Source organism: Nocardia sp. NPDC004415, assembly GCF_053602435.1.
In genome coordinates this window covers 1-56,816 of the sequence record NZ_JBSGDP010000027.1, presented here as the reverse complement: position 1 = coordinate 56,816, position 56,816 = coordinate 1, and the positions used below count along the sequence as shown (strand labels likewise).

51 protein-coding genes (1 of these 51 running past the window's edge) are annotated in these 56,816 nt (G+C 71.1%); 18 read left to right on the top strand and 33 right to left on the bottom strand.

Translation table 11 applies throughout. The features are described 5' to 3' along the window. Positions 1 to 3,251, top strand: partial view of an SbcC/MukB-like Walker B domain-containing protein gene (locus ACWEMY_RS15265; RefSeq protein ID WP_452390515.1) — the 3' portion only. The gene continues 1,135 nt to the left of window position 1, outside the view; only the last 3,251 of its 4,386 coding nucleotides appear in the window; the start codon falls outside the window, past its left edge; its stop codon occupies positions 3,249 to 3,251. Between the two features lie 139 nt (positions 3,252 to 3,390). Here the strand turns inward: ACWEMY_RS15265 and ACWEMY_RS15260 are convergent, their stop codons facing one another. Beyond that, positions 3,391 to 4,362, bottom strand: a complete 972-nt coding sequence (locus ACWEMY_RS15260) for a helix-turn-helix transcriptional regulator (protein WP_452390514.1) — start codon at positions 4,360 to 4,362, stop codon at positions 3,391 to 3,393. Between the two features lie 93 nt (positions 4,363 to 4,455). On the opposite strand from ACWEMY_RS15260, the gene ACWEMY_RS15255 reads away from it, so the two are divergent. Next, positions 4,456 to 5,598, top strand: coding sequence for an epoxide hydrolase family protein (locus ACWEMY_RS15255; RefSeq protein WP_452390513.1), 1,143 nt, complete (start codon positions 4,456 to 4,458; stop codon positions 5,596 to 5,598). Here ACWEMY_RS15255 and ACWEMY_RS15250 read toward each other — a convergent pair. The 6 genes from ACWEMY_RS15250 to ACWEMY_RS15225 form a co-directional block, all read right to left on the bottom strand. Then, a complete protein-coding gene (locus ACWEMY_RS15250; RefSeq protein WP_452390512.1) occupies positions 5,589 to 6,107 on the bottom strand; it encodes a M15 family metallopeptidase in 519 nt (172 codons plus the stop codon). The genes ACWEMY_RS15255 and ACWEMY_RS15250 overlap by 10 nt on opposite strands. Continuing rightward, entirely contained in the window at positions 6,104 to 7,450 is a 1,347-nt protein-coding gene (locus tag ACWEMY_RS15245) for an MFS transporter (protein ID WP_452390511.1), read from the bottom strand. The genes ACWEMY_RS15250 and ACWEMY_RS15245 overlap by 4 nt, the downstream gene beginning before the upstream one ends. Further along, entirely contained in the window at positions 7,447 to 8,532 is a 1,086-nt protein-coding gene (locus ACWEMY_RS15240; RefSeq protein WP_452390510.1) for a PLP-dependent cysteine synthase family protein, read from the bottom strand. Before ACWEMY_RS15240 ends, ACWEMY_RS15245 begins: the two co-directional genes overlap by 4 nt. A 103-nt stretch (positions 8,533 to 8,635) precedes the next feature. After that, positions 8,636 to 9,031 carry a putative copper homeostasis (lipo)protein LpqS gene (lpqS, locus tag ACWEMY_RS15235; RefSeq protein WP_452390509.1) on the bottom strand — a complete coding sequence of 132 codons (396 nt, stop codon included), beginning with the start codon at positions 9,029 to 9,031 and terminating at the stop codon, positions 8,636 to 8,638. A 115-nt stretch (positions 9,032 to 9,146) separates the two neighbouring features. Beyond that, positions 9,147 to 10,523, bottom strand: coding sequence for an AarF/UbiB family protein (locus ACWEMY_RS15230; RefSeq protein WP_452390508.1), 1,377 nt, complete (start codon positions 10,521 to 10,523; stop codon positions 9,147 to 9,149). A gap of 62 nt (positions 10,524 to 10,585) precedes the next feature. Further along, entirely contained in the window at positions 10,586 to 12,262 is a 1,677-nt protein-coding gene (locus tag ACWEMY_RS15225) for a fumarate hydratase (RefSeq protein WP_452390507.1), read from the bottom strand. Between the two features lie 259 nt (positions 12,263 to 12,521). Between ACWEMY_RS15225 and ACWEMY_RS15220 the strand changes: the two genes are divergently transcribed. Then, positions 12,522 to 13,031, top strand: a complete 510-nt coding sequence (locus ACWEMY_RS15220) for a MarR family winged helix-turn-helix transcriptional regulator (RefSeq protein ID WP_452390506.1) — start codon at positions 12,522 to 12,524, stop codon at positions 13,029 to 13,031. A 5-nt stretch (positions 13,032 to 13,036) separates the two neighbouring features. Here the strand turns inward: ACWEMY_RS15220 and ACWEMY_RS15215 are convergent, their stop codons facing one another. Genes ACWEMY_RS15215 through mftE form a run of 3 tightly spaced genes read right to left on the bottom strand, consistent with a single transcriptional unit; the run spans position 13,037 to position 15,558 of the window. Further along, positions 13,037 to 13,564 carry a hypothetical protein gene (locus ACWEMY_RS15215; RefSeq protein WP_452390505.1) on the bottom strand — a complete coding sequence of 176 codons (528 nt, stop codon included), beginning with the start codon at positions 13,562 to 13,564 and terminating at the stop codon, positions 13,037 to 13,039. A gap of 48 nt (positions 13,565 to 13,612) precedes the next feature. After that, on the bottom strand, positions 13,613 to 14,857 hold the full coding sequence (mftD, locus tag ACWEMY_RS15210) for a pre-mycofactocin synthase MftD (RefSeq protein WP_452390504.1): 1,245 nt from the start codon (positions 14,855 to 14,857) through the stop codon (positions 13,613 to 13,615). Then, positions 14,854 to 15,558 (bottom strand): mycofactocin biosynthesis peptidyl-dipeptidase MftE, encoded by a 705-nt coding sequence (gene mftE, locus ACWEMY_RS15205; RefSeq protein WP_452390503.1) that lies wholly within the window; start codon positions 15,556 to 15,558, stop codon positions 14,854 to 14,856. Before mftE ends, mftD begins: the two co-directional genes overlap by 4 nt. Positions 15,559 to 15,624: 66 nt before the next feature. Between mftE and mftR the strand changes: the two genes are divergently transcribed. The 6 genes from mftR to ACWEMY_RS15175 all read left to right on the top strand — a co-directional run bounded on the left by mftR (position 15,625) and on the right by ACWEMY_RS15175 (position 21,001). Further along, positions 15,625 to 16,278 carry a mycofactocin system transcriptional regulator gene (gene mftR / locus ACWEMY_RS15200; protein WP_452390502.1) on the top strand — a complete coding sequence of 218 codons (654 nt, stop codon included), beginning with the start codon at positions 15,625 to 15,627 and terminating at the stop codon, positions 16,276 to 16,278. A 63-nt stretch (positions 16,279 to 16,341) separates the two neighbouring features. Next, positions 16,342 to 17,247 (top strand): STAS domain-containing protein, encoded by a 906-nt coding sequence (locus ACWEMY_RS15195; protein WP_375928301.1) that lies wholly within the window; start codon positions 16,342 to 16,344, stop codon positions 17,245 to 17,247. 10 nt (positions 17,248 to 17,257) lie between these two features. Beyond that, the gene (locus tag ACWEMY_RS15190; protein ID WP_278264496.1) at positions 17,258 to 17,641 is read left to right on the top strand and encodes an STAS domain-containing protein; all 384 of its coding nucleotides are present in this window, start codon (positions 17,258 to 17,260) and stop codon (positions 17,639 to 17,641) included. Further along, complete coding sequence (locus tag ACWEMY_RS15185) at positions 17,631 to 18,044, top strand: ATP-binding protein (RefSeq protein WP_375935225.1); 414 nt, start codon at positions 17,631 to 17,633, stop codon at positions 18,042 to 18,044. Before ACWEMY_RS15190 ends, ACWEMY_RS15185 begins: the two co-directional genes overlap by 11 nt. Continuing rightward, a complete protein-coding gene (locus ACWEMY_RS15180; RefSeq protein WP_375928303.1) occupies positions 18,037 to 18,660 on the top strand; it encodes a stage II sporulation protein M in 624 nt (207 codons plus the stop codon). Before ACWEMY_RS15185 ends, ACWEMY_RS15180 begins: the two co-directional genes overlap by 8 nt. 10 nt (positions 18,661 to 18,670) lie before the next feature. Then, the gene (locus tag ACWEMY_RS15175; protein ID WP_452390501.1) at positions 18,671 to 21,001 is read left to right on the top strand and encodes a SpoIIE family protein phosphatase; all 2,331 of its coding nucleotides are present in this window, start codon (positions 18,671 to 18,673) and stop codon (positions 20,999 to 21,001) included. A gap of 2 nt (positions 21,002 to 21,003) precedes the next feature. On the opposite strand, the gene ACWEMY_RS15170 is transcribed toward ACWEMY_RS15175, so the two are convergent. Continuing rightward, positions 21,004 to 22,926, bottom strand: a complete 1,923-nt coding sequence (locus ACWEMY_RS15170; RefSeq protein ID WP_375928306.1) for an acyl-CoA dehydrogenase family protein — start codon at positions 22,924 to 22,926, stop codon at positions 21,004 to 21,006. 132 nt (positions 22,927 to 23,058) lie between these two features. Here ACWEMY_RS15170 and ACWEMY_RS15165 point away from each other — a divergent pair, with 132 nt between their 5' ends. Next, positions 23,059 to 23,685 carry a TetR/AcrR family transcriptional regulator gene (locus tag ACWEMY_RS15165; RefSeq protein ID WP_452390500.1) on the top strand — a complete coding sequence of 209 codons (627 nt, stop codon included), beginning with the start codon at positions 23,059 to 23,061 and terminating at the stop codon, positions 23,683 to 23,685. A 4-nt stretch (positions 23,686 to 23,689) separates the two neighbouring features. Here the strand turns inward: ACWEMY_RS15165 and ACWEMY_RS15160 are convergent, their stop codons facing one another. The 14 genes from ACWEMY_RS15160 to ACWEMY_RS15095 all read right to left on the bottom strand — a co-directional run bounded on the left by ACWEMY_RS15160 (position 23,690) and on the right by ACWEMY_RS15095 (position 38,378). Beyond that, positions 23,690 to 24,295, bottom strand: a complete 606-nt coding sequence (locus ACWEMY_RS15160) for a hypothetical protein (protein ID WP_452390499.1) — start codon at positions 24,293 to 24,295, stop codon at positions 23,690 to 23,692. Positions 24,296 to 24,304: 9 nt separating this feature from the next. After that, entirely contained in the window at positions 24,305 to 24,589 is a 285-nt protein-coding gene (locus tag ACWEMY_RS15155) for a hypothetical protein (RefSeq protein ID WP_375928311.1), read from the bottom strand. Between the two features lie 231 nt (positions 24,590 to 24,820). Further along, complete coding sequence (locus ACWEMY_RS15150; protein WP_452390498.1) at positions 24,821 to 26,302, bottom strand: flavin-containing monooxygenase; 1,482 nt, start codon at positions 26,300 to 26,302, stop codon at positions 24,821 to 24,823. Further along, positions 26,299 to 27,804, bottom strand: a complete 1,506-nt coding sequence (locus tag ACWEMY_RS15145) for a flavin-containing monooxygenase (RefSeq protein ID WP_452390497.1) — start codon at positions 27,802 to 27,804, stop codon at positions 26,299 to 26,301. The genes ACWEMY_RS15150 and ACWEMY_RS15145 overlap by 4 nt, the downstream gene beginning before the upstream one ends. Before the next feature lie 3 nt (positions 27,805 to 27,807). Beyond that, positions 27,808 to 28,980 (bottom strand): hydroxymethylglutaryl-CoA synthase, encoded by a 1,173-nt coding sequence (locus tag ACWEMY_RS15140; protein ID WP_452390496.1) that lies wholly within the window; start codon positions 28,978 to 28,980, stop codon positions 27,808 to 27,810. Continuing rightward, complete coding sequence (locus tag ACWEMY_RS15135) at positions 28,977 to 30,035, bottom strand: hydroxymethylglutaryl-CoA reductase (protein WP_375928319.1); 1,059 nt, start codon at positions 30,033 to 30,035, stop codon at positions 28,977 to 28,979. The genes ACWEMY_RS15140 and ACWEMY_RS15135 overlap by 4 nt, the downstream gene beginning before the upstream one ends. Next, positions 30,028 to 31,125, bottom strand: coding sequence for a type 2 isopentenyl-diphosphate Delta-isomerase (fni, locus tag ACWEMY_RS15130; RefSeq protein ID WP_375928321.1), 1,098 nt, complete (start codon positions 31,123 to 31,125; stop codon positions 30,028 to 30,030). Before fni ends, ACWEMY_RS15135 begins: the two co-directional genes overlap by 8 nt. After that, entirely contained in the window at positions 31,122 to 32,213 is a 1,092-nt protein-coding gene (locus ACWEMY_RS15125; protein WP_452390495.1) for a phosphomevalonate kinase, read from the bottom strand. The genes fni and ACWEMY_RS15125 overlap by 4 nt, the downstream gene beginning before the upstream one ends. Continuing rightward, a complete protein-coding gene (gene mvaD / locus ACWEMY_RS15120; protein WP_375928324.1) occupies positions 32,210 to 33,223 on the bottom strand; it encodes a diphosphomevalonate decarboxylase in 1,014 nt (337 codons plus the stop codon). The genes ACWEMY_RS15125 and mvaD overlap by 4 nt, the downstream gene beginning before the upstream one ends. After that, positions 33,220 to 34,236, bottom strand: coding sequence for a mevalonate kinase (gene mvk / locus ACWEMY_RS15115; RefSeq protein WP_452390494.1), 1,017 nt, complete (start codon positions 34,234 to 34,236; stop codon positions 33,220 to 33,222). The genes mvaD and mvk overlap by 4 nt, the downstream gene beginning before the upstream one ends. A 35-nt stretch (positions 34,237 to 34,271) precedes the next feature. Further along, complete coding sequence (locus tag ACWEMY_RS15110) at positions 34,272 to 35,075, bottom strand: methyltransferase family protein (protein WP_452390493.1); 804 nt, start codon at positions 35,073 to 35,075, stop codon at positions 34,272 to 34,274. Further along, a complete protein-coding gene (locus tag ACWEMY_RS15105) occupies positions 35,066 to 36,061 on the bottom strand; it encodes a fatty acid desaturase (RefSeq protein ID WP_375928330.1) in 996 nt (331 codons plus the stop codon). Before ACWEMY_RS15105 ends, ACWEMY_RS15110 begins: the two co-directional genes overlap by 10 nt. Further along, positions 36,058 to 37,344, bottom strand: coding sequence for a hypothetical protein (locus ACWEMY_RS15100; protein ID WP_452390492.1), 1,287 nt, complete (start codon positions 37,342 to 37,344; stop codon positions 36,058 to 36,060). Before ACWEMY_RS15100 ends, ACWEMY_RS15105 begins: the two co-directional genes overlap by 4 nt. After that, the gene (locus ACWEMY_RS15095; RefSeq protein WP_375928334.1) at positions 37,341 to 38,378 is read right to left on the bottom strand and encodes a polyprenyl synthetase family protein; all 1,038 of its coding nucleotides are present in this window, start codon (positions 38,376 to 38,378) and stop codon (positions 37,341 to 37,343) included. Before ACWEMY_RS15095 ends, ACWEMY_RS15100 begins: the two co-directional genes overlap by 4 nt. Before the next feature lie 750 nt (positions 38,379 to 39,128). Between ACWEMY_RS15095 and hutU the strand changes: the two genes are divergently transcribed. Next, a complete protein-coding gene (gene hutU / locus ACWEMY_RS15090) occupies positions 39,129 to 40,805 on the top strand; it encodes a urocanate hydratase (RefSeq protein WP_452390491.1) in 1,677 nt (558 codons plus the stop codon). A gap of 5 nt (positions 40,806 to 40,810) precedes the next feature. Here hutU and ACWEMY_RS15085 read toward each other — a convergent pair whose 3' ends face one another. Beyond that, positions 40,811 to 42,358, bottom strand: a complete 1,548-nt coding sequence (locus tag ACWEMY_RS15085; protein ID WP_452390490.1) for an acyl-CoA carboxylase subunit beta — start codon at positions 42,356 to 42,358, stop codon at positions 40,811 to 40,813. A gap of 252 nt (positions 42,359 to 42,610) precedes the next feature. Between ACWEMY_RS15085 and helR the strand changes: the two genes are divergently transcribed. Next, positions 42,611 to 44,800: an RNA polymerase recycling motor ATPase HelR gene (gene helR / locus ACWEMY_RS15080; protein ID WP_452390489.1), complete on the top strand. Its 2,190-nt coding sequence runs from the start codon at positions 42,611 to 42,613 to the stop codon at positions 44,798 to 44,800. A 158-nt stretch (positions 44,801 to 44,958) separates the two neighbouring features. Here helR and hutH read toward each other — a convergent pair whose 3' ends face one another. After that, entirely contained in the window at positions 44,959 to 46,515 is a 1,557-nt protein-coding gene (gene hutH / locus ACWEMY_RS15075) for a histidine ammonia-lyase (protein ID WP_452390488.1), read from the bottom strand. A 169-nt stretch (positions 46,516 to 46,684) separates the two neighbouring features. On the opposite strand from hutH, the gene hutI reads away from it, so the two are divergent. Then, positions 46,685 to 47,860, top strand: a complete 1,176-nt coding sequence (gene hutI / locus ACWEMY_RS15070; protein WP_452390487.1) for an imidazolonepropionase — start codon at positions 46,685 to 46,687, stop codon at positions 47,858 to 47,860. 6 nt (positions 47,861 to 47,866) lie between these two features. Further along, positions 47,867 to 48,793, top strand: coding sequence for a formimidoylglutamase (gene hutG, locus ACWEMY_RS15065; protein ID WP_452390486.1), 927 nt, complete (start codon positions 47,867 to 47,869; stop codon positions 48,791 to 48,793). Here the strand turns inward: hutG and ACWEMY_RS15060 are convergent. Genes ACWEMY_RS15060 through ACWEMY_RS15050 form a run of 3 tightly spaced genes read right to left on the bottom strand, consistent with a single transcriptional unit; the run spans position 48,784 to position 50,844 of the window. Continuing rightward, positions 48,784 to 50,067, bottom strand: a complete 1,284-nt coding sequence (locus ACWEMY_RS15060) for an SLC13 family permease (RefSeq protein ID WP_452390485.1) — start codon at positions 50,065 to 50,067, stop codon at positions 48,784 to 48,786. The genes hutG and ACWEMY_RS15060 overlap by 10 nt on opposite strands. A 13-nt stretch (positions 50,068 to 50,080) precedes the next feature. Next, positions 50,081 to 50,539 carry a CBS domain-containing protein gene (locus ACWEMY_RS15055; RefSeq protein ID WP_375928349.1) on the bottom strand — a complete coding sequence of 153 codons (459 nt, stop codon included), beginning with the start codon at positions 50,537 to 50,539 and terminating at the stop codon, positions 50,081 to 50,083. A gap of 29 nt (positions 50,540 to 50,568) precedes the next feature. Further along, positions 50,569 to 50,844 (bottom strand): hypothetical protein, encoded by a 276-nt coding sequence (locus ACWEMY_RS15050; protein ID WP_375928351.1) that lies wholly within the window; start codon positions 50,842 to 50,844, stop codon positions 50,569 to 50,571. Between the two features lie 176 nt (positions 50,845 to 51,020). Between ACWEMY_RS15050 and ACWEMY_RS15045 the strand changes: the two genes are divergently transcribed. Further along, positions 51,021 to 52,040, top strand: coding sequence for a sensor histidine kinase (locus ACWEMY_RS15045; protein WP_375928353.1), 1,020 nt, complete (start codon positions 51,021 to 51,023; stop codon positions 52,038 to 52,040). Further along, entirely contained in the window at positions 52,037 to 52,690 is a 654-nt protein-coding gene (locus ACWEMY_RS15040) for a response regulator (RefSeq protein WP_375928355.1), read from the top strand. Before ACWEMY_RS15045 ends, ACWEMY_RS15040 begins: the two co-directional genes overlap by 4 nt. A 51-nt stretch (positions 52,691 to 52,741) precedes the next feature. Here ACWEMY_RS15040 and ACWEMY_RS15035 read toward each other — a convergent pair whose 3' ends face one another. The 3 genes from ACWEMY_RS15035 to ACWEMY_RS15025 are packed head-to-tail and all read right to left on the bottom strand — an operon-like array spanning position 52,742 to position 54,968. After that, on the bottom strand, positions 52,742 to 53,935 hold the full coding sequence (locus ACWEMY_RS15035) for a cation:proton antiporter (RefSeq protein ID WP_375928357.1): 1,194 nt from the start codon (positions 53,933 to 53,935) through the stop codon (positions 52,742 to 52,744). Between the two features lie 10 nt (positions 53,936 to 53,945). Continuing rightward, the gene (locus tag ACWEMY_RS15030) at positions 53,946 to 54,428 is read right to left on the bottom strand and encodes a cation:proton antiporter regulatory subunit (RefSeq protein ID WP_278264464.1); all 483 of its coding nucleotides are present in this window, start codon (positions 54,426 to 54,428) and stop codon (positions 53,946 to 53,948) included. 60 nt (positions 54,429 to 54,488) lie between these two features. Beyond that, positions 54,489 to 54,968: a cation:proton antiporter regulatory subunit gene (locus ACWEMY_RS15025; RefSeq protein ID WP_452390484.1), complete on the bottom strand. Its 480-nt coding sequence runs from the start codon at positions 54,966 to 54,968 to the stop codon at positions 54,489 to 54,491. Positions 54,969 to 55,110: 142 nt separating this feature from the next. Here ACWEMY_RS15025 and ACWEMY_RS15020 point away from each other — a divergent pair, with 142 nt between their 5' ends. Beyond that, positions 55,111 to 56,349, top strand: coding sequence for a SulP family inorganic anion transporter (locus ACWEMY_RS15020; RefSeq protein ID WP_452390483.1), 1,239 nt, complete (start codon positions 55,111 to 55,113; stop codon positions 56,347 to 56,349). Between the two features lie 103 nt (positions 56,350 to 56,452). Beyond that, positions 56,453 to 56,788, top strand: coding sequence for an STAS domain-containing protein (locus ACWEMY_RS15015; RefSeq protein WP_375928363.1), 336 nt, complete (start codon positions 56,453 to 56,455; stop codon positions 56,786 to 56,788). The last annotated feature ends 28 nt before the right edge of the window (positions 56,789 to 56,816 follow it).

Here is a 56,816-nt window from a genome sequence, read left to right as displayed (position 1 = left end):
TCCGCACCGCCGCGGCCGCCCTGGCCCGCGGGGAGGACGCCGTGCGCGCCGCCGCCGAGGAGGCGGGTATCGAGTGGACTCCCCCGGCCGACGACCGGGGCGACCACTTCACCGCCGCGGTCCGCGGCCACGCCGAGGAACGCGACGCCGATGTCCGCGCGGTCCGCAAGGCCGCGGGCAAGTGGGAAACCGCCGCCGCCGAACGCACCCGCGCCGAACGCCTCGCCGAACGCGCGGTGGAATTGCGCGAGGCCGCGGCCGCCGAAGTGGCACACGCCGAAGCCGCGGTCGCCCTGGCCCGCACCGAATCCGCCACCTCGCTGCGATCGTGGTGGAAGGCCAACGCGCAGGTGTTCACCCCTGACGCGGCCACCGAGCGAGACCTGTACGCCGGCTTCCAGGACCCCGCGCTGTCGGGTGCGATCGCGGACCCCACCGCGCTGTTCGCCGCGCTCACCGCTGCCGTCGCCGCCGCGGGAAGTGACGAAAGCCCTTCCGCACCGGAGATTCTGGCCGAGTACTGCGAGCCGCTCCAGGAACAGGTCCGCACGCGGCGCCAGGAGGCCCGCGCCCGCGCGAGCGCCGCGGCGGCCCGTCGCGACGCCCTGCGTGCCGAGCGCACCCAGATCGCCGCCCAGCACGATGACGCGCCCCCACCGAACCCCGCCAGAACCGGTGTCCGCGAAGACCTTCCGGGCGCGCCCCTGTGGCGGCTCGTCCGTTTCGCCGACACGGTCTCCGCCACGGACGCCGCCGCGATCGAAGCGGCCCTGCAATCCAGCGGCCTGCTCGACGCCTGGATCTGCGGCCCCGACCTGCCCGGCCACGTCGAATCCGACCACTTCCTGCTCCCGCTGCCCGTCGAGCAACGGCCGACCGGCCGCACCCTCGCCGATGTCCTGGTGGTCGAAGAGGATTCGCCCGGACTCACTGTTCCGGCAGAGACCGTCGCGGCCGTGCTCGCCTCCATCGCGGTGCGCGATTCCGGCGCGCGCGAACCTGCGTCGGCCGTGGGCGCGCCCGAGGCGACCACATCGCCGCGACCGGAACCCGGCATCGCGGCGGCCGCGATCGACAGCACCGCACTCACGGCGCTGACCACGGCCGATGTGCCGGAGATCGTCATCGGCACCGCTGGGGAGTTCCGGTCCGGTGTGCTCGTCGGCCGCCATCGCAAGGCCGAGGCGGAGTTCCTCGGCGCCACCGCGCGGGCGCGCAGGCGGGAGCTGCGGCTGGCCGAGATCGAGGTGGCCATCGAGGCCGCGGCCGCCGAGTTCGAGGCGGCGAAGTCCGAAGAAGCGGACGCCACAGCGGAATCGACGGCGCTGTCCACGGCCGTCAAGGCACTCCCCCGCCCGGTCGCGGTGACCGCCGCCCTGCGCGCCGTCGCCGAGACCGCCGGTCTGATGCGTTCGCGGGTGGAGGCGGCCGCGCAGGCCGAGCGGGAGCTCGATCAGGCCGTCGCCGAGGTCACCGCCCTGGACAAGAAGGTGCGTGCCGCCGCGCAGGCCCATCGCACCCCGCGTGAGGCCCGCGAACTGGACGCATTGGCCGCCGCCATCCGGCATTTCGAGAACACCGGGACCGGGCTGCTGCGGCTGCGCGCCGAACACGAGCGGGAGCGCGAACGCGAACGCGAGGGCGCCGACCGCCACGACGAGGCCCGCGCGCTGGCGGAGGCGTTCGCCGAGGAGGCCGAGGCCGCCCGGCTCGGATTCACCGAGCAGCAGCGCAAACTCGAGACCCTGCGTGATGCGTTGGGCGCGAGCGCCGCCGATATCGACCGCGACCTCGAGGCCGCTCGCGCCGCCATCGAGGCGGCCAAGGCCGAGCAGCGGGCCGCGCGCAAGGCCGCCAATGCCGCGATCGAGGCGGTCGGCGACGCCGAAGCCGCCTACCGCACCGCCAACGAGGCTCTCACCACCGCGCTCAGCGAGGTGCTGGCCGAGGTCCGCTCGCTGGCCCCCTACGCCCGGCCCGACCTGCTCGGGCTGCTCGGCGCGGGAACCGAACACCGCTGGCCCGCCGGTGACGCCGCCTGGCTGACCCCGGAGCAGTTGCAGTACCGCATCGTCGCCGCGGGCCCGCAGACCGATCCGGTCGTCCTGCCCGAGGAGGTGGCCGCGCTCTTCACCGATCTCGATGCCGCCACCACCGCGGTGCGCGCGACCGAGGCGGGCCGCAAGTCCACCCGCTCCGCGGTCACCGCCGCGCTGCAGGAGTTCGACGCGGCGCTGACCGCCTCGGGCCGCGACTACCGCCTGCACTGGGACGCCGCCGACGGGCTCACCGTGGTCGCCGTGCACGACGAGAACGGCCAGGCCGCCCTCGCCGATTTCGCCGCCCGCATCGACGCCGCCCGCCGCGACCAGGAACTGCTGCTCACCGACGCCGAACGCCGCATCCTGGAGGACGCGCTGCTGACCGGCCTGGCCCAGCAGATCCACGAACGCACCACCGACGCACGCGAACTCATCTCCCGGATGGGGGCGGAGATGAAGCAGCGGCGGATGTCCTCGGGAAACACCATCGGCGTGCACTGGGTACTCGCCGACGGGCTGTCGGAGGCGGCGCGGGCCATGTGCAAGCTGCTCGACCGCGACACCGCCGCGCTGAGCCAGGACGACCTCGGCGCGGTGCGCGCGCATTTCGCCGCCGAGATCCGCGCGGCCCGTAGCGCCCATCCGGAGCGTTCCTACCCCGAGATCCTCGCCGCCACCCTCGATTACCGCACCTGGCGGGTCTTCTCGTTCACGCTCATCTCCGGGGACGGCACCGAGGACAAGCTCACCGTCGCCCGGCACAGCGCCCTGTCCGGCGGCGAGCAGTCGGTGTCGCTGCACCTGCCGCTGTTCGCCGCCGCGCACGTCATGCTCGATTCCGCCGACCCACAGGCCCCCCGGCTGCTCGCGCTGGACGAGGCCTTCGCCGGTGTCGACGACAACGGCCGCAGCGAATTGCTCGGCCTGAGCGTGCAATTCGATCTCGACCTGTTCATGACCGGTTACGACCTGTGGATCACCTACGGGCACGTTCCCGGCTGCGCGCACTACGATCTCGCGCACTCGACCGCCGAGAACACCGTCAGCGCGACCCTGCTCGTCTGGGACAGCGGCGAACTGCTCGCCGAACACGACGGCGGCGACCTGACCACGGCCTTGGGCTCGCCCAACCGCCGCCGTGTCCCCAACACCATCGAGGGCGGGCTCACCCTGGAGGGCATGCCGGGCGAACCCGCGCGGGTCGGCTGACACCTGTCGGCCGGAGCCTGCCGAACGCGACCGCCGCACCGGTCCCGACCGGGCCTCGGGTCGGTACCCCGGCGGAGGGAGTCCGGTAGTCATCTGTCCGGGCCTCGCGTCGGCGACCCGGGCGGGGCGAGCCCGGTGATCACCGATGCGGCGGCGTGAGGGCGTCGGTGAGGCGAGCCGCGATGTCCCGGAGGTGGGCGGCGAGCTCGGGAGTGTCGTGGAGACGGAAGGCGACGCCGAGGGTGGCCAGGCGGGCCGCGAGCCAGGCGGGGTCGTCGTCGCGGGTGCCGGTGAGGCGGCAGGTGGTGGCACTGTCGGCGACGAGCGTGCCCGGTTCCTCACCGAGGCGGCCCGCGACGCGCGCGAGCGGCGCGTCGATGGACACCTCGGCCCGATACTGCGTGGTGCCCCAATCGGTGCGGCGACCGGCGATGTAGTCCGCCGGATCGGCGGCGGGTAGTTCCCTGGCGGCGATACGGGCGCCGGTGGCCCGCGGGTCCTCGACGCGGTCGGCGCGGTAGCTGCGCCACGCGTCGCGGTCCAGGTCGTAGGCCACGAGATACCAGCGCCGGCCCGAGGCGACGACGCCGCGCGGCTCCACGTGCCTGCGGGAGACGGTGCCCGCCGCGTCCCGGTAGCCGAAACGCAGGCGTTCGCGGTTGGTCACCGCCGCGGCGAGAACGGTGAGGACCTCCGGGTCGACGGTGGGTCCGTCGCCCACCCGCACCGCGACCGCCGAGCCGACGGTGCGCACCCGCCGGCGCAGCGGGGCGGGCAGCACCTGTTCGAGTTTGGTCAGCGCGCGCACCGACGCGTCCTCGATGCCGGCAACGGCCTGGCCGGTCGCCACCCGCAGTCCGACGGCCACCGCGACGGCCTCCTCCTCGTCGAGCACCAGCGGCGGTAGTGCCGAGCCCGCGGTGAGGCGGTATCCCCCGGTCGCGCCCATCGCCGCGACCACCGGATACCCGAGTTCGCGCAGCCGGTCGACATCGCGGCGCACCGTGCGATCGGTGACGCCCAAGCGCACGGCCAGTTCACTGCCCGGCCACTCGCGCGGCATCTGCAGCAGGGACAGCAGTCGGAGCAGACGAGCGGCGGTGTCGGTCATGGTGTGAATTCTTCCGCACAACTAGGACCGGAACTGTCCTATATGACTTCTAGAGTCGGAATCACACCGACGAGATCGAGGAGCACCCACCCCATGAGCACCATTCGCCCGTTCCGCATCGACATCCCGCAGGCCGACATCGACGATCTGACCGACCGGCTCACCCGGACCCGCTGGGCCGCGCAACTGCCGGGCGACGGATGGGAGCGCGGCGTGCCCACGGCATACCTGCGCGAGCTGGCGCGGTACTGGGCCGGCGAATTCGATTGGCGCGCGCAGGAAGCCGCACTCAACGCGTTCCCGCAGTTCCTGACCGAGATCGACGGACTCGACGTGCACTTCCTGCACGTCCGCTCGCCCGAACCCGACGCGGTGCCGCTGCTGCTCACCCACGGCTGGCCGAACTCGTTCGTCGAGTTCACCCGTGTCATCGGCCCACTCACCGATCCCCGCGCCCACGGCCTGGACCCCGCACTCGCCTTCCACGTGGTGATCCCCTCGGTGCCCGGCTTCACCTTCTCCGCCGCACCGACGGAGACCGGAATGACGACGGCGACGGTGGCCCGCATGTGGGCCACCCTCATGGACCGCCTCGGCTACGACCGCTACGGCGCCCAGGGCGGCGATCTCGGCGCCTACATCGCGCCGGAGCTGGCCCTGGCCGCGCCCGAGCACGTGATCGGCGTGCACCTCGACGGCGGGATCGGCATGCCGACCGAGGCCGACGTGCCGTCGATGTCGCCCGAGGACCAGGCGCAGTGGGCCGAGATGCAGCAGTGGATGACCGGTGGTGTCGACCATCACGCGCTGCTGAAGGCGGCACCGCAGACCTTCGCGCTGGGCTGGAACGATTCACCGGTGGCACTGCTGGCCTGGATGATGCAGAAGTTCCAGGAGTTCACGCCGATGGCGGAGCTGGCCGAGGACGTGATCGACCGCGACCACATCCTCACCAACGCGGCGCTGTACTGGTTCACCCAGACCACCGGCAGCTCGTCGTGGCCGATGTACGAGGGCCTGCGCGAGGGCGGCTTCGGCTGGCCGATCGGCCAGAACCTCGTCCCGACCGGCGTCTACGGCGGCGGCTCCCCCTTGATGCGCAAGCTCGCCGAGCGCGACAACAAGATCACGCACTGGCCCGAGGGCAACCCCGGCAACCACTTCGTGGCCATGGAGGAACCCACCGCCCACGTCGCCGACATCAGAACCTTCTTCGCCGGCCTGCCTCAGCGCTGACTCGCGTCGGGCACCGTGGGCGGGCACGCGGTGCCCGGCACGGTGACCAGCTCGAAGTGCCACCACTCGTTGTCGAAGGTCCGGCACAGGCCCCAGCGGTTGCCGTTGGTCTCGAGCCAGTAGGCGCCGGTCTGGGGGCCGACGTCGATGGCGTGGCCGGAGACGTGGGTGGATTCGGCCGGCGGGAGGACCCAGCGGCGGGCCTCGGCGGGGTCGCCGTAGGTGGCCAGGCCGTCCTGCCACAGTTGTTCCTGCTGTTCGGGGGTGCGGTAGCCGGAGGTGATGGACAGCGGGACGCCCTCGGCGTGGGCCTGCTGCTCGGCGAGGGTGTAGGCGGCCGCCAGGGCGGGGTCGAGGCCCTCGGTGCCCGCGGCGGACTGGGACTGTGCGCGCTGGTCGGTCCCGGTCGGGTGGGCGTGGGCGAGGCCCCCGGCCGCGGCGGTGAGCACCACCGCGGCCGTGAGCGTCATCAGTATCCGGTCGGCCGCGCGGCCGGGCACAGTCCTCATGCGCGGATTCTATCGACCTCCGCCCGGCTCGCGGAGTGCGGCCGATCGTCCCCGGACCCGGTGCGCACCGGCCAGCGTCCGGGGGCGGCGGTGTAGGCGGGCAGGGCCGAAGACCGGCGGTGACGTCCCTGGTCGGGGCGCAGCGCGCGGCCGACCGCGACCGCGGTGAGCACGCCGATCAGCAGGATGCCCAACCAGACCAGCCGGTCGGCGCCCGCCGCCCTCGCGGCGCCGAGGACCGCGCCGGTGGCCAGGTTCCCAGCCAGGATGGCGACGCCGACCACGGTGTTGTAGAAGCCGTAGTGGGTGGCGACCAGCTTGCCGTCGGCCATGGCGACGACGGTGTCCATCTCGAACGGGAACACCGCCGCCGTGCCCAGCGCGAGCACCGCCGCCGACACCAGCAGAGCCCCCGCCGCGACCACCGGACCGACGCCGTCAGGTCCCGGTACCAGCGCCAGCGGCACGAAGGCCGCCGCCAGCACCCCGAGCCCGACGACCAATCCGCGCTCGGTGCCCCACCGCCGCCGGAACCAGGCGGTGATCCGCCATTGCCCGGCGATGGCGACCACGCCCGAGATCACGAACACCGCGGCCGTGAGCGCCTGCGCCCCGCTCGCCCCGGCGAGGAACTCCGCGTGCAGGGGCAGCGCCAGATACACCTGAAACGAGAGCACATACGATCCGCCCATCGCGACGGCGAAGGCGAGGAAGCGCCGATTGCCCGCGATGGCATGCCAGTCGGCGAGCACCGAGGTGCCGGTGGCCACCCCGCGACGCTGTGGCAACGCGCACAGCTGCGCCACAGTGAGCACCGCGAACACCGCCGCCGCCACCGCCGCGACCCACCGGAAGTCCAGTCCCAGCAGGGCGATACCGACGAGCGGTCCGGCCAGGATGCCCGCCTGATAGAACACGTTGAACACCGCGAAAGCCTCCACCCGCCGCTCCCCCGCCTCGGCGGCGAGATAGGCGCGCACGGCCGGATTGAACAGTGCACCGGCGAAACCCGTGGCGGCGGAGGCGATCAGCAGCATGGGCAGCGACGAGGCGACCACCAGCGCGGCGAATCCGGCGGTGCGCAGCAGACAGCCCGCCACGATGAGCGGTTTGTAACCGAGCCGGTCGGCCAGGGTGCCGCCGAGCAGGAACATGCCCTGCTGGGAGAAGTTCCGCACGCCCAGCACCAGCCCGACCGCCCAGGCCGCCAGGCCCAGCGGGCCCGCCAGGTATCCGGCCAGGTACGGCATCAGCATGTAGAAGCCCAGGTTGATGCCGAACTGGTTGATCATCAGCAGTCGGGCGGGCACGTCGAACCCGGCGAAGGCCCGCAGCGCAGTCATGCGAGCACCGGCGCGGCCGGGTCGACGACGACCGGGCAGCGGGTCCAGGACCGCACGGTCCGTTCCCCGGGATGCGCGAGGACCGCGGGTTCGCGCGGCGGCGGCCCGGTGAGCAGGTCGTGTTCGCGGCAGTAGGCGTCGTTGTAGACGGTGTCGAAGTAGCGGTGCGGGCCGTCGGGGAACACCGCGGCGATCCGGGTGTCCGGGTCGGCGGTGCGCGCGGCCCAGCCCGCGACCAGGGCGACCGCGCCCACGCTCCAGCCGCCGGTGGCGTAGTGCGTGGCGGCCAAAGTGCGGCAGGCCCAGACGGCTTCGGCCGGGGCCACCCAGTGCACCTCGTCGAACGCGCCGTAGTCGACATTGACCGGGCGGATGCTGGAGCCGAGCCCGCGCATCAGCCGCGGGCCCGCGGGCTGGCCGAAGATGGTCGAGGCCACCGTGTCGACCCCGATCAGCCGCAGCGCGGGATGGTGCCTGCGCAGGTACCCCGCGACCCCGGCGGAGTGGCCGCCGGTGCCGACCGCGCACACCAGCACGTCGACCCGGCCGAGCTGCTCGAGCAGCTCCTGGGCCAGGCTCGCGTAGCCGTCGGGGGCGTCGGGATTGCTGTACTGGTCCGGGCACCAGGCGGTGGGATCGGCCGCGAGGGCGGCGGCCACGTGGTCGCGGCGAGCCTGTTGCCAGCCGCCCACCGGATGTGGCCGCTCGACGCATTCGACGCGCGCGCCGAAGGCGGTGAGCATGCGGTCCACGATGGGTTCCAGGCCAGGGTCGGTGACCACCGTCACCGGGTGGTCGTGCACCAGCCCCGCCAGCGCGAGACCGAGACCGAAGGTGCCGCTGCTGGATTCGACGATCCGCGCGCCGGGCACCAGATCACCGCGCTCCTCGGCGCGGCGCACCATGTGCAGGGCGGGGCGGTCCTTCATCCCGCCGGGGTTGAATCCTTCCAGCTTGGCCCAGAATCCCCGATCCGGTCCGGCCAGCGGTGCGCCCACCCACATCACCGGGGTATTGCCGACGAGGTCGTGGGGCCGGTCGGCGATGGCGCGAGCGGTCCTGTCGAGCACGAATTCCTGCATGTCTGTCGCTTCCTGAGTCGGCCGCCGGACACGGCGGCGCGAACGAACACGGGCATGCGAACACCGGCCCGCCCCCATGGGGAACAGGCCTGGCGCTGACCGGTCAGCGTCGGCAGAGGCAGTGACGGATGAGGATGTCGCGGCCGGGGCGCGACCACGGGGTGACGCGCGGGGGCCCGCGCCCGGCGAGCGCGGGCAGGCCCAGGGCGGCGACGAGGACGAGCAGCACCGCGGTGAGCGCGGCGAGGGCGGGCAGGACGAGCGCGCTGTCGGGCGCAGCGACGTCGGCGAGGCAGTGGTCCGGCAGCAACGGGTGATCGGGCACCACTACATCGGCGACGCCCGCGACCACGGCGACGGCCCCCGCGTGGTGGTCGTCGTGGTGCACGGTGGTGCAGTCGATCACCAGCGCGCACAACGTGGTGAGAACCAGCAACGCGGCGATCGGGAGGGTCCGCAGACCGAACGCGCGACGGGAACCATCGGCAGAGGTACCCACCACACTCCCTTCCCGCGCCGTCGCTTGTCGCCGACCAAGCTACTACAGCTTGACGTAGACGCAGGTCAGTGCCGTGCGAGCGAGCGGAGTTGCGCCGGTGACGGTTTCGCGGCGCTCAGCGCGCGCGGTGGCGCCACCGCTCGAACTCCCGGCCCACCTCGGTGGGCGCGGGATCCCCGTAGAGCCATTCCCTGGCCAGCAGGTGCCAGTTCGCGGTGACCCGCAGCTGGCCGAGGGTGGCGAAGGTGAACAGGTCGGCGCGGCGGGAGAAGATGTGTTCGGGCGGCAGGAACTGGCGGTGCATGCCCTGGAACTCCGAGGAGCGCGGGTCCACGGCGAGCAGGACCGCGCCGGTGGCCAGTTCGGGGGTGATGGTGACCTCCTCGTCGAGCAGATGCCAGCCGGTCACCGCCCACACATACGACTGGCACTCCTCGACGGTGACCCCCGCCTCCGGGTCGATGATGCCGCGCTCGACCCAGGCCGCGTACAGGTCCTCGGGGCGGCCCTCGGCGGCCGCGCGCAGGCACGACCGCTCGAAATCGACGTGCACGGGGTCCATCTCGTTGTAGAGCCCGAAGTCGACGAAGGCGAGCCTGCCGTCCTCGGCGAGCAGCACATTGCCCGGGTGCGGGTCGCCGCAGAACTCGTATTCGGCGAAGAGGGTGCCGATGTAGAAGCGGTAGATCAGCTCGCCGATCCGGTCGCGGTCGGCGGCGGGCAGGGTCTGCATGTGCGCGAAGGGGCGCGCGTGCACGAACTCGGTGACCAGCACATTGTGCGTGCAGTACTCGGCGATGGCGTCGGGGATCTGGACCAGCGGGTGGCCGCGGTAGCGCTGGGCCACCCGGTGCTGGGTGCGCGCCTCGCGCAGGTAGTCCAGTTCGCTGCGCAGGTTGTCGGCGATCTCCTCGAGCACGCCGGTGTCGGCCACGCTGGGCAGCACGGAGCGGCCCATCTTGCCGAGGAACTCCAGGTTGCCGATGTCGGCGTGCACGGCCCGTTCGACACCGGGGTACTTGACCTTGACCGCCACCTCGCGCCCGTCACGCAACCGCGCGCGGTGCACCTGGCCGATGGAGGCCGCCGCGATCGTGGTCTCGTCGAACTCGGCGAACACGCGCCCCAGCGGCCCCAGATCGTCCTCGATCACCCGGCGGATCTTGGGGAACGGCACCGCGGGGGCCTGATCCTGCAACGCGGCCAGCTGCTTGCGGAACTGGTCGCGATGCGCCTCGGGGACGAAGTCCAGGTCGAGCACCGAGGCCATCTGCCCCAGTTTCATCGCCGAGCCCTTCATGCTCCCGAGCACCGCGACGATCTGCTGGGCGGCGGTCATGGCCGAGCGTTCGGCCAGCACCTGCCTGGCTTCCTCGGTGCGCCCGATCATCGACAGCCGCCTGCCGACCCCGCGCACCGCCTGGCCCGCGGCGAGCTGCCCCAGCTTCGCGCCGCGTGCCATCCGTCCGCCAGGAACCCCGGTGGCTGTCATCCGAACCCCCGTCACCCTGGGCTGCGTTGTCGCGCGTCACACTACACGCGACACGCCGTCGGCTAGACGCGTTCCTTGGAGCGGGTGCGCACGCGCAGCGCGATGGGCTTGGAGGTCTCGGCGAAGAAGTCGTTGCCCTTGTCGTCGACGACGATGAAGGCCGGGAAGTCCTCGACGTCGATCTTCCAGACCGCTTCCATGCCGAGCTCGGGGTACTCCAGGACCTCGACGTTCTTGATGCAGTCCAGCGCCAGGCGCGCGGCGGGGCCGCCGATGGAGCCCAGGTAGAAGCCGCCGTGCTCGTGGCAGGCCTTGGTGACCTGGGCCGAGCGGTTGCCCTTGGCGAGCATGATCATCGAGCCGCCCGCGGCCTGGAACTGGTCGACGTAGGAGTCCATGCGCCCGGCAGTGGTGGGGCCGAAGGAGCCGGAGGCGTAGCCCTCGGGGGTCTTGGCCGGGCCCGCGTAGTAGACGGCCATGTCGCGCAGGTACTGCGGCATGGGTTCGCCCGCGTCGAGGCGTTCCTTGATCTTGGCGTGCGCGATGTCGCGGGCCACCACCAGCGGGCCGGTGAGCGACAGGCGGGTCTTCACCGGGTACTTCGACAGTTCGGTGCGGATCTCGTCCATCGGGCGGTTGAGGTCGATCTTCACCACGTCGCCGCCGAGGATGTCCTCGGTCTGCTCCGGCAGGTACTGGGCCGGTTCGGTTTCCAGCTGCTCGAGGAAGATGCCGTCCTTGGTGATCTTGGCCAGGGCCTGGCGGTCGGCCGAGCAGGACACCGCGATGGCGACCGGGCAGGAGGCGCCGTGGCGGGGCAGCCGCACGACGCGCACGTCGTGGCAGAAGTACTTGCCGCCGAACTGGGCGCCGATGCCGAATTCGCGGGTGAGCTGGAAGACCTCTTCCTCGAGCTCGAGATCGCGGAAGGCGTGACCGGTGATCGAGCCCTCGGTGGGCAGGTTGTCCAGGTAGTGCGCGGAGGCGTATTTCGCGGTCTTCAAGGCGAATTCGGCGCTGGTGCCGCCGATGACCACGGCGAGGTGGTAGGGCGGGCAGGCCGCGGTGCCCAGCGAGCGGATCTTCTCGTCGAGGAACTCGAGCATGCGCTCGGGGTTCAGGACGGCCTTGGTCTCCTGGTACAGGAACGACTTGTTGGCCGAGCCGCCGCCCTTGGCCATGAACAGGAACTTGTAGACCGGGTTGTCGGGGGTGCCCTCGGTCGAGTACAGCTCGATCTGCGCGGGCAGGTTGGAGCCGGTGTTCTTCTCGTCCCACATGGTGATCGGGGCCAGCTGGGAGTAGCGCAGATTGAGCCGGTTGTAGGCGTCGTACACGCCGCGGCTGATCCACTCGGCGTCGTCGACGCCGGTGAGCACGCCCTCGCTCTTCTTGCCCATCACGATCGCGGTGCCGGTGTCCTGGCACATGGGCAGCACGCCACCGGCGGAGATGTTGAGGTTCTTGAGCAGATCCAGCGCGACGAAACGGTCGTTGCCCGAGGACTCCGGGTCGTCGATGATCTTGCGCAGCTGCGCCAGGTGCGCGGGGCGCAGGTAGTGGCTGATGTCGTGGATCGCCGTCTCGGTGAGCAGGCGCAGCGCCTCGGGCTCGACCTGCAGGAAGGTGCGCCCGTTGTGCTCGACGGTGCTGACCCCCTCGGTGGTGAGCAGACGGTAGGGCGTCTCGTCGGCGCCGATCGGCAGCAGATCGGAATAGCGGAACTCCGGCGCGGTCACGGATCGCACTCCTTCGGGCAGGGCGGGCACCGCGTTTCGGCGGAGCACCAGCCGGGGCTGGTCACAAAAGCAGTCCGCAGCCTATCCACCCGTCGGCACAGCGCCGCAGGTAAGGCGACCCTTTGTGACCCGCGCGGGTCGAGCCGAACCAAGGTCGAGGTTGCACGTTCAACCCAAACGGTGCTACCCATTCTCCGGGCGGTGGCGGGCGTGCACCGTTCCACCCCGAAGCCTGCACCGGAGAATCTGGAGCTCGATCGTGACGGATCCACAGTGGCTCGATGATGTCGAAATGCGCGCCTGGCTCGGCTACGTGCGAACCCGCGACCTGATCGCCGCGGCGATCGGACGCGACGCGGGCCGGGCGGCCAATCTGAGCTATGTCGAATACTCGGTGCTGGTCTATCTGGCCGACGCGCCGGGTCAGCGGCTGACCTTCGCCGATCTGGCGGGGGCGCTGGAGTGGTCGCAGAGCAGGCTCTCGCATCAGATCACCCGGATGCAGAAGCGCGGCCTGGTCTCGCGCGAGACCATGCCGCACGACGCGCGCCGCACCGTCGCCCGGCTCACCACCGCGGGCGGGCAGCTGCTCACCACCGCCGCGCCCGCTCACGTGCGCAGCGTGCGCAGGCACATGATCGATGTCCTGGACCGCAGCCAGCTCACCGCGCTGGCCGAGATCTACGACGTCCTGGTCGACCACCATCGCGGCAACGGCGCGGCCGCACCCGAGCTACGTCAGCCGAATCCGGACCCCGCCGGGGCCTGAACCGGTCAGGAGCCGCCGGACCCGCCGGTGTCCGGCCTGCTGGAACCCAGCCCGCCGCGGGTGATCGAGCCACCGTCCACCGGCGCGCCCCGCTCGTACACGGTCCCGCCGGTCGGGCGCAGGAAGCTCCCGGCGGCCAGTACCACCGCGGCGCCGACCGCGGGATAGAGGAACGTGTCGGTGTGCTGGTACCAGAACCGCGAGTACCTGATGTCGGAGGTGTCGCACTGGGAGTCGGCCACGCGGGTGTTGGTGGTGGTGTCCAGGCAGATCCCGACGGCGGTGGGCTGCGCGGTGGTCGTCGTCGAGGACGGTGTGCGGGTGGTCGTGGTGGGCCGCGGTGTCGTCGTGGTCACCGGCGGTTTGGTCGTGGTGGTGACCGTGGTGGTCGCGGCGCGCTGGGCCGGATGCTGGGTGGTGGCGCACCCGGCCGACACCAGCGCCATCGCCACCACCGCGGGCAGGGTGCAGGACACCCTGCGCGACTTCATGATCCGGCCGCGCCGCTCCCGCTCGCTCGCTGCCACGTCCACGACTTCCCCCTCCCGTCGCGGCCGCCACCGCGGCGGCCGAACGCGATCCTAGCCAGCGGAGGCGGCGGTGACATCCTGCGTGCTGTTCGTGAAATCCCGCTTGCCGGAATGCTTTTCCCCCGTAGGCACCCCCAACGCGCGTGCGAAACCGGCCGGGACCACGATGTCGTCGCGGGTCAGGTCGGTGATCGAGGTCTTGCGCAGGCCCAGCAGCGCGGAGTCGATGCCGCCGCGCAGGATGTCGAGGACGTTCTCCACCCCGGCCTGGCCGTTGGCCGCCAGACCCCACAGGTAGGCGCGGCCGATCAGCACGGCGCGCGCGCCCAGCGCCACGGCCTTGACCACATCGCTGCCGCGACGGATGCCGCCGTCGAGCAGCACCTCGATCTGGTCGCCCACCGCGTCGGCGAGGACCGGCAGCGCGCGGATGGCGGCGGGGGTGCCGTCGAGGTTGTTGCCGCCGTGATTGGACACCGAGATGCCCGCCACGCCCGCGTCGACCGCGCGCAGCGCGTCGTCGACCCGCATGACGCCCTTGAGCAGCACCGGACCGTCCCACTGGTCACAGATCCAGGCCACGTCGTCCCAGTCCGGGGCGGGGGTCTGCATCCACTCGCCGTAGGCGCCGAAGAAGCCGGGCGCCGCGCCGCCGCCGACGGCCATGTTGGGGGCGGTCAGGTCGGGGATGCTGCCCGAGCGCAGGTAGGTGGCCAGCCAGCGCGGGCGCGCGAGGGTCTGCGGGGCGAACTTCATCATGGCGCGCAGGTTCAGCGTCTCCGGGATCACCGGGCTGCCCCAGTCGCGGCCGTGCGAGAACGACCAGTCCAGGGTGAGGATGAGCCCGACCGCGCCCGCCGTCTTCGCCCTGGCCATCCGCTCGAGGATCTGGTCCTTGTCGCCACACCAGTACAGCTGGAAGAAGGTCGACGGATTGGCCGCGACGACCTCCTCCACCGGCTTGCTCGCGAACGAGCTCAGGCCCATCGCGATGCCACGCGCGGCGGCGGCGCGGGCCACGGCCACCTCGCCGTCGGGGTGCACGGCCTGCACGCCGGTCGGCGAGATGAGCACCGGCATGGAGATCGGCTGCCCGAGCACGGTGGTGGACTGGTCGCGTTCGCCGATCGGGCCCGCGCAGTGCGGGGCGAAGCCGAGTTCGGTGAAGGCGGTCTGGTTGTCCTCGATGGTCTGGCCGCGTTCCGAGCCGGCGATCAGCGCGCCGTACACCGATTTCGGCAGCCGCTTGCGGGCGCGGCGCTGCGCTTCGGCGACGGTCTCGAACCAGGGATTCATCGACGGGGTCCTTCCTCGTGGTCCTGCGGCCACCAGCGGCCCAGGTCGTCCAGTAGTGCGGTGGTGGCGAGTTTCAGCAGGGCTTCGCCCTCTTCGGGCCCGGCCCCGGTGGGGTCGCCGAGGACCCCGTTGGGGCTCACGGCACGGACACCACCGGCGCGCAGTTCGGGCAGCAGCTCGGCCAGCGCGCGGGTGTCCCCCGGCGCGGCCAGGTCGGCGCGCACCCGCTCGGGGTCCAGCGCGAGCTGGATCGAGGTCTCGGTGCGCCCGGCGTGCGGGTCGCCACGGTAGCCGGGCGAGGACAGCCGCACATCGCGGGATTCGGCGCGCAGCAGGGTGACCGCGCGGCGCAGCGCCTCGACATTGCCGCCGTGCCCGTTGACCAGGGCGATGCGGGGAAAAGTGTCGATGGCCGAGCGGCACAGTTCCACCACCAGCAGTTCCAGGGCCGCCTGCCCGATCGACAGCGTGCCGGGGAAACCGGCGTGTTCGCCGCTGGCGCCGTAGGGCACGGCCGGGGCGACGAGCACATCGGCGCGCTCGGCGGCGACGCGGGCGCACAGCGCGGACGCGATGTCGCTGTCGGTGGACAGCGGCAGGTGCGGGCCGTGTTGCTCGGTCGCGCCGAGCGGGATGAGCAGAATCACTCCCGCGGCGGCGCATGCACCCGCCTCGGGCCATGTGAGGTGGGCCACGAACATGACCGAAGATTAACGTCAGCCACTGACATAATCAAGGGGGCGAGGTTTCGTCCCTACGCTGTATCCATGTCCGCCCCGACGCCGCGCGCCCACCGCGGCCGCCCACCGCGCACCACGCGCCGCGAACTCGAAGTCATCGCCATGCGCCTGTTCGCCGAACACGGCTTCGACGACATCACCGTCGAACGCATCGCGGCCGAGGCCGGTGTCAGCGAACGCACCTTCTTCCGCTACTTCCCCAGCAAGGCCGAAGTGCTGTGGCACCAGTTCGACGACGAGGTCCAGGACCTGCGCGAAGCCTTCGCCGCCGTGCCCGACGACGAGCCGATGATGGCGGCGGTGCGCCGGATCGTGGTGGCCGCCAATCGCTACCGCGCCGAGGACATCCCCGAGCTGCGCACCCGCATGCGCCTGGTCTCGGCGGTGCCCGCGCTCTCGGCGGGCGCGGGCGCGCACTACGACGCCTGGGAACGCGCGGTCGGCGAGTTCGCCGCCCGCCGCCTGGGCACCACCGCGAACGATCTGGTGCCGCTGGCGGTCGGGCGCACCACCCTGGCCGCCGCCCGCGCCGCCTACGACACGTGGGTGGAGCGGGGTGACGCGGACCTCACCGTGTACCTGGATCGCGCGCTGCGGGCCCTGGAACGCGGGTTTGCTCCCGATGTGCCGGACGCCGCCGCGCAACCCGCACGTTTGGGCAGCACCACCGGTGGGGTATGAGTAGGCTCGAGTCGATGCGCGCCGTGCGCACGGAGAATGTCGTCGAAAGGGGCAGGAGTTTCCATGTCCGAGGTGTCCACGAGTCTTTCGGCGGATTCGCTGCCTGCGCGCCCTGTCGACAACCTGCTCCCCCAGCTGGTCGAACACCTCCGGCAGAATCGCACCGCCCTGCGCGAGGAATGGGCCCGGCGCATCACCGAGGCCCAGCTGCTCACCGCGATGACCCCGGAGGAGATCTTCTCCGAGGCCACCTCGATCTTCGACAACTACGTCGAGGTGCTCGAGACCGGTAGCGTCGAAGCCCTGCAGGCCTACGCCCGCGATCTGTCCGAACGCATCGTGCCCCGAGGCGTGGAGACCGACGAGATCCTCGGCATCGTGCTGCTGCTGCGCGACGTGCTGGCCCGCTCGCTGTTCTCGAAGTACATGTCCAACTTCGAGATGCTCAACCAGGTGCTCGACGCCTACGAGCCCGCCGCCAACCGCATCGCCAACACCGTGGGTGTCTCGTTCGTGCAGGAGCGCGAGCGCGTGATCAGCCGCCAGCAGGAGGCCATCCGCGAGCTGTCCACCCCGGTGCTGCAGGTGCGCGAGCAGCTGCTCATCCTGCCGATCATCGGTGTGCTCGACTCCCAGCGCGCGCGTCAGCTCACCGAGCAGCTGCTGCGCGCCATCCGCGCCAATCGCGCCAAGGTGGTCGTCATCGACATCACCGGTGTGCCCGCGATCGACTCCGTGGTGGCCAACCACCTCGTGCAGACCGTCGACGCGTCCGGCCTGATGGGCGCCAATGTCATCATCACCGGCCTGTCCTCGGAGATCGCGCTCACCCTGGTGACCATCGGCCTGGACCTGTCCAAGATGAACGCCGTCGGTGACCTGCAGGGCGGCATCGAGGAAGCGGAGCGGCTGCTCGGCTACGAGGTCTCGCGCGTGACCGAGCGCCTCGGCGAGCGCGACGGGCGCTGATACCTCCGCCATGCCGGTTCCCATTCTCAAACAGGGCACGTACCTGATCGCCTCGGTGCAGTCGGCCCTGACCGACTCCGACACCGAGCGCCTGCAGGACGACCTGATGAAGCAGGTCAGCCGCTACCGCGCGACCGGGATCATCGTCGACGTCACCGCGATCGACGTGATGGACTCCTTCGCCGCGCGCTCGCTGCGCACCATCGCGCACATGACCCAGCTGCGCGGCGCGGAGACGGTCATCGTCGGGCTCCAGCCCGAGGTCGCCTTCGCGATGGTCCAGCTGGGCCTGACCTTCGAGGACATGCACACCGCACTGGACCTCGAGGAGGGCCTGGCCTGGCTGAACCGGCACCCCCGCAGCCGACGAGACGGTCGTGACAGTGGCCGCTGAGCAGGTTGCGATCGCAGTCAAGGTGTCCGAGGACATCGTGACAGCACGCCAGGCCGGACACGAGCTGGCGGCCCGACTCGGCTTCACCCTCACCGATCGCACCATGATCTCCACCGCCATCTCCGAAATCGCGCGCAACATCACCAGCTACGCGGGCAGCGGCGAGATCCGGCTGCTCGTCGACCAGCGCGACGGCCGTCGTGCGCTGATCGTCCAGGCCGAGGACCAGGGACCCGGCATCAGAGACATCCCCCGCGCCCTGGAAGACGGCTTCTCCACCGGCCGTGGACTCGGTCTCGGTCTGCCGGGGGCACGCCGTCTGATGGACCGGCTCACCATCGATTCCGCCCCGGGACGCGGGACGTTGATCGAGATGTGGAAGTGGGTACCCGACGGTGCATGAAGACGGGATCATCGGCCGCACGGAATGGTCGACGGCCGGTCGGGCACTGCCCGGTCAGGACGTCTCCGGGGACCGGGCGCTCGTCCTGGACACCGGTGACGGCGGGGTGCTGTTCGGCGTGCTCGACGGCCTCGGGCACGGCGGCGCGGCCGCCGACGCCGCCGAGCGGGCCGCGGTCATCCTCTCCGACAATCGCGGCGAGCCGCTGGACGTGCTGATGGTGCTGTGCCATCGCGCGATGGTCGAGACCCGCGGCGCCGCGGTCTCGCTGGCCCTGATCGGGCCGGGTGAGACGCTGCAGTGGCTCGGCGTCGGCAATGTCGAGTCGCGGCTGCTCACGCTGGGTCCGGCGGGTCCGGAGCTGCGCGCGACCATGCTGCTCACCGGCGGCATCGTCGGCTACCGGCTGCCCTCACACCTGCAACCGCAGACCCTGCCGATCCGCCCCGGCGACCTGTTGCTGATGGCCACCGACGGGATCGTGGCGGTCGGGCCGGAATCGATCGATCTGGCCCGCCCGGCCGCGGCCATCGCGAACGACCTGCTCGCCCGCGATGCCAAGGACACCGACGACGCACTGGTGCTCGCGGCCCGATTCCGCGGCGCCTGCCCATGAGAGGTTGGCGATGAGCGCAGGCCTGGCCGCATTTCTCGACGACTATTCGGCTGCCTTACGCCGTCATGTCGCCGCGCCCGGCCAGGAAGGGCTCTCCGAGGGCTACGACCTGGGCAGGCGCGCCCTGGTCGAGGGCATCAGCCTGCTCGACCTCACCGAGCACCACTTCCGCGCGGTCGCCGAGTTCACGCAGGCGCAGGCGGATTCGCGCCGCGCCGAGGTTGCGCTGGAGTTCCTGTTGCAGACGATGGCGGCCCTGGACATCGCCACCCGTGGCTATCTCGACGGCACCCGCCGCTACGAGCAGCAGCGTTCCCGCGCCGAGGATCTGGCCGGGCGCGACGCGTTCCGCACCGCGCTGGTGGAATCGCTGCAGGACGGGTTCTTCGTCGCCGACGAGCACGGCACCATCATCGAGGTGAACTCGGCCTTCGGGGGGCTCACCGGCTACGGCGCCGAGGAGGTGCCGTTCGCGCTGCCGCATCCGTGGGCGCTGCCCGATCGCTCCGGCTATCCCCAGATCGGTACGGAGGCTTCACGTTTCGTGACCCCGGTGCGGCACCGCGACGGGCGTGAGCGCTGGCTGGCGGTGAGCGCCAGCTCGCTGGTGCGCCAGGAGAACGACGAGCGCATCTTCGTGGGCACCGTGCGCGATGTCACCGCCGAGCACGACGCGCAGGCCCGTGACCAGGCCGCCTCGCGGCTGGCCACCGCCGTGGGCGCCGCCACCAGCATGGTGGAGGTACTCGCCGTCGGGCTCGACGAACTGCGCCGCACCATGGGTGCGCAGACCGCGCTGGTCGCGGTGTGGCCGAGCCGGACCGGACGGCCCGACGTGTACTCCTGCGGCGCCCCGCCGAGCGGGGCCGGACCGGAGCTCACCGCCGCGTCGGCGTCGTCCACCGCGACACCGGTGCGCGAGGGTATGGGCGCCGAGGTGCCGCTCGACGAGCAGGTGCGCGGGCTGCTGGACCGGGCCCGCAGGCAGACCGCGCGCGGCCTGTCGGCGGTCACCACCGAGGACGAGGGCGTCGAGGCGGTCGTCGCGCCGTTGGGCGAGACCGGCGACGCCGCGCTGTGGGTGCGTTTCGGCACCCCGCGCGCGGTGAGCGCGGCGGACTGGGCGCTGTACTCGCTGCTGGTCGGGCATCTCAGCGTGGCCCTGCAGCGTGCCCGCAACTTCGACCAGGCGCGCGCGACCTCGCTGACCCTGCAGCGCGCCATGCTCGGGCCGATCGAGCTGCCGCCGCGGTTCTCGGTGCACTACGAACCCGCGCTGCCGCCGCTCGAGATCGGCGGCGACTGGTACGACGTGGTGCCGCTGCGCGACGGCACCATCGGTGTCGTGGTCGGTGACTGCGTCGGCCGTGGCCTCTCGGCCGCGGTGGTGATGGGCCAGTTGCGCACCGCCGCGCGGGCGCTGCTGCTGCGCGGGGCGGGCCCGGCCCAGTTGCTGGCCGAACTCGACACCGTGGCCGCGCGGATTCCCGGCGCGATGTGTACCACCGTGTGCGCGGCCGTGCTCGATCCCGCCCGCGGGATGGTGCGCTACTCCAATGCCGGGCACATGCCGCCGGTGCTTGCCCCGCCCGGTGGGCCCGGCCGGGTCCTGGAGGGTGGGCGGGCGGTGCCGCTGGCCACCTTCGACACCCCGCGCAGGCCGGAGGCCACCACCGCGCTGCCGCCGGGGGCCACCCTGGTGCTGTTCACCGACGGCCTGGTCGAGCAGCGTGGGTACGACATCGAAGAGGGCTTCGTCAAGATCGCCGACGTGCTCAGCGAGACCGGCGCGGCCCTGCCCCGCGACGTCGCCGACGCGGTGCTCTCGCGCCTGGCCCCGGCCGCGGGCTACGACGACGACGTCGCGATGGTCGTCTACCGCCAGCCACCGGAACCCCTGCGCATCGACATCCCCGCCGCCGCCGCCGAACTCACCGGTCTGCGGCGCGCCCTCTACCGCTGGTTCGCCACCGCCGCCGTGCCGCACGATCTGGCCGCCGACCTGGTCGCCGCGGCCAACGAGGCGTGCAGCAACAGCGTCGAACACGCCTACCGCGACAGCGAACCCGGCCGGGTGACCCTCACCGCCACCTGCGAGGGCGACCGGGTGGTCCTCGAGATCACCGACTCCGGCCGCTGGATCCCGACCCCGACCGATCCCGGTTTCCGTGGTCGCGGCGTGGAGATGATGCGGGTGCTCACCGAGGACCTGGAGTTCCACCAGGACGACACCGGCACCCGCGTGCGCATGTGGGTGACGCTGCCCTCGATCACCTTCCCCACCGCCAATCCCCTGCGCGGCACCCGCCGCGACCACCTGGATCAGCTACCGGCGCGCTGAGCTCACGGGTTCATCCGGTAGGTCCCCGCCACCGCGCGCGCCGCGGCCAGCACCCGCTCCACCCTGGCCGCGTCGGCGACCGGGCGGCGGACCAGGTCGATCGCGCGGACCTGCTGGGCGCGGGTGGCGTTGGGCTTGCTGTGCAGGGTGAGCGCGTTGCGGGAGAACTCGCGGACGAACCCGTCGAAGAGCTGGTCGAGCAGATCGGTGTCGGTGCCCTCGATCGCGGCCTGTTCCAGGATGAGCTGGGCATAGGGCACCGCGGTGAACAGCTCGCCGAGGGCGAACAGGAAGTCGACGTCGCGCTGCTGTTCGGCGGTCGGGGTGGCGGCGGCCAGCAGGGCCTGCAGGGCCAGTACCTGCTCGAGGAACACCGCCACGTTCGGCACGTGCGCGAACCGCTCGAACACCGGGCGCCAGTCGGCGAAGCGGATCCGGCCCAGCCCGCTGCTGGGGCCCTGCCGGAACAGGAACTCGTCGTCGGTGGCGTCGCGGCGGGTGCCGATCGCCGGGTAGTCGGCGCCGCCGAGTTCGGCGCGCAGCTTGGGCACCACCTTGCCCACCTGCGGGGTCAGGCGCCTGCTCGACCAGCTCAGCGCCCCGGCCACCGTGCGGACGGTCCCGCTCGACACCGTGCCCGCGCCGGGCAGCAGCGCGAGCGCGGCCAGGCCGGCGTCGGCGGGATGGAACATGTAGTTGGCCATGAACTTCAGTGACAGCGCCATGTTCACGTGCACCGTGCCCTCGAGGCGCGGCAGGCCGAACAGCCCGAGCATCGCCATCGGGAAGTACATGTCGTTCTCGAAGCCGCGCGCGGCGATCACATCGGCGAGGTCCTCGATCACGCGCTGGCCCTGCCGGGTCACCGTCATCTTCTCGATGGCGTTGAACAGCAGGTAGCGCCGGTCCTCGGGCGAGGCCGAGCGCAGGTAGTCGATGGCGCGCTCGCTGTAGAGGCGCATGCCCGCCAGCCGCGCGTAGGACTCGGTGACCAGCGTGCGGACCTGCGGGAACTCGGTGACCCGGTGCCCGAACAGCACCCGGTTCTCGGCGTGGTCGATCGCCTCGTGGAAGGCGTGCTCGCAGGCGCCGATCGCGCCGAAGCCCAGATTGAACTTGCCGACGTTGACGGTGTTCATCGCGGCGTGGAAGGCGGCCGAACCGCGGTGCAGGATGTCTTCCTCGGCGACCGGGTAGTCCTCGAGATCGAAGGCGGCCACATACATCTGGCTGTCGACCACATTGCGGCGCAGCCGGTAGTTCTCGTGCTGGGAATCGGCGACGAAGAACAGATACCCCTCGTAATCGTCCTCCGTGGGCGCCGCGCGCAGCGCCTGGGCGCTGTCGATGATCGGCTTGTCGGCGCGGCGGCCGAACACCGAGACCATCCTGGCCAGATTGCCGTTGCCGATGTAGTGCTTGCCGCCGTGCGCGCGGAAACCACCGGCGGGATCGGGGTCGAGCACCATGTCGGTGGAGTACACGTCGGCGCCGTGCTCCTTCTCCGACAGGCCGAAGGCGAAGATCTCCCCGGAGTCCAGCCCGGCGGCGGCCCTGCGGCGCGCGGTGGCGTTGTCGCTCTGCCAGATCGGGCCCAGACCCAGGATGGTGACCTGCCAGACGTACCAGTAGGACATGCCGTAGAAGCCGAGGATCTTGCTCATCATGGCGATGCGCGCGGTGTCCCAGCGCTTGTTCGGATCGCCCGCGGCCTCGGCGGCCGGGGTGAGGAAGGTGGCGAACACGCGCTCCCGCTTGACGAAGTCGAGGAATTCCGAGTACCAGACGCGGTCGCGGTCGTCGCGCTTGAGCGCGGCCTTGCCGCGGTTCTCGAACCAGTCGACGGTCGCCCGCAGCAACCGGCGGGTCTCGGCGTCGAACTCGGCGAAGTCGCAGGTCTTCGGATTGAACAGCCCTTGGGTCATCGGTGACTCCTGATCGCGGGATTCCGGCGCCGCTCGGCCACCGGAGCAATTCCTACGCCACCGTATCATTATCCTACAGTCGTGTAGGAAACGTTCCGGTGACGGCGCGCGGCACTGCTAGAGTTGGACCCGATGACCACCGACCCGACCGTGCAGCCGCGCCGCCGCGCCGCCCATCTCGGGCCGGAACGCCGACGGCCGCAGGTGCTCGACGCCGCCCTGGCCATCGCCGTCGAGCAGGGCATCGGCGCGGTGACCATGGCCGCGGTGGCCGACCGGATGAAGGTCACCCGCCCGGTGGTCTACTCCTGCTTCGCCGACCGGGTGGAACTGCTGCACGAACTCATCGCACGCGAGGAGCGCCGCATCATCGACGGCGTCCTCGAGGCCACCCCGCGCCGCGCGGTGGACGCGGGCGAAGCGGTCTTCGTCGACGGTTTCCAGGCGCTGCTGCGGGTGGTCGCCGCCAATCCCGACTCCTGGCGCCTGGCCTACGGCAATCCCGATCCCGATGTGGCCACTTCTTTCGGCCACGGCCGCGACCTGGTGCTCTCGCGCTGCACCGCCCTGCTGCGACCGACCCTGCGCGCTTGGGGCACGACCGAGGCCGACACCAAACTGCCGGTGCTGGTGGAACTGTGGATCTCGGCGGGCGAGAGCGCGGTGCGCAGCCTGCTCGCCGACGAGAGCACCTGGACCCCCGAGACGCTGGGCGCCTTCGTCGGCGCCGCGGTCTACCGCGCCCTGCGCGACGCCTGAGCGCTCACCGCGCGGCGGTGCCGGTCCCGATGACCATCGGGTCGGGCAGCGGCGCGGCCGACACGGGCGGCGCGGGCCGGGGCGTGGCGGCCGCCGGGAGCACCGCGCAGCGGCGGGCCAGCACGACGCCACAGGTCCGCAGGCTCGTGGTGATCAGATCCTCGGCCAGCGGCAGGTCGTCGTCACGGAAGGCGTAGACCGAGAACCGGATGGTGCGCGCGGCACCGAGCGGGTCGGACTGCACGATGGCCTCGGCCGGGCAGCTCGAGAGCAGCATGATCGCGGTGGCGAAATCGGCGCACGCGTCCCCGGAGGCCAGCTCCTCCCCGATCGCCAGCGCCGCGAAAACCGTTCGCAGGCAGGGCGGTTCGAGCATCTGCTGGGCATCCTGGATCCGCGACCACCGGCACAGCGCCGGATGCTCGGCGATGTCGGGCCGGTCGCGCCAGCGGCGCAGGCCGCTGCCGAGCAGGCGGGTGGCGGTGCTCGCCCAGCGGCCCTCGTCGTCGATCCGGGCGACGATGCGCAGGCGCAGGCATTCGCCGTCGCCGGGAGCGATCGGGTCGATCAGGGGCGCGGCGGGTAGCGCCGCGTGACGATGTGTTTGCATGCGGAGCTCCTAGCGCGAGCGGGAATCGGTGGACTCGAGGGCGGCGGCGCGACGCCACGCCAGCCGGAACGCCCACATCGAGGCCGCGACCGAACCGCAGACCACCAGGGCGATCACCGCGTACACCGACCAGCCCGACCAGCCGAGGCCGGCGTAGCGCGCGATCAGCGCGGAGGCCGCGATCGGGCCCGCGGTGGCCAGGACCGGAATGAGCAGGATCAAGCCGAGCGTCACCAGAGTCGAGGGCGCCATCGAAGATTTCGCCGCGGAGTACTGCCGAGTCACTGTAGCCATTTCCGCCCTCTCCGTTACCCGAATGGGATCCAGCGAACTAGTGCGGCCCTCAACGTACATCCCGGATCGGGGGGCGAGCGGAGTTCGTCACGAAAAGGTGATAACCCGAAACGGCGGTTCTGCGTAACACCACGCAGGACCGCCGGTCAGGTGAACATTTCTCATTTGCGAGGCATTTGCCATATCTGAAAAGCATTCAGATCTGATAACGATTCCCAGCCCCGCGTACCCTCATCGGGTGGTGGTGTCGTAGGCCTCGATGTCGAAGCGGCGCAGCATCCGGTGGAACTTGAAGCTGAAGTCCGGCCACAGGGTGGCATTGTGCCCGTTCTCGTCGACGAACCAGCTCGTGCAGCCACCCTCCTTCCAGACCGTGCCGTCGAACTTGCGCTGCAGGTCGTGGTTGTAGGCCGCCTGGGCCTCGGCGCGGACCTCGACCGTGCGCAGTCCCCGCTGCTCGATGGTGGTCAGCGCGTCGACGATGTAGTTGATCTGCGATTCGATGGTGAAAATCGCCGAGGTGTAACTCAATGCGGAATTCGGGCCCATCATGACGAACACATTCGGGAAATTCGCGACCGCCGAACCTTTGTACGCGGTAATGGGTTCGGCGTCGAAGGTTTCCGACAATGTGCGTCCGTCGCGACCGGTGATCATGTCGTAGGTCGGCGAATCGGTGATCCGGAATCCGGTCGCCAGCACGATCGCGTCGACTTCGCGTTCGGTGCCGTCGGCGGTGACGATGGAATGCGCACGGATTTCGGCGATTCCGTCGGTGATCACGTCGACATTGTCGCGCGCGAGCGCCGGATAGTAGTCGTTGGAGATCAGCATGCGCTTGCAGCCGAGCCGGTATCCCGGGGTGACCTTGGCGCGCAGCACGGGATCGCTGATCTCCCAGCGGATCTTGGCGCGGGCCGCCAGCTGGACGATCGCGGCCGCCCAGGCGAACTTCGCCTGCCACAGCACGAACGACTCGCGCAGCCAGTAGATCGCCGTGCGCACCGCGCGCTGGGCGCCGGGAATCCGGCGGTAGGCGAAGCGTTCCAGCGCGGTGTAGCGGTGCCCGACGCGCGGCAGCACCCAGGGCGCGGACCGCTGGTAGAGGTCGAGGCGGCCGACCTCGGGGGCGATGGTGGGCACGATCTGGATGGCGGAGGCGCCGGTGCCGATCACCGCGACCCGCTTGCCCGCCAGCTCGGCCTCGTGATCCCAGGCCGCGGAGTGGAAGATCGCGCCCTGGAAGTCGTTGATGCCCTTGATGTCCGGCAGTTTGGGCGAGCTGAGCGGGCCGGCCGCAGACACCGCGAAGTCGGCGGTGAACTCACCCTGGGTGGTGGTCACGTCCCAGCGGGCGGTCTGCTCGTTCCAGCGCGCGCTGGTCACCGCGCACCCGAGCATGATCCGGTCGCGCACACCGAAACGGTCGGCGACCTCGCACATGTACCGGTGGATCTCCGGCTGGTTCGAGAACGACCGGGTCCAGTCCGGATTGAGCGCGAAGGAGTACGAGTAGAGCTGCGAGGGCACGTCGCAGCCCGCGCCGGGGTAGGTGTTGTCGCGCCAGGTGCCGCCGATCTCGTCACCGCGCTCGGCGACGACGAAATCGGTGTGCCCCTGCCGCTGCAACTGGATCGCCAGGCCCAGGCCCGCGAAACCGGCTCCCATGATCGCGACCCGGTAGTGCCGCTTGGTGGTGCTGGTGTCGGTCATCGCGTCCTCGGGGTGGTCTCGTAGGCGTCCACGTCGAAGGTGCGCAGCAACCGCCGGTACTTGAAGCTGAAATCCGGCCACAGCGTGGCGTTCTGGCCGCGCGAGTCCAGGAACCAGCTGTCGCAGCCGCCCGAGACCCACACGCTGCGGGCCATCTTGGTGTCGAGGTCGCGGTTGTAGTCGGCCTGCGCGTCCTTGCGGACCTCCACCGAGCGCAGATCGCGCGCCCGCATCGTCGCCAGCGCGTCGACCAGGTAGGCGATCTGGGATTCGATGATGTAGATCAGCGAGGTGTAGTTCAGCCCGGAGTTGGCGCCGAGCATGAGGAACAGGTTGGGGAACTCGGCGACCGCGGTGCCCTTGTAGGTCTGGTAGCCCTCGGCGTCGGCCACCTCCGACAGGGTGCGGCCCTCGCGGCCGACGTAGAGGTTGTAGGTCGGCGAGTCGGTCACGTGGAAGCCGGTGGCCAGCACGATGGCGTCGATGTCGCGCTCGGTGCCGTCCTCGGTGACGATCGAATGCGCGCGCACCTCGGCGATTCCGTCGGTGACGAGCTCGACATTGTCGCGGCCCAGGGCGGGCAGGTACTTGTTCGACACCAGCATGCGCTTGCAGCCCAGCCGGTGCTTCGGGGTGACCTTGCGCCGCAGCTCCCGATCGCGCACCTCCAGGAACATCTTCACCCTGGCCACGATCTCGAGCAGCACCGCCGCCTTCGGGTACTTGGCCTGGAACAGCACGAACAGTTCCCGGTTGGCGTAGATCATCCCGCGCAGCAGCCGCTGCAGGCCGGGCACCCGCCGGAACGCCCAGCGCTCGGCCGCGAGGTAGGGCCGGGTGGCGTGCGGCAGCACCCAGGTGGCGGTGCGCTGGTAGACGTCGAGGCGCTGCACCACGGGCGCGATCGAGGGCACGATCTGCACCGAGGACGAGCCGGTGCCGATCACCGCGGCCCGCTTGCCGGTCAGATCCGAGTCGTGGTTCCAGCGCGCGGAGTGGAAGATCTCCCCCTCGAAACCCGAGATGCCCTTGATGTCGGGCAGATTCGGCTCGCAGAGCACGCCCGCGGCCGAGACCACGACCTCGGCGGTGTAGGAACCGCGGGTCGAGCTGATCTCCCAGTGGCCCTCGGTGTCGTTCCAGCGCGCGCCGGTCATCTCGCAGCCGAACACGTGCTTGTCGCGCACGCCGTAGCGGTCGGCGACCGAGCGGATGTACTCGTGGATCTCGGCCTGCGGGGAGAACGAGCGCGACCAGTTCGGGTTCAGCGCGAACGAGTACGAGTACAGGTGGGACGGGACATCGCAGCCCGCCCCGGGATAGGTGTTGTCACGCCAGGTGCCGCCGACGTCCTCGCCGCGCTCGAGCACGACGAAGTCGGTGATGCCCTCCTGGGTGAGCCGGATGGCGGTGCCGACACCGGACAGACCACTGCCGACGATCAGTATCCGGGTGTGCCGAACTGCCCCGACGGCGTCCGCCGGGGCTGTGTGCTCGCTCATGGGTTACCTGGCTTCGTAGATGCGCTTGTGTCCCGAGATCGCCGCCAGCCGGTACGGGCGACCGGTCTGGGCCGGCGTGGCGTGGTAGGCGCCGTCGGTGGGTGCCACGGCCTCGTGCAGGGCGCGGTAGTCCTCGTAGCCGATCGGCTCGCGGGAGTCGATGGCCGCGGTGTTGGCGGCGGTGCGCAGGTGCTCGCGGTAGCCGGGAACGACCGTGCCGCTGAAGAATTCGGCGACCGCGCCGGACCCGTAGCTCAGGAAGGCCAGCGGCTTGCCGGTCAGGTCGTCGGCGTGGTCGAGCAGCGCGGCCAGGCCCAGGTACAGCGAGGCCGTGTAGCTGTTGCCGACGGTGCGGTTGTAGCGGGTGGTGAGCTCGATGGCGGCGGCGATGTCGGCGCCGTCGGCGGTGAAGCCCTGGCTCTCGAGCAGGTGCTTGTGCGCCTTGTAGGCCATCTTGGTGAAGGGCTGGTGGTAGCAGAACGCGGCGAACTCGGTGAGCTCGCGCCCGCCCTGGCGGCGGTAGTCGGTCCAGGCTTCCTGGGCGGCCTTCTGGTAGGCGTTGACCGAGGTCTTGCCGTCGACGATGGCCTCGGAGCGGTAGTTGGGCCGCCAGAAGTCCATGATGTCGGCGCTGTAGAGGCCCGACTGCGGGTCCAGCGCCACGATGGCCGGGTCGGCGCTGATCAGCATGGCCACCGCGGCCGCGCCCTGGGTGGGCTCGCCGGGGGTGTCCAGCTCGTACTTGGCGATGTCGGCGGCGATCACCAGCACCCGCTGCGACGGGTCACGGGCGATCAGGCCCGCGGCGAAGGCGATACCCGCGGTGCCGCCGTAGCAGGCCTGCTTGAGCTCGACCACACGCGCGGTGTTGGGCAGCCCGATCAGCGAATGCAGGTACAGCGCCGCAGCCTTGGACTGGTCGACGCCGGTCTCGGTGGCCAGCAGCACGGTGCGGATGTTGTCGGTGCCGTGGCGCTCCAGGATGGGCGCGGCCGCGGCCGCGGCGAGGGTGACGATGTCCTCGTCGGCGGCGGCGACGCTCATCTTCTCCTGGCCGATGCCCAGGTAGAACTTGTCGCGGTCCACCCCCAGCCGTTCGGCGAGGACCGCGTGGTCGAGGAAGTAGTGGGTGGTGGCGAAGGAGAGGTCGTGGATGCCGACCGAGGGTGTGGTCATCGTTTCGTTCCGTTGCTCGTGGTGGACCGCTCGAATTGGGTGTGGGCGCGCATCAGCTCGCCGCGATTGGTCTGGGCCGCCATCAGCGACAGCTCGCCGCACAGCACCGCCGCCGCGCCGATGACCGCCAGCCTGCGGGCGTTGGCGCCGGGCTCGCGATCGGCGCGGCAGCCCAGGCGCTCGAGGTTCTCGTCGACGAAGGAGGCGTGCTTGCCGTTGCCGACCGTGCCGACGATGAGGTTGGGCAGGGTGCACGAGAAGTACAGGTCGCCATCGCGGTCCTCGGCATGGGTGATGCCCTGGGAGCCCTCGACGATATTGGCCGCGTCCTGCCCGGTGGCCAGGTAGTAGGCCAGCAGCATGTTGGCGTAATGCGCGTTGGCGGAACGGATTCCGCCCGCCAGCAGGGTGCCGATCAGGTTCTTGCGGATATTGAGCTCCACGACCTGCGCGGCGGTGGTGTGCAGCCGCTTCTGCACTACCTCGCGCGGGATCAGCAGCTCGGTGATGACGTTCTTGCCGCGCCCGAGGATGCCGTTGACGGCGGTGGCCTTCTTGTCGGTACAGAAGTTGCCCGAGATCGAGCCGTAGCGCACGCCCGGGTAGCTCGACAGGATGTGGTCCATCAGGTGGTCGCTGGCCAGGGTCGCCATGTTGTGGCCCGAGGCGTCGCCGGTGGTGAACTCGAAGCGCAGGAACAGCAGGTTGCCCGCGATCTGGTGGTGCAGGTCGATCAGCCGCGCGAAGCGGCTGCTGCCCGAGACCACCTCCTGTAACTCCGGCAGGCGCGACTGCAACTGCTGCACGGTGGTGTAGGCGGTGAGCGCGTCGTCGGCCTCGAGCAGGATCGAGCGGGTCATCCGCTCGTCGATCAGGGTGGCCACGATGCCGCGCTCGGCCAGCGTGGAGATCTTGGCGCCGCGCCCGACCGAGGGCCACAGGGGCGTCTCGTAGGTCGCCAGCGGGACCTCCACGGCGTCGTCGACGACGTTGCCGGTAATGCGCAGCGGCCCCACCCATTGCAGCGGGACGGCTGCATACGACATGTCATTCATGGGTGACTCCTTCTCGATCCTTCGATTCACGCCACCAGGGGCTCCGGTGGGCAAGGGCGGCCGCGTCGATCCCGCGCAGTGCGCAGAACGCCGCCAGCTCGCCGCTGATCAGCACGTCACACCCGGCCAGGTCGGCCGGGGTGTGCGCGCCGAGCACGGTCATGATGCTGCGCAGCTGGGTCAGCCAGGTGCCGATGGTGCCGATCAGCGCCTCGGTGTCGTTGCTGACCAGGGTCTCCAGGAACACCCCGGCCACGCCGGTGGCGGTGGCGCCCAGCGCCAGGGCGCGCGCGACGTCGAGCGGGGTGCGGATGCCACCCGAGGCGGCGATGTCGATCCCGTCCAGGCCGGCGCAGTCCAGCAGGCAGGCCGGAGTGGACTGGCCCCAGTTCTCGATGAACGCGAAGTCCGCCGCGGCGCGCCGGTCGTTCTCGATGCGGGCGAAGTTGGTGCCGCCGCGTCCACCGACATCGGCGACCGCCACGCCCGCGGCGCGCAGCCAGCTCACGGTCTGCCTGCTCAGCCCGAAGCCGACCTCCTTGACGACCACCGGCACGTCCACCGCGGCGACGATCTCCTCGATCCGCGCGGGCCAGGCGTCGAAGGCGCGGTCGCCCTCGGGCATGACCACCTCCTGCACGGCGTTGAGGTGGATCTGCAGCGCGTCGGCCTCGAGCAGCTCGATCGCCCGGTGCACCTGGTCGACGGTGGCGTTGGCGTTGACATTGGCCAGCACGAACCCGTCGGGGTTCTCCGCGCGCAGCACCCGGTAGGTCGGCGCGATGGCGTCGTCGCGGAAGTAGGCGCTCATCGAGCCCGAGGCGATCGGGATACCGGTCTCGCGGGCGGCGATGGCCAGCTGGCGGTTGATCTCGCCGGTGTGGGCGCTGCCGCCGGTCATCGCGTTGACGTAGAGCGGGGTGTCCCAGCGCTTTCCGGCGAACTCGACACCCAGCGACACGTCCCGGCTGTCGATCCCGGCCAGCGCGTGGTGCACGAAGGCCACCGAGTCGAAGTCGTTGCCGCCGGTGACGCCGCGGCGGTGGGCCACCGCGTGGCGCACGTGGTCGTCTTTGCGGTCACCGATCACTGGCTGTCTCCCTCGAACGGATGGGTGCGCAGCGGCAGCGGCCGGATGCCCGCGCCGATCCAGCGCTCGGTCAGTGCGGTGATCGCGGTGTCGCGGGTGCGGTCGATGAGCGCGATCCCGCAGTCACCGCCGCCCGCGCCGGAGGGCTTGGCCGCGGCGCCCACGGCGGCACCCGCCGCGCACAGCGCACGCAGGCGGTCGGTCATGATGCCCAGGCCGGTGCCCGCGTCCAGGTCGAGCAGCAGTTCGCGGGCGCAGTCGATCTCCGCGCAGACGGCGGCGGCGTCGGCGGATTCGATCGCGGTCACCAGCCGCTCGACGCAGTCGTTGCTGCGCAGCAGGAAGTGCGCCCGCTCCCCCGGCCGCTGCTGCCGCTCGCCGAGCCCGGCGACCAGGGCCGGGGTGGAGGCCGGGCTGCCGGTCCAGCCGACCTGCAGGGCCAGCTCGGTCGGGGTGCGCAGCGGCCGCACCGACAGGCCGGGCCAGGGCGAGCGCAGGGCGGTGTCGACCCCACCCTCGGCCAGTTCGGCGACGTGGGCGCGGTCGGGTGAGGCGTAGGCCAGCCAGCCGCCCCACGTGCTCACCGCGACGTCGCCGCCGGAGGCCCGCGGGTTGACCGCCAGGGTGGCGAGCATGGCCAGCCGGTAGCGGTCCATGGTGTTGAGGCCGAGGCCGTGGAAGCGGCCCAGCGCGTCGACGGTGGCCACGGTCACCGCGGCGCTGGAGCCGAGGCCGAACTTGCGGCCGTCGCTGTCACCGAGTTCGGCGCGGACCTCGAGGTCGTAGTGGCCAGTCTCGATGCCGCGTTCGGCGCACAGGCGGTCGAGGATGCGGGCGGCGGCGAAGACGTAGGCGAAGGCGGGCGGGACCGTGCCGTCGTCGGTGCCGGGGGTCAATCCGTCACCGTGACGTCGGCAGGTCAAGCTGACGCCGCCGTCGAGATCGGAGCGCAGGGTCGTCGCGGCGGCCGGGGTCACCGTGGCGGTGGCGTAGCGGTCCACGGCGGTGAGCACCGCGCGGTGGCCCGGTTCGACCACGGCGTACTCCCCGGCGATGAACAGCTTGCCCGGCGCGCGACAGCTGATCACCGGTCGCCGCCCGCGCTGAGCGTGGCGCCGGGACCGATGTGCGCGATCCGGGTGGTGACGAAGTCACCGAGGAAATCCAGGGTGGCGGCCACGTGCGGGGCATCCGCACGACTGCACAGCACCTTCACGTTGGGGCCCGCGTCCATGGTGGCGTAGGCGGCGATCCCGTCGGCGCGCAGTGCCAGCACCGCGTCCAGCACGGTGAGCGAGTGCGGGGACAGGTAGCGGATGCCGGGGCGCGCGGCGAGCATGGTCGCGTGCATGCCCAGGGCGTTGCGCTCGGCGATCTCGCCGATGGCGGGCAGGTCGCGGCGCTGCACCGCGGCGCGCATCTCGGCCAGGTCGGCGCGCGAGGACTCCGCCCACGGCCGGTACAGCGGCGAGGTCGCGGTGGTGCTACGCATGGCGTCGCGGCTGGAGACCGCCTTGGCGCCCGCCTCCACGACGGCCACCACCAGCGCGGGATCGAGATCGTCGCCACCGATCGGCTCGGCGAAGGAGCTCAGGTCGCCTGCCTCGCCGTCGCCCTCGCCCTCGTGCCACACCACGAAGCCGCCGAAGATCGAGCGCGAGGCCGAGCCGGAGCCGCGCCGGGCCAGCCGCGACAGCGCGCGGCCGTCGTTGTCGAGGCCGTAGGCGGCCGCGGCGGCGGTGGCCAGGGCCGCGAAGCCGCTCGCCGAGGAGGCCAGGCCGGCACCGGTGGGTCCGGCGTTGGCGGTGATCACTTCGGCGCGCTCGGCGCGCCCGGCCTTGGCGCGCACCAGGTCGAGGAACTTCTCGATGCGGGTGTGCGCGGTGCCGGTGGCCGCGGCGCCGTTGAATTCGACGGCGTCGGTGGGGCCGTCGATCAGGCGCACCGAGGTGGTGGTGGGGAAGATGTCCAGCGTCATCGACAGGCTGCCGGTGACCGGCAGGAACAGCGCTTCGTCACGCTTGCCCCAGTACTTCACCAGGGCGATGTTGGGATACGCGACGGCGGTGGCGGCACCGTCGGTGGCGGGAGAGGTCATGAGGGGATACCGCGTTCCGGGGTCGAGGCGGACAGGGACAGGGCGCCCGCGCGCAGCCCGGCGGTGCGGACCGTCCAGGTCTGCACCGCACCGGCGCGGCGCAGCGCGGTGCTCACCGCGGGGGCGGCGTCGGTGTCGGTGAGCGCGAGCACACAGCCACCCAGGCCCGCGCCGGTGAGCTTGGCGCCGTGGGCGCCCGCGGCCAGCGCGGCGGCGACCAGGGTGTCGATGTGCGGGGTGCTCACGCCGAGTTCGCCCAGCAGGTCCTGGAATTCGAGCATCGTGGCGCCCAGGGTGCGGGTCTGCCCGGCCGAGAGCGCACCGGCACCGGCGTCGATGAGTTCGGCGGCGCGGTCCAGCAGCCGCCGCGCGGCGCGCGGGTCGGCGGCCAGCCTGCGGCGCACATCGGCGACCGCCTGCTGGGTGGACCCGGAGACGCCGGTGTCGGCGATCACCAGGGCCGCGTCCATGCCGACGTCGATCGGCCGGGCGGTGCCCGCGTGGAACCGGATCGGCCCGTCGGCCAGAACCGCGCTGGCGTCGATGCCGCTGGCCCGGCCGTGGGCCACCTGCTCGCCGCACTGCACCAGGTCGTAGAGCGCCGCCGGGTCCAGCTCGCGGCCGTACAGATCGGCGACCGCGCGCACCGCGGCCCCCGCGCAGGCCGCGCTGGAACCGAGGCCGCGGGCCAGTGGAATGTCGCAGTAGACCACGACTTCCACGGTCTCGGCCTCGATCCCCCAGCGCCGCAACGCCTCCTCGACCGCGACGCGCGGCCCGGAGGGGGTCGGCGTGGCGGGCGCGGCGGCTCCGGCGAGGAATCCGAACGATCCCGACGCGGCGATCCCGGACCCGGTGGTGGGCCGGGCCACCGCCCGCACCGGCAGGGCGGGCAGCGGGAGAGCGATCGCCGGCGTACCGTGCACGACGGTGTGTTCGCCGAGCAGGATCGCCTTGGCGACGGCCTGCCCGGTGCCCTGCGCCAGGGCGGTCGCTGGGGAGTTGTGTCTCACGTCGTTTCCTCTCCGAACTCCGGCGGGCAGGGTGGCTATGGCTCGCGCGGCGTACGGTTCAGCAGACTACGCACCGAGGGGAAGAAAGCGGGAACATGCGCCGCGTAGGCGCGGTAGGAAGCGCCGAAGCGGGCGATCAGATCACGCTCCTCGAGATAGGTGCCGAGCACGATGTATCCGGTCAGGCCGAGCGCCCACACCAGGTGCCCGACGGTGAACTCACTGGCGAACCAGAAAGAGACGAGCAATCCGGTCATCAGCGGGTGCCGCACCAGTTTATAGACCCCGTTGACCTGCAGGCGATCGACAGTGGCGTCCGGCACACGGATGACGTACTGCCGGTAGGCCTGGCTGATGCCGAGCAGGTGGAAATGGTTCAGCAGCAGCGTCGCCGCGTACACCAGCACGAAACCGATCCAGAACCCGGCGTCGAGGGCGAGTCCGAGGGTCCCCTCGGCCGACCACAGCACCTGCGGGATCGGCTGCCAGGCCAGCATGATCGTCCACATGACCAGGCAGACCATGAAGATGTAGACCGTGCGCTCGAGCGCCTCGGGCACCCAGCGGGTGACGAAGGCCTTGAACGAGGGCCGGGCCATGCCCGAGTGCTGCAGACCGAACAGCGCCAGCAGCACCACGTCGACGACCAGGGCGGGCACCGTGGACAGGTGCGGCCCGCGGTCGACGGTCTTGGGCAGCCACCAGCCGCCCGCGAAGAGCAGCATCAGCGGCACGGTGATGCCCGCGATGCCGTAGACGGTGAACGAGATCAGGAAGGGGACCAGCCGCGCGGGGGTGCTCAGCACGCCCCGCGCCTGCTCGGGAGTGATCAGATCCATGCGAACCACGGCAGGTATTTGGACCGGACGGTGCCCTCTTCCAGCCGCTTCTCCAGCTTGGCCTTCCACTGGGTGCCGAACTTCTCGTTGAGGAAGCCGCCGGGCCAGAACAGCCGCCAGCCGGACTGCGCGACCATCCAGTACGGCACGATGACGCCGGGATCGACATCACGCATGTAGGCCATCTTGTCCGGGATCTGGCTCCAGTGCACGCCCGGGTAGCGGTGGTGCACGCTGTGGTAGCCCTGGTTGAAGATCAGGAAGTTCAGGATGTTGCCCGCGTTGTTGAGCGAGCTGCTCGGCTCGTCGGAGAAGCCGCGGGCGGGGGCGTGGCTGAGCCAGGCGAAGTAGCCGGCGTTGACCTGGGTGATGAAGAACGGCACCCAGTAGAACAGCACGAAGCGCTCGGTACCCGCGACGTACCAGACACCGGCGATCACGGCGGTGTAGACGATCAGGTCGAAGATGAACTGGTGGCGGGTGCGGCGCCGGCGCGGTGCCGGGTTGGCGGCGAACACCGTCTTGACGGTGTGGAGCTTGACGATGGTGCCGTAGCGGACCCAGTACCAGATCGCGGGCAGGCCCTTCTCCATACCGGTGGTCGCGGTGACGTCACCGGGGCCGTCGTTGAACCGGTGATGGTTGAGCACGTGCACCTCGCGCATCTCCGCGGCGGTGAGGTTGCCGGGCAGACAGCACAGGATGTCGACGACCCGGTTCGGGAACTTCGCCACGAACAGCGGCCGGTGGGTGTGCATGTGCATCACGCCGATGGTCAGCGAGAGGTTCAGCAGCGAGAGCACGATGATCAGCGGGATCGCGATGTACCAGTTCCCGGCGATCGGCACGAACAGGCCCGCCGCGGTCATGCCCATCCACAGCGCGATGTGCAGCAGCGGCCCGATGTTCGAGGCGTACTCGAGCTTGAACACCCGCCGGGAGAACGGGATCTGTTCGGACGAGGTGACATTTGTTCCGGTGCTCACAGCAGAGCTCCTTGGTTAGTGGTGACAGTGGGACTGGGAGCGAGGGCGGCGAGCTGGAGTCGCGAGGCGAGCGCGAGCATCGCCTCGGGCTGATGGGAGGGGACCCGTTCCATCGCGCCGAAGGCCAGATGATCGGCGATCATCATGGTGCGGATCTGCGCGTCGGGCAGTTCGCCGGTGAGCGGCTCCTCCGGCAGGGTCTGCACGAGCGCGAAGGTGGTGTCCACGATCAGCGGCACCAGTGAGGTCTGCCCGCCCACCGGGTCGGCGGCGGCGAGCACATCGGTGCCGCGGCCGGCACCGGCGGCGAATTCCGGTGCGGCGTCGAGCATCTGGTGGATGGCTCCGTCGGCGGTGCGGCGCAGCCGCTCGAGCATCTTCGTCCAGTAGACCGGCGAGCAGGCCGCGGCCGCGGCGGCGGCGACCGGGCGCCGGTAGGGCGAGGGCGCCCCGACGACCTTGCACAGGAACGCGTTGGTGGTGATGGTCATGTAGGCCATGGCCGCGCGGGCACCGCGGCTCGGCGTGCCGGGACCGAGGCGGGCGAGCAGCGCGAAGCCGCCCAGCGCGGGGGTCAGCAGCTGCAGCATCACCGTGCGGGTGAGTTCCTCGCGGTCGGTCACGCCGTAGATCTCGAACTCGTTGTCGCGCAGGTCGTTGGCCGACTGGGCGATCACGGCCACGCAGCCGGTGAGCTCGCGCAGGTCGTCCTCGGGCAGCACCCCGTCGGCGACCAGCGTGCACGCGTAGTGGGTCACCCGGCCGAGCACGCCCTCGCCGTAGGCCTGGCGCGGGATCGCGGACTCGATATTGCGGGCCATCACGTCGGCGATGTCCACCAGCACACTGGCCACCCGGGCGCGCCCGTCGGCCGAGAGCGCGGTGATCAGCGCCTTGATATCGGCGATGCGGGCGGCCAGCACCCGGTCGACGGCCTCGCTGTCACGGGCTTCGGTGGCGACGGTGGGCAGTGCCGCCGGGGCGGTGGCACTGCGTCCGGCCAGGTAGTCGGCGGCCGCGCGGACCGCCTCGGCGGCGGTGTCGCGGTCGGCGAGGTCCTCGTAGGCGTCGAGCACACGGCAGGCCAGCAGGGCCGCGGTGGCCTCGTCGCGCTGGTGGGCGGGCAGGAAGCCGACCGAGATGCCGAGGTTGCGCCCGGCCGGGATCAGGGCCAGCCGGGCCAGCTCGGCGGGCGTCGCGGCCGCGCGCAACGCGGCGATGTCGGGGGCACGGCGCAGTGTCCGCAGCCCGCGGATCAGCGTGCCCACTCGGGTCCCGCTCATCGCGAGATCACCTCCTGCAGGAGTTCGCGCAGGTCCTCGCGCGCGGGGGACGGGGGGAACACCTCGAGCGCCTTGCTCGCGGTCTCGACGGCGGAGATCGCCACCGAGCGGGCGGCCTGGGTGGCGCCGCTGTCGACCAGGTCGTCCTGCAGGGTGGTGCTCGGCGTCGCCGGGTCGAGCCACAGCTGCTCGGCGCCCGGGCGCAGGCCGAGCCATTCGATCACCGGCCAGGTCGGCACGCGGCGTTCCAGATCGCCGCCCGCGTCCTTGCCCAGGGCCGGGCCGCCTTCGATGTCGCGGACGTCGTCCATGATCTGGAAGGCCATCGCGAGCTGGTCGGCGTACTCCATCAGCGCGTGCAGCCGTTCGATCTCCACGCCACCGGCGGTGCCGCCGTAGGAACAGGACAGGCGGAACAGCGTGCCGGTCTTGGCGGCGGCCACCGTCTCGTAGTGGCGGCGCAGCGCGGCCTGGTCGACCGCGGGCGGCAGGGTCTCGATGAGCTGGCCGTAGGACAGGTCCGAGAGCCGGTCGGCGTAGGTGATGCCGGGTGCCTGCCCGACCCCGGCGAAGACCACCGGGTTGTCGGCCAGTACCCGCGCGACGACCTGCAGGCCGGCGCCGGCCAGGTGGAATCCGGCCCTGGCCGAGATCCGCACCCCGAAGGCGGCGGGCACCGACGGGGCACCGCGCCGCAGCAGGGATCCGTCACAGATGTCGTCGTGGACCAGCGAGGACTCGTGGAACATCTCCATCGCGCAGGCCAGGTCGACCGCGTCGGCGGGCGAGGTCGCGGCCTGGCCCGCCTCGGGCAGCAGTCCCGCCGACGCCAGTACCAGGCGGGCACGCACGCGCTTGCCCGGCGCGGCCAGGATGTGCCGGTAGATGGCGTCGAAATCCGCACCGGTGAGCAGGATTTCGCGCAACCGGGCGGTGACCAGCGGTAGCTGGTCCTGCGGTGACGGTCTCGCGATGACCGCCACCTGCTCGCCCGAGTGCTCCCGGGGTTCGGACGGTAGCGCGTGATTGTCCATAGCGCTGAACTCCTTTGGTGTGGTCACGACGGCAGTCGGCTGTATCCCGGCGCTGAACCGGAGCAGAGGGAGGGAGGGGGCGGAGTCGTCACCGGGTATCGACATCTCGTTGCTGCCGGGCCGGAGGATCTCGGTCGCCTGGAGGTGCCGAAAGTATCGTAGCGAGGCATCCAATCGTCAAGTGTTACAACGAGTTTCGCGTATTTGTTGTGACAGACCGTAGTCGCAAATGTGCGTATGTCAACTCGATTACCTCGAGATACCTTGCGGCGCAACGTTTTTCGCATGCGGCAGCGCAAGGGTGACACGCGATGTCGTGCCGGTGATGAACGGCGATGAACGCGCACAACGCGTTCGCTGGGTCAGGGGTCGGTGGATACCGAAGGGTGTGGGAGCCACGACATTGTGGCCGACACGGCTCTACTCGCCGGTAACCAAACAAATAGCACTCCGTGCGCGCCGACGCGAACCGAGAAGACACCATGGGGAGATCTCCCGAACGCGCCCGCCGGCCCGTTTGGCACATTTCCCAGAACAGCCCGGCGATTCGCCCGCGTTACAGTGGGCAGCATCACATTTTTCGATATCCCCTGTGGCAGTAGACATTTCGACACCACTTGTAAAGAGCTCCCAGCGCGCCTCATTTCGGCGCGCCCCCCGACACGCTTGACAGCCCCCCGCCGACGCAGGACCATGCCCCCATCCGGCAGATTGTGACCCCGGACACACTCACTGCCCAGGAGGACGCTCATGACCGACGCCGTCCCGCCGACCCACGGTCCCCGCCCGGTCGCCGCGCCCCGGGGGCCGCGACTGCACACGCGCGGCTGGCCGCAGGAGGGCGCGCTGCGGATGCTGATGAACAACCTCGATCCCGAGGTCGCCGAACGCCCCGACGACCTGGTCGTCTACGGCGGCACCGGCCGCGCGGCCCGCGACTGGGCGGCCTACGACGCCATCGTGCGCACCCTCGAGACCCTCGGCTCCGACGAGACCCTGCTGGTGCAGTCGGGAAAGCCGGTCGGGGTGTTCCGCACGCACGAATGGGCGCCGCGGGTACTGCTGGCCAACTCGAATCTGGTCGGCGACTGGGCGAACTGGGAGGAATTCCGCAGGCTGGAGCGGCTGGGCCTGATGATGTACGGCCAGATGACCGCCGGTTCCTGGATCTACATCGGCAGCCAGGGCATCCTGCAGGGCACCTACGAGACCTTCGGCGCGGTGGCGCGCAAACGCTTCGGCGGCACCCTGGCGGGCACCATCACCCTGACCGCGGGGCTGGGCGGTATGGGCGGTGCGCAACCGCTGGCGATCACCATGAACGAGGGCGTGGCGCTGTGTGTGGAGTGTGATCCCGCACGGATCGAGCGCCGGATCGCGCACGGCTACCTCGACACGATGGCCGAATCACCGGAACAGGCGCTGGCCCTGGCGATCACGGCCCGCGACGAACGGCGTGCGCTCTCGATCGGCGTGGTGGGCAATGCCGCCGAGGTGTTCCCCCGGCTGCTGGCCATGGACGCGCCGATCGACATCGTCACCGACCAGACCTCCGCGCACGACCCGCTGTCGTATCTGCCGCTCGGCGTCGCCCTCGAGGACTGGCATCGCCTGGCCGAGAAGGACCCGGCCTGGTTCACCGCCGAGGCGCAGGCGTCGATGGCCGCGCAGGTCGCGGCGATGGCCGGCTTCCTGGACCGGGGCGCGGAGGTGTTCGACTACGGCAACTCGATCCGCGACGAGGCCCGCAAGGGCGGGTGCGAGCGGGCCTTCGCCTTCCCCGGCTTCGTGCCCGCCTATATCCGGCCGCTGTTCGAGGAGGGGCGCGGCCCGTTCCGGTGGGTGGCGCTCTCGGGCGATCCGGCCGATATCGCCGCCACCGACCGCGCCATCCTGGAGCTGTTCCCCGGCGACGAGCATCTGCGCCGCTGGCTCACCCTGGCCGGGGAGAAGGTGCGGTTCGAGGGCCTGCCCGCCCGCATCTGCTGGCTCGGCTACGGCGAACGGCACCGGGCCGGGCTGCGCTTCAACGAGATGGTCGCCACCGGGGAACTGTCGGCGCCACTGGCCATCGGCCGCGACCACCTCGACGCCGGGTCGGTCGCCTCGCCCTACCGCGAGACCGAGGCGATGGCCGACGGGTCCGACGCGGTCGCCGACTGGCCGCTGCTCAACGCCCTGCTCAACACCGCCTCCGGCGCCTCGTGGGTGTCGATCCACCACGGCGGCGGGGTGGGCATGGGCCGGTCCCTGCACGCCGGGCAGGTCTGTATCGCCGACGGCACCGAACTGGCGGCGCGCAAGCTCGAGCGGGTCCTCACCAACGATCCGGGCTCGGGGGTGATCCGGCACGTCGACGCGGGGTACGAGCACGCCGCCGAGGTCGCCCGTACGCGCGGCGTGCGTATCCCGATGTGGGAGAGCTGAATCCGCTACAGCGGCATGAGGCGGTGTTTGCGCGGACCGTGGCGCACGGTCTTGTCGCGCAGCAGGTGCAGGGCCTTGCGGATCTCGCGGCGGGTGGCCGAGGGCTCGATGACGGCGTCGATGTAGCCGCGTTCGGCGGCGGTCCACGGGGTGGCGATGGTGGCGTTGTAGAAGTCCACCATCTGCGCGCGCAGCGCGGGCCGGTCGGCCTCGGGGGTGGCGTCGAGGGTGCGGCGCTGGGTCAGGCCGACGGCCGCCTCGGCACCCATCACCGCGATCCGCGCGGTCGGCCAGGCCAGGTTCACGTCGCCGCCGAGCTGTTTGCAGCCCATCACCGCGTACCCGCCGCCGTAGGCCTTGCGCACGACCACGGTGACGATGGGCACGGTGGCCTCGACGACGGCGTAGAAGAACCGGCCGCCCCGTTTGATCACGCCGATCTTCTCCTCCTCCACGCCGGGCAGCACGCCGGGGGTGTCGACGACGAAGATCAGCGGCAGGCCGAAGGCGTCGCAGAGGCGGATGAAGTGGGCGGCCTTGTCCGAGGCGCGCGCGTCGATGGCGCCGCTGGCGACCAGCGGCTGATTGGCGACCACGCCGACGCTGCGCCCGTCGACCCGGGCGAAGCCGGTGATCAGGTTGCGGGCGGCGTTCTCGCCCATCTCGTGGAACTCGCCGTCGTCGAAGACGCGCAGCAGCACGTCGTACATGTCGTAGCCGGCGCGGTCGGAATCCGGGATGAGCGTGTCGAGTTCGCGGTCGGCGGCGGTGAGTCCGGGTTCGAGGCCGGGGTTGATCACCGGCGGCTGTTCGAAGCAGCTCGTCGGCATGTAGCCCAGATAGGTTCTGGCCCAGGCGAAGGCGCTCGCCTCGTCCGGGGCGACGTGGTGGATGTTGCCGCGCTCGGCCTGGTGGTAGGCGCCGCCGAGTTCGTCGAGGGTGACCTCCTCGCCGGTGGTCTCGCGGATGATCTCCGGCCCGGTGACGAACATGTACGCCGACTCGGTGGCGATGAGTACGTCGGTGTTGATCGGTGAGTACACCGCTCCCGCCGCGCACTTGCCCAGCATGATCGAGACCTGCGGCACCACGCCGGACAGCCGCAGCTGTTTGCGGCTCATCGCCGCGTACCAGGCCAGCGAGGTGACCGCGTCCTGCACGCGCGCGCCGCCGGAGTCGTTGATCGCCACGAAGGGGCAGCCGATGTCGGCGGCGGCGTCCATGGCCGCGGAGACCTTGCGCCCGAACATCTCTCCGACCGAGCCGCCGAAAACCGTTTGGTCGTGGGCGATCACCACCACGGGTCGGCCCTCGACGGTGCCGCGTCCGGTGACCACGCCGTCGCCGTAGAGGGCGTTCGCGGTGGCGGGTTGCCGTACCAGCGCACCGATTTCGACGAAACTGCCCGGGTCGAGCAGCATGTCGATCCGCTCGCGGGGCCCCGGAATCCCCTTGGCCGCCCGCTTCGCCACCCCCGCGGCCCCCGAGGGCTCGCGGGCGGCGGCCAGGTTCCGGTGCAGCAGTTCGAGTTTCGCGGCTGTCGTGGTCTCCACGGGTGCATCCTTCCGACTCGTACGCGGGGTGCCTGTGCCAGCGCACCATAGCCGGTCGAACGGGTGGTCACGGCCGACGCGACGGCGGTGGATGCGGGTTTTTCCCGGGACGGAGCGGGAGCGGAAGAAGCGGAACAGGAGGAACACGCTCCTTTCCACTTTCAATATATAGCGGATACCGGGGCTTGCGGCAAGGCCCCGGTGATGCTGCACAATCGTCGCCTCAGGAGCGAAGACCACGGTGAGGAGCACATGTCCACGGACGGGTACGACGAGGAACTACGGTCCGAGCGGCAGTATGTCGACGGGCTCTACGCGCGGCTCGACAGCGAGCGGGCGCGGGTGCGGGGCCGGTACGTCACGGCGCTGCGCGGGGACGGCGGGTCGCCGATGGAACGCGAGTTCGAGGTGCGCGCGCTGGCCAAGGAGGCCAAGCGGCTCGACATCGCCGACAACGGGTTGTGCTTCGGGCGGCTGGACGCGGTGAGCGGTGAGCGCTCCTACATCGGGCGGATCGGCCTGTTCGACGAGGCGAACGATTTCGAGCCGCTGCTGCTGGACTGGCGGGCACCGGCCGCGCGCCCGTTCTATGTGGCCACCGCGGCGAACCCGGAGGACATGCGCAGACGCCGCCAGTTCCACTCCCGGGGCAGGCAGGTGGCCGGCTTCACCGACGAGGTGCTGGGCAGGCCCGCCGCCGGGGAGCACGGTGACGCCGCGCTGCTGGCCGCGGTGAACGCCCCGCGCGGGGAGGGCATGCGCGACATCGTCGCCACCATCCAGGCCGAGCAGGACGAGATCATCCGGCTCGACCATCCCGGCGTGCTGGTGATCGAGGGCGGGCCGGGCACCGGCAAGACCGTGGTGGCGCTGCACCGGGTGGCCTATCTGTTCTACACCCAGCGCGAGCGGATGGAACGCCAGGGTGTGCTGGTGGTCGGGCCCAATCCGGCGTTCCTGCAGCACATCTCGCGGGTGCTGCCGTCGCTGGGCGAGACGAATGTGGTGTTCACGACCACCGGTGGGCTGCTGCCGGGGCTGGAGGTCACCGCCGAGGACTCCCCCGAGGCGACGCGGATCAAGGGCTCGGCGGCGATCCTGCCGGTGCTCGCGGCGGCGGTGGCCGATCGCCAGCGGCTGCCCGCCGAGCCGATCTCGGTCGAGCTGGCCGATGTGCGCCTGCGCATCGACGCCGGGATCACCGAGTGGGCGCGCGACGAGGCGCGCGCGAGCGGGCGCCCACACAATCAGGCCCGCGCCGTCTTCCTGGAAGTGCTCACCTGGGCGCTCACCGAGCGGGCGATCGGGCGCATCGGCAAGGGCTGGCTGAGCCGCTCGGATCGCGACGCGTGGGAGCAGGTCCGGACCGATCTGCTGACCGAACTCGCCGACACCCCGGCGTTCACCGCCGTCGTCGACGAGCTCTGGCCGGTGCTGACCCCGGAGACCCTGCTGGCCGAGCTGTACACCTCCGCGGAGCGGCTGGCCGCGGCCGGGGCGGACCCGGTGCTGGCGCGGGCCGACGGCACGGCGTGGACGGTCGCGGACGTGCCGCTGCTCGACGAGCTGGTCGATCTGCTCGGCCCGCACGAGCCGGTCGACCGGACCGCGGAGAAGGAGGCGAAGGAGCAGGCGGCCTACGCGGCGGCGGTGCTGGAGAACATGGTCTCGCGTGAGGACATGATGGACGACGAGGACCACCTCTTCGCCCAGGACATGCTCTTCGGCGAGGACCTGGCCGAACGGTTCGTCGAACGCGACACCAGGGAGCTGGCCGAACGGGCCGCGGCCGACCGGGACTGGACCTACCGCCACATCGTGGTCGACGAGGCCCAGGAGCTCTCGGCGATGGACTGGCGGGTGCTCATGCGCCGCTGCCCCGGCAAGTCGTTCACCATCGTGGGCGATCTCGCCCAGCGCCGGTCCGCGGCGGGCTCCACCTCGTGGGAGGCGACGCTCGCACCGTATGTGCCCGGCCGGTGGGTGTATCGCCCGCTGTCGGTGAACTACCGGACACCGGCCGAGATCATGGCGGTGGCGGCCGCCGTGCTGGCCGAGTTCGCGCCCGAGGTGCGGCCGCCGGAGTCGGTGCGCGGCTGCGGTGTGGCGCCGTGGTCGCGGGCGGTGACCGCGAGCGAACTGCCCGCGGCCATCGCGGAATTCGAGCGAGCCGAGGCGGAGCGGGAAGGCACCAGCGTGGTGATCGGGCCGCCGGGGATGCCGGGGACGATTCCGGCGTCGGAGACCAAGGGGCTCGAATACGACGCGGTGCTCGTGGTCGACCCGGAGCGGATCGTCCTCGACGGTCCGCGTGGCGCCGCCGAACTGTATGTCGCGCTGACCCGGGCCACCCAGCGGCTCGGCGTGCTGCACGAGGGGCCGTTGCCGGAGGTGTTGCGTGGACTGACCGAGATCGGATCGACGGCCGGAGTCGGCACGTAACCGGCGTCGGGCCTGCCGCGCATCTGACCGCGCCCACCGGCCCCGGTGGGCCAGCCCGATCGATGGTCAGCCGTGGCCACCGACCCGGCCAGGGCGAGCCGGTGGTCAGCCCAGCGGACCTGTCACCGACTCGGCCGCGGCGACCAGAGCGACGGTGGTCAGCCCAGCGGGCCCGTCACCGATTCGGCCGCGGCGACCAGGGCTCCGGAGGCGGCGAGGTCGACGACGGCTTCGATGTCCGGGGCGAGGTGGCGGTCCGGGCCGGGGCCGGGGACGCGGGTGCGCAGGGCCGCGATGACGGCGGCGGTGGCGGGGGCCGGGGTGAGTGGCGTGCGCAGGTCCAGGCCGCGGGCGGCGGTGAGGGCCTCGATGGCGAGGACGCGGGTGAGGCCGTCGAGGGCGCGGCGGAGTTTGCGGGCGGCCGACCAGCCCAGTGAGACGTGGTCCTCCTGCATGGCCGAGGACGGGATGGAGTCGACCGAGGCGGGGGCGGCCAGGCGCTTGAGTTCGGCGACGAGGGCGGCCTGGGTGTACTGGGCGATCATGTGGCCGCTGTCGACGCCGGGGTCGTCGGCCAGGAACGGGGGCAGGCCGTGATTGCGGGCCTTGTCCAGGAAGCGGTCGGTGCGGCGCTCGCTGATGCTCGCCAGGTCGGCGGTGACGATGGCCAGGAAGTCGAGCACATAGGCGACCGGGGCTCCGTGGAAGTTGCCGTTGGACTCGACTCGCCCGTCGCGGGTGACCACCGGATTGTCCACGGCGGCGGCCAGTTCGGCGGCGGCGACGCGTGCGGCGTGGGCGAGGGTGTCGCGGGCACCGCCCGCCACCTGGGGTGCGCAGCGCAGCGAGTAGGCGTCCTGCACGACGGTGCAGTCCGGGGTCGCGTGGCTGGCGACGATCGGCGAATCCGCCAGCAGGCGCGTCATATTGGCCGCGGCGACGGCCTGGCCGGGGTGGGGGCGCAGGGCCTGCAGGTCGGCGGCGAAGACCTTGTCGGTGCCGAGCAGTCCCTCCACGCTCATGGCCGCGGTGACATCGGCCAGCCGCAGCAGCCCGCGCAGGTCGTGGCAGGCCAGCACCAGCATGCCGAGCATGCCGTCGGTGCCGTTGATCAGCGCCAGGCCCTCCTTCTCGGCGAGCTCGACCGGTGCGATGCCCGCGGCGGCCAGCGCGTGCGCGGCGGGCCGCGCGGTGCCCTCGGCGTCGCGCACGGTGCCCTCCCCCATGACCGCCAGGGCCACGTGCGCCAGCGGCGCGAGGTCACCGGAACAGCCGAGGCTGCCGTACTCGTGGACCACCGGGGTGATCCCGGCCGACAGCAGCGCCGCGTAGGTCTCGGCGACCACCGGCCGCACCCCGGTGTGCCCGGTGGCCAGGGTCGACAGGCGCAGCAGCATCATCGCGCGCACCACCTCCCGCTCCACCTCGGCGCCGGAGCCCGCGGCGTGCGAGCGCACCAGGCTGCGCTGCAACCGGGTGCGCAGCTCGGGCGGGATGTGACGCACGGCGAGGGCGCCGAAGCCGGTCGAGACGCCGTAGATCGGTCGCGGGTCGGCGGCGAGTTCCTCGATGCGGGCACGGCTGGCCGCGATCGCGCTCAGCGCCTCGGCCGACAAGCGCACTCCGGCGCACTCCCGCGCCACCCGCACGACCTCGGCGGGCGTCACCGGACCGGTCCCCACGACGACCGGCGTGATGCTCGGATCGATGCTCACAACGCTTCTCCCCTCGACTCGGACGTCTCCGCTCGCCGCTGCGCAGCGGGCCCACGATCGGGCGCGGCGCGAGGGTGCTGCCCGCGGTCTTCGGCTAAACCTGAGTGTGCAGCCGCACAGTAGCGCTCGGCGAACCCGTCCGGCGCGTATCCCGCAGCGAGGAGGACCCGTGTCCACCACCGTGCTGAGCGAGATCGGCAGCCTGCTCACCAATGATCCCGCGCTCGGCGACGGGCCGCTGGGCCTGCGCCGGGACGCCGCGATCGTGTTCGACGGCGACCGGGTGGTGTGGGTCGGTGACAGCGCCGCCGCCCCGGCCGCCGACACCGGGATCGCGCTCGACGGGCGCGCGGTGCTGCCGGGTTTCGTCGAATCGCACGCCCATTTGGTGTTCGCCGGGGACCGGGCCGCGGAGTTCGCCGCGCGCATGGCCGGGCGGCCCTACGCCGCCGGAGGCATCCGCACCACCATCGCAGCGACCCGGGCCGCGAGCGACGATGGACTGGCCGCGAACCTGCGGCGACTGCTGGCGGAGTCCCTGCGCGCGGGCAGCACCACCGTGGAATGCAAGAGCGGCTACGGGCAGACCGTCGCCGACGAACTGCGCGCTGTCCGGATCGCGGGCGCGGCCACCGACGAGGTGACGTTGCTCGCCGCGCACGTCCCACCCCCGGAGTACGCCGGACGCGCCGACGACTACATCGCCCTGGTGGTCGACCGGATGATCCCGGAGTGCGCGCCGTATGCCCGCTGGATCGATGTCTTCTGCGAGCAGGGCGCCTTCGACGAGGACCAGGCCCGTGCCGTCCTCATGGCCGGGATCGCGCACGGGCTCGTCCCCCGCGTGCACGGCAATCAGCTGCACCACGGTCCGGGAGTGCGACTGGCCGTGGAGCTCGGTGCGGCGTCGGTGGATCACGTGGTGCATGTCGAGGCCGCCGATATCGACGCCCTGTCCGGCAGCGGCACCGTCGCCACCCTGCTGCCCGGCGCCGATTTCTGCACGCGCAACCGCTATCCCGACGCGCGCGCCCTGCTCGACGCGGGCGTCACCGTCGCTCTGGGCGCGGACTGCAATCCGGGCACCAGCTACACGACGAACCTGCCCTTCTGTCTCGCGCTGGCGGTGCGCGAGCTGGGCATGACGCCCGACGAGGCCGTCTGGTCGGCGACCGCGGGCGGCGCGCGAGCCCTGCGGCGCACCGATGTCGGCGTGCTGTCCCCCGGTGCCAGGGCCGACGCGATCGCCCTGGACGCGCCCTCGCACCTGCACCTGGCCTACCGTCCCGGTGTCCCGTTGATCAGCCGGGTGTGGCGTGGCGGCGCACTCGTCGTGACGAACTGAGGTCCCGTGAATTCCGACGATGCCTGGACCGGCCGTATCGACGGCACCGACCCCGACCAGTTGCGCTGGCACCAGGTGGTCGCCCCGTACACGCCCGGTGGCGAGCCGGGCGCCTGTGTCTTCGTCGGCTTCGCCAGTGACGAAGGGGTGCGCCGCAACAAGGGCAGGCCCGGCGCGGTCCACGGACCGGACGCGCTGCGCAGGGCCCTGGCGCCGATGGCGCTACCCACTCCCCTGCGCGCCGCCGACGCGGGCACGATCGCGGTGACCGACGGGCAGCTGGAGGACGCGCAGCAACGGCTGGGAGCCACGGTGTCGGCGCTCCTGGACGCCGGGGAGTTCGCGGTGGTGCTGGGCGGCGGGCACGAGGTCGCCGTGGGCAGCTACCTCGGTCTCGCCGGTTCCGCCCGGCGCACCCCCGGCGCGATCGTCGGAATCCTCAACCTGGACGCGCATTTCGACTTGCGCCCGGGCCCGGTCGCCAGTTCCGGCACCCCGTTCCGGCAGATCCTCGAGAGCGATGCCGACGTGCGTTACGCCGTGCTCGGCATCAGCCAACCGAGCAACACCACCGCCCTGTTCACCACCGCCGACCGCTTCGGCGTGCGCTATCTCCTCGACGACGACTGCGCCGACCCCGCCCGGGTCGCCGCGTTCGTCGCGGAGTTCATGGCCGAGATCGACCTGCTGTATCTCACCGTCGATCTCGATGTCCTACCCGCCGCCGTCGCGCCGGGTGTGAGCGCCCCGGCCGCGTTCGGTGTCGCGCTGTCCACCATCGAGGCGGTGTGCGATCAGGTGAGCGCGAGCGGCCTGCTGGCGGTGGCCGACATCGCCGAGCTCAACCCCGGCCTCGATGTCGACGCGCGCACCGCCCGCACCGCCGCCCGCCTGGCGCACCGCCTGGTCACCCGGCACGTGCCTCAGAAGTAGCGGACCCACACGTAGATCCACGCGATCGTGCTGCTGAGCAGGGTGACCAGGGCGCCGTACTTGGTGAACTGCCAGAAGGTGATCTTCTGACCCGCCCGCGCCGCGATCCCGAGGGCCACCACATTGGCGCTGGCCGCCACCGCGGTGCCGTTGCCGCCGAAGTCGGCGCCGAGGGCGAAGGCCCACCACAGCGACTGACCGGTCTCCGGGTCCGGAGCCCCCGCGACCAGGTCCTCCACCACGGGTGCCATGGTCGCGGTGTAGGGGATGTTGTCGACGAAGGCGCCCAGCAGGGCCGAGCCGAAGACCAGCGCGGTCGCGGCGGCGAAGAAGTTGTCGCCCACCAGGTCGGTCGCGGCATTGCCGATCGCGGCGATCACCCCGGTGTGCACGAGACCGGCGACCATCACGAACAGGCCCATGAAGAAGACCAGCGTCGGCCACTCCACCTCCTGCAGGATGTCACCGAGATCCAGGCGCGAGACCAGCACCATCACGCCCGCGCCGACCAGCGCGATCACCGACGGCGCCACATGCACGACGCTGTGCAGGCAGAAGCCGATCACCACGCCGGTCAGCACGATCAGCGAGCGCACCAGCAGCTTCGGGTCGCGGATGGCGCGGCGCTCCTGCAGGGCCATCACCGCCTCGACCGAGCCGGGATCGGTGCTCAGCGCCGAGCGGAACAGCACCCGGGTCAGCGCGACGAACAGCACGAAGGTGATCACCACGATCGGTGTCATGTGCACCAGGAAGTCGTTGAAGGTCAGGCCCGCGCGGCTGGCGATGATGATGTTGGGCGGGTCGCCGATCAGGGTGGCGGCGCCGCCGATATTGGCGGCCAGCACCTCGGCGATGATGAACGGCTGCGCGGCGATGCCGAGCCTGCGGCACACCACCAGCGTCACCGGGGCCACCAGCATGATGATGGTGACATTGTCGAGGAAGGGCGAGGCGATCGCGGTGATGAGCATGAGCATCACCATCAGCCGGTACGGATTGCCCCTGGAGCGTTTGGCCGACCAGATGGCCAGATAGTCGAACAGGCCGGTCTGTTTGATGACGCCGACGATGATCATCATCCCGAGCAGCAGGAAGATGACGTTCCAGTCGATGCCCTCGTGCGGAGAGTAGAACACCTCGTCGCCGGGGATCAGGCCCAGCACGGCCATCAGGCCCGCGGCGATCAGGACGGTCTTGACCTTGTCGGCTTTCTCCGTGGCGATGAAGAAGAAGGCCACCACGAAGATCAGCACGGCGAGGGCTGCGGCCATCGGCCCGGACCCCTCAGTCGCCGGGGCCGACGACGGCCAGGCTCGTCAGCAGCCGTTCCAGGGTGATCGCGCCGCGCAGGGTGCGCGAACGGTCGACCACGGCGATGAGCGGACTGTGCTTGCGCGCCATCAGGATCGCGATCTCGAGCAGGGTCGCGTCGGGGGTGACGGTGGCCGGTTTGACCGCGCCGTCGGGCAGGCAGTCACCGACGGTCAGGCTGCCGGGTTCCTGCCAGAACAGGTCGGCGTGTACCTCGTCGATGGTGCGCACCAGGGTCGGGTCGTCGTGATAGGAGGCCGGGATCGCCAGGCGCAGCACCTGGGTTCCCGGCAGCACCGCCACCGGGCGGTCCGCCTCGTCGACGACGATCAGGCCCGGCAACCGGTTGACCACCATCAACCGCACCGCCCGCGCCACCGGGTCGGAGGTGCGGACGGTCGGCAGGTTCATCGCGATATCGCGTGCGCGCATGGCGTGGCTCCGTGGGGATTCGACAGTGCTCAAGGGTGGGCTCGCTTCCCGGTCAGCAGGTCCAGCCGCTGCTCGAGGCGGGCGAGCCGGTCGCCGAGCGGGCTCGAGTGCATGAGCTCGGCGACCTGGTCGGCCTCGTCGGGCTCCAAGGCGATGTCGACCGTGGGTTCGTCGCTGCCCGCCGTGTAGCCGAGCAACCGGCGCGCGCCGGCCGACTCGGTGAGCAGGGCGAATCGGGCGCCACCACGGGTGCGGAAGCTGTGCAGCACGCCAGCCCCTGGGATCGTCGTCCGGTCGATGTCCATCCCCAGCGGTCCTTCCTGGCACGGTCGATTGCGTCTGCATCGAGTCTCGATCGGCGCGCGCGGACCCACCATCGGCCCTGACACCCATTTGTGCGCGGGGCGCTGGCCCGGATCAGCCTCGGTGATGGGTGTGGCGCCCCATGGACAGAAAGGAGTGGCGCCAGCATGCTGGTGGCATGAACCGTCTCGCAGCGCTGCGAGCAGGACGTGAGCAGCGAATCAGCACGCCGGTGACGGCGTTGTTCTGGCGCATCTGCCTGCTCAACGGCGTCATCTTCACCCTCGGCACGCTGGTCCTGGCGTTCTCGCCCGCCACCGTCTCGGCCCGGCTGCGGCTGACCGAAGTTCCGGTGCTGGTCATCGGGCTCGCGGTGATCCTCACCGCCAACGCCGTCGCGTTGCGCACCAGCCTGGCCCCGCTCAACGAACTGGTCGCCTCCATGCGCCGGGTCGATCCGCCGCGGCGCGCGGCCCGCGTCGACCGGCCCGCCAGCGGCGATTTCCATCAGCTCATCGAGACCTTCAACGCCATGCTCGACCGGCTCGAATCGGAGCGCTCGGTGGCCGGTGGCACCGCGCTGGCCGCGCAGGAGGGCGAGCGCAGGCGCATCGCCCGGGAACTGCACGACGAGATCGGCCAGAGCCTGACGGTGGCGCTGCTGCGGCTCAAACGCGTCGTCGACCGGGCGCCGACGGGGCTGCGCGAGGAGGTCGAGGCGGCCCAGGAGACCGTGCGCGGCTGCCTCGACGAGGTGCGCGGCATCGCCTCACGGCTGCGCCCCGACGTGCTCGAGGACCTCGGCCTGCCCAGCGCGATCACCGCGCTGTGCCACGAATTCACCCGGTCGGCGGGCATTTCCGTGCGGCGCGAGGTGGACCCGGCGCTGAGCAGGCTCGACCCGGACATCGAACTGGTCTGCTACCGGGTGGCGCAGGAGAGCCTGACCAATGTGCTGCGCCACGCGGGCGCCGACGAAGTGACCCTGGTGATCGAACCCCGAGAGGACTGCGTGATCCTGCAGGTGACCGACAACGGACGCGGCGGCGCCGTCGAGGACGGCGCGGGCATCCGCGGCATGCGCGAGCGCGCCATGCTCATCGACGCCACCCTGACCATCACCTCCCCCGCCACCGGCGGCACCGCGGTGGAACTGGTCATCCCGGTGGCCGCGCGCCGCGAGGGGGTGCCCGCGTGAACACCCCCACCCGCATCCTGCTGGCCGACGACCACGCGCTGGTGCGCAGCGGCCTGCGGATGATCCTGGACAACGAACCCGACCTGCTCGTCGTCGCCGAGGCCGCCAACGGGTTCGACGCGGTCACCGCCCTGGCCGACGACGAGATCGACCTGGTCATCCTCGATATCGCCATGCCGAGGATGACCGGCATCCAGGCCGCGCGTGAGATCACCCGGACCCACCAGTCGGTGCGCATCCTGATGCTGTCGATGTACGACAACGAGCAGTACTTCTTCGAATCGCTGAAGGCGGGCGCCTCCGGCTACGTGCTCAAGTCGGTGGCCGACCGCGACCTCATCGAGGCCTGCCGGGCGACGATGCGCGGTGAGTCGTTCCTCTATCCCGGCGCCGTCACCGCGCTGGTGCGCGACTATCTGCACCTGGCCCGCCAGGGCTCCACGCTGCCCGAGACCATCCTGACCCCGCGCGAGGAGGAGGTGCTCAAGCTGATCGCCGAGGGCTACTCCGCGCGCGAGATCGCCGGGGAACTGGTGATCAGCGTCAAGACCGTGGACCGGCACCGGGCCAACATCCTGCAGAAACTGGGCCTGCGCGACCGGCTCGACCTGACCCGCTACGCCATCCGCGCCGGATTGATCGAGCCGTGAGAACGCCGAAAGCCCCCCGCGGCGAGGCGCCGCGGGGGCCACGAACGGGCCTCACTCGGAGACGGGGTCCACCTGCACGGCCTGCTTGCGGCCGACGATCAGGCGCATGACCGGTTCCACCACGCGCGCGCCGATCGGGCCGATGACCGCCATCAGCAGCACGTAGGTGGTGGCCAGCGCGGCGAATTCGTCGGGCACCGCGCCCGCGGCCACCGCCAGACCGGCGATGACGATCGAGAACTCACCGCGCGCCACCAGGGCGGTACCGGCCCTGGCCCGGCCCAGCTGCGAGGCACCGGCGCGTTTGGCCGCCCACCAGCCGGTGGCGATCTTGGTCGCGGTGGTGACCACGGCCAGCAGGATCGCCCAGCCCAGCACCGGCGGGATGCTCGCCGGGTCGGTGCTCAGGCCGAAGAGCACGAAGAACATCGCCGCGAACAGATCGCGCAGCGGTTCGAGGATCTTGGTCGCGTCGTGCGCGGTCGAATCCGAGATCGCGATACCGAGCAGGAAGGCGCCGACCGCCGCGGAGACCTGCACCGCCGAGGCGATACCCGCCACCAGCAGCGCCGAACCGAGCAGTTTGAGCAGGAAGATCTCGCGGTCCTCGCTGGCCACGATCGCCGAGACGTACTTGCCGTAGCGCAGCGCCACCACGAGCACCACGGTCACCGCGACCAGCGCGATGCCCACGGTGGTGAGCCCGGCCACGAAGCCGACACCGGCGAGCACGGCGGTGAGCACCGGCAGGTACACCGCCATCGCCAGATCCTCGAACACCAGGATCGACAGGATGGTCGGTGTCTCGCGGTTGCCCAGGCGGCCCAGGTCGTTGAGCACCTTGGCGACGATGCCGGAGGAGGAGATGTAGGTGACACCGGCCATGGCGATCGCGCCGGTCGGCCCGAGGCCGAGCATGAGCGCCACGATCACGCCGGGTGTCGCGTTGAGCACCAGGTCGAGCAGGCCCGCGGGCCAGGATTTGCGCATCCCGGTGACGAGTTCACCGGCGGTGTATTCCAGGCCGAGCAGCAACAGCAGCAGGACCACACCGATCTCGCTGGCCAGGTGGATGAAGTCCTCCACCTCGTGCAGCTCGATGAGTCCGCCGGTGCCGAAGACCAGGCCACCGATCAGATAGAGCGGAATGGGTGAGAGGCCGATGCGCGCCGCGATCCGGCCCAGCACACCCAATCCGAAGAACACTGCCCCCAGCTGGATCAATGCCAGCGTTGTTCCACTCATCTGCACGGGCTCAGCCGCCGGAGAGGATCGAAGCGGCGGCGTCCAGCCCGGCATTGGTTCCCACGACGACGACCACGTCGCCCCCGGCGAACCCGAATTCCGGTCCGGGCGAGGCGATGACCTGCCCCGCGCGCAGGACCGCGACGATCGAGGCGCGGGTCCGGGTCCGCATCTCGGTGTCGCCCAGGCGCTTGCCCGCGAACGGCGAGTTCGGCGGGACCGGCAGCGAGCGGGTGCTCACGCCGTCGAGTTCACGGTGCTCCTCGCGCAGCTGCGCGACGAGCTGCGGCGCGCCGAGCAGGCTCGCCAGCGTCCGGGCTTCGGTATCCGACAGCGGGATCTGCACTGTCGTGTCCGCGTCGCCGACCTTGGTGAAGATCAGGTCGGTTCCGCCGTCGCGGTGGTCGACCACGCCGATGCGGCGGTCCACCTTCGTCAGCGAAAATTCTTTCCGCACACCGATTCCCGGCAGGGAAGTCACATCTACATTCATTCGATCACCTAACCTCAGCTAGGCGATACCTTACCTTCTCTTTACTATCGTCGCCGACAGTCAGCCCTGCTCGAGCAGCCGGGCGGCCGCCTCCAAGCCCTCTTCGGTGCCGACGACGACCACCAGATCACCGGCGATGAAGGTGAAATCGGTTCCCGGCGAAGGGGTCACCTCACCGGCGCGGACCACGGCGACGACCGAGGCCTTGGTGCGCGTGCGCATCTCGGTGTCGCGCAACGGGCGACCGTCGAACGGGCTGCCCCGGTCGATGGCGAACTGGCGGGTGGACAGTTCACCGACCACGGGCAGCGTGGGTGTCTTCTGCACCACCTGGGGCGCGCCGAGCAGTCCGGCCAGTACCCCGATCTCGGTGACCGACAACGGAATCGAGGTGGTGGTGTCGTAGTCGCCGGGCCGCGAGACGACCAGGTCCACCGACCCGTCGCGGTGCTCGATCACGCCGATCCGGCGACGAGCCTCCGCCAGCGGAAAGTCCTTGCATACGCCGATCCCCGGTAAAGGCGTCACATCGATGTTCACGCCCACACAGTACGACTAGTCCGAGACGGCCGGGGGCCCACCCCGCATACCCGTTCCGACCGGTCGGAAGGGCGACCTCAGCCATGGTTAAGGTTATCGGCTGCCGGACCGGCCGGCCGCAGCACCAGAAACGGAGCACGACATGGGCACCTCCCCTTCCCGGTGGGACGGGCCGGTCCTCACCGCGCTGCGCACGCCACGGCAGCTGCGCACCGAAGTGCTCGGTGGGCTCGTCGTCGCGCTGGCCCTGATCCCCGAGGCGATCTCGTTCTCGATCATCGCCGGGGTGGATCCGCGGGTGGGTCTGTTCGCCTCGTTCACCATGGCGGTGACGATCGCGTTCACCGGCGGCAGGCCCGCCATGATCTCCGCGGCGACCGGCGCGGTGGCGCTGGTGATCGCGCCGGTGGCCCGCGAGCACGGCATCGACTACCTGGTCGCCACGGTGCTGCTGGCCGGGGTGATCCAGGTGGTGCTGAGCGTGGCCGGGGTGGCGCGGCTGCTGCGCTTCATCCGGCCCAGCGTGATGGCCGGGTTCGTGAACGCGCTGGCCATCCTCATCTTCCTGGGGCAGCTGCCGCATCTGATCGGGGTGCCGTGGCTGGTGTATCCGATGGTCGCGGTCGCGCTGGTGGCGCTGGTGGGGCTGCCCAAGCTCACGACCGCGGTACCCGCGCCGCTGGTGGTGATCATCGTGCTGACCGCGGTGACCATGGCGTTCTCGCTGCGGGTGCCCGATGTGGGCGACGAGGGCGCGCTGCCGACCGGCCTGCCGACGCTCGGGCTGCCCGCGGTGCCGTGGAATCTCGAGACGCTGTGGATCATCGCGCCGTTCGCGCTGGCCATGGCGCTGGTGGGGCTGCTCGAATCGTTGATGACGGCCACGCTCGTCGACGAGGTGACCGGCACCCGCTCCGACAAGACCCGCGAGGGCTGGGGCCAGGGCCTGGCCAATCTCGTGACCGGGTTCTTCGGCGGCATGGGTGGCTGCGCGATGATCGGCCAGACCATGGTCAATGTGAAGATCTCCGGGGCACGCACCCGGATCTCCACGCTGCTGGCCGGGGTGTTCCTGCTCGCGCTGGTGGTCGGTCTCGGCGGGCTGGTGGCCCGCATCCCGATGGCGGCGCTGGCGGCGGTGATGGTGGTGGTCGCGGCGGGCACCGTCGACTGGGGATCGCTGGCCCCCAAGACCGTGCGGCGGGTGCCGGTGACCGAGACCGCGGCGATGCTGGTGACGGTGGCCGTCACGGTCTCGACCCACAATCTCGCCTACGGCGTGGTGGCGGGGGTGCTGTTCGCGACAGCCGCCGATCGCCTGCGCCCCCGCCGCCGTGACGAGCCCGCGCGCCCGCCCGATCCGGTCGGCGCGCGGCCGTGATCGCGGCGGCGGCGCGGGCGCGGGCTTGCGTATTCGGGCGAACTTGTGTGTTGTTGGAGTTGTGACCAACTCATCCGGAGACGCGTATCCCCTCACGGACACGATGACCACCACCACGGCGGTACACGACGGCGTCACGGTCCTCACCGTGACCGGCGAGGTCGATCTGGCCACCGCGCCCGCGCTGGACGCCACCATCGAGGCCATCCTCGCGGACAAACCGGCGACCCTGGTGATCGACCTGACCGCGGTCGGGTTCCTGGCCTCCGCCGGGATGGCGACCCTGGTCGCCGCGCATCAGCGCGCGGGTGAGACCACCTCGATCGCGGTGGTCGCCGACGGGCCCGCCACCAGCCGTCAGCTGAAGATGACCAGCCTGGACCAGGTGTTCGCCATGCACACCACCCTCGCCGCCGCGCTGGCCTCGTTCACGTCCTGAACAACGACGACGCGCCGCCGTCCGGAGC

Excerpts from the sequence above, each read along its gene's own strand:
- ACWEMY_RS15260 (WP_452390514.1), bottom strand. The coding sequence starts at position 4,362 with ATGACCGACACCGCCGCTCGTCTGCTCCGACTGCTGTCCCTGCTGCAG.
- ACWEMY_RS15255 (WP_452390513.1), top strand. The coding sequence starts at position 4,456 with ATGAGCACCATTCGCCCGTTCCGCATCGACATCCCGCAGGCCGACATC.
- ACWEMY_RS15250 (WP_452390512.1), bottom strand. The coding sequence starts at position 6,107 with ATGAGGACTGTGCCCGGCCGCGCGGCCGACCGGATACTGATGACGCTC.
- ACWEMY_RS15245 (WP_452390511.1), bottom strand. The coding sequence starts at position 7,450 with ATGACTGCGCTGCGGGCCTTCGCCGGGTTCGACGTGCCCGCCCGACTG.
- ACWEMY_RS15240 (WP_452390510.1), bottom strand. The coding sequence starts at position 8,532 with ATGCAGGAATTCGTGCTCGACAGGACCGCTCGCGCCATCGCCGACCGG.
- ACWEMY_RS15230 (WP_452390508.1), bottom strand. The coding sequence starts at position 10,523 with ATGACAGCCACCGGGGTTCCTGGCGGACGGATGGCACGCGGCGCGAAG.
- mftD (WP_452390504.1), bottom strand. The coding sequence starts at position 14,857 with ATGAATCCCTGGTTCGAGACCGTCGCCGAAGCGCAGCGCCGCGCCCGC.
- mftE (WP_452390503.1), bottom strand. The coding sequence starts at position 15,558 with ATGTTCGTGGCCCACCTCACATGGCCCGAGGCGGGTGCATGCGCCGCC.
- mftR (WP_452390502.1), top strand. The coding sequence starts at position 15,625 with ATGTCCGCCCCGACGCCGCGCGCCCACCGCGGCCGCCCACCGCGCACC.
- ACWEMY_RS15195 (WP_375928301.1), top strand. The coding sequence starts at position 16,342 with ATGTCCGAGGTGTCCACGAGTCTTTCGGCGGATTCGCTGCCTGCGCGC.
- ACWEMY_RS15190 (WP_278264496.1), top strand. The coding sequence starts at position 17,258 with ATGCCGGTTCCCATTCTCAAACAGGGCACGTACCTGATCGCCTCGGTG.
- ACWEMY_RS15175 (WP_452390501.1), top strand. The coding sequence starts at position 18,671 with ATGAGCGCAGGCCTGGCCGCATTTCTCGACGACTATTCGGCTGCCTTA.
- ACWEMY_RS15170 (WP_375928306.1), bottom strand. The coding sequence starts at position 22,926 with ATGACCCAAGGGCTGTTCAATCCGAAGACCTGCGACTTCGCCGAGTTC.
- ACWEMY_RS15165 (WP_452390500.1), top strand. The coding sequence starts at position 23,059 with ATGACCACCGACCCGACCGTGCAGCCGCGCCGCCGCGCCGCCCATCTC.
- ACWEMY_RS15160 (WP_452390499.1), bottom strand. The coding sequence starts at position 24,295 with ATGCAAACACATCGTCACGCGGCGCTACCCGCCGCGCCCCTGATCGAC.
- ACWEMY_RS15155 (WP_375928311.1), bottom strand. The coding sequence starts at position 24,589 with ATGGCTACAGTGACTCGGCAGTACTCCGCGGCGAAATCTTCGATGGCG.
- ACWEMY_RS15150 (WP_452390498.1), bottom strand. The coding sequence starts at position 26,302 with ATGACCGACACCAGCACCACCAAGCGGCACTACCGGGTCGCGATCATG.
- ACWEMY_RS15145 (WP_452390497.1), bottom strand. The coding sequence starts at position 27,804 with ATGAGCGAGCACACAGCCCCGGCGGACGCCGTCGGGGCAGTTCGGCAC.
- ACWEMY_RS15140 (WP_452390496.1), bottom strand. The coding sequence starts at position 28,980 with ATGACCACACCCTCGGTCGGCATCCACGACCTCTCCTTCGCCACCACC.
- ACWEMY_RS15135 (WP_375928319.1), bottom strand. The coding sequence starts at position 30,035 with ATGAATGACATGTCGTATGCAGCCGTCCCGCTGCAATGGGTGGGGCCG.
- mvaD (WP_375928324.1), bottom strand. The coding sequence starts at position 33,223 with ATGACCTCTCCCGCCACCGACGGTGCCGCCACCGCCGTCGCGTATCCC.
- ACWEMY_RS15110 (WP_452390493.1), bottom strand. The coding sequence starts at position 35,075 with ATGGATCTGATCACTCCCGAGCAGGCGCGGGGCGTGCTGAGCACCCCC.
- ACWEMY_RS15100 (WP_452390492.1), bottom strand. The coding sequence starts at position 37,344 with ATGAGCGGGACCCGAGTGGGCACGCTGATCCGCGGGCTGCGGACACTG.
- ACWEMY_RS15095 (WP_375928334.1), bottom strand. The coding sequence starts at position 38,378 with ATGGACAATCACGCGCTACCGTCCGAACCCCGGGAGCACTCGGGCGAG.
- hutU (WP_452390491.1), top strand. The coding sequence starts at position 39,129 with ATGACCGACGCCGTCCCGCCGACCCACGGTCCCCGCCCGGTCGCCGCG.
- helR (WP_452390489.1), top strand. The coding sequence starts at position 42,611 with ATGTCCACGGACGGGTACGACGAGGAACTACGGTCCGAGCGGCAGTAT.
- ACWEMY_RS15060 (WP_452390485.1), bottom strand. The coding sequence starts at position 50,067 with ATGGCCGCAGCCCTCGCCGTGCTGATCTTCGTGGTGGCCTTCTTCTTC.
- ACWEMY_RS15055 (WP_375928349.1), bottom strand. The coding sequence starts at position 50,539 with ATGCGCGCACGCGATATCGCGATGAACCTGCCGACCGTCCGCACCTCC.
- ACWEMY_RS15050 (WP_375928351.1), bottom strand. The coding sequence starts at position 50,844 with ATGGACATCGACCGGACGACGATCCCAGGGGCTGGCGTGCTGCACAGC.
- ACWEMY_RS15045 (WP_375928353.1), top strand. The coding sequence starts at position 51,021 with ATGAACCGTCTCGCAGCGCTGCGAGCAGGACGTGAGCAGCGAATCAGC.
- ACWEMY_RS15035 (WP_375928357.1), bottom strand. The coding sequence starts at position 53,935 with ATGAGTGGAACAACGCTGGCATTGATCCAGCTGGGGGCAGTGTTCTTC.
- ACWEMY_RS15030 (WP_278264464.1), bottom strand. The coding sequence starts at position 54,428 with ATGAATGTAGATGTGACTTCCCTGCCGGGAATCGGTGTGCGGAAAGAA.
- ACWEMY_RS15020 (WP_452390483.1), top strand. The coding sequence starts at position 55,111 with ATGGGCACCTCCCCTTCCCGGTGGGACGGGCCGGTCCTCACCGCGCTG.
- ACWEMY_RS15015 (WP_375928363.1), top strand. The coding sequence starts at position 56,453 with ATGACCACCACCACGGCGGTACACGACGGCGTCACGGTCCTCACCGTG.